The following is a 41201-nucleotide window of genomic DNA, read 5'->3' as shown; positions in this document are numbered from 1 at the left end:
ACGCAAAAACACCTCCGATGCTAGCACTTTTTTAAAGTGTACCACTGCGAAGGTGTTTTTATATTGTCTCAAAAATTTAGGTTAGCCCAGTCACCCAGCGCGGGGAGACCTCGTTTTTGTGTTCACAAGTATCGTTCGTTCATGACCCGCCCTCGGATTGGTTTGGCCGGTGATCCATAAGCGACCACGTGGTTCGGGATGTCTTTCACGACCGTGGCGCCGGCACCGATGACCGTGTCGTACCCGATATGGACGTTGTGGATGACCGTCGCGCTCATACCGACGAACGTGCGGGCACCGACACGGACGTTGCCGCCGAGATGCGCGCCCGGGGCGATTGAAGCGAACGGTTCGAGGATACAGTCGTGATCGACCGACGCCATCGTGTTGACGATACTGTGCGGGCCGATGACGGCGTTCGGATTGATGACACTCCCTGCCATGACGGCCGTGCCTTCACCAAGGATGACGTTCTTGCCGATGACGGCGCTCGGATGAATGGCGTTGACGAATTCAAAGTCTGGTGTCCGTCCGCGGATGGCGCGCTCGAGTGACTCGCGCTGGACGTTGTCACCGATACCGATGATGCCTTTTTTGGCGACGACGTTGGAATGGACGAGACCGAGCACGGGGTACCCGGCGACGAATTTACCGATTAAGGCTGGGTTGTCGTCATAAATTCCTGCGATCCGGTAGAGTCCCATCAACTCAAGAATATCGATGATGACTTGTGCGTGACCGCCTGCACCAAAAATCACAATCCATTCCATGATTGGTCACCCCTTTTTTGCCGAAAACTGTCGAAAATATTGTTCTGTACGTTAGTTATTTCCGATTCCCTATATTTGAAACAAAACAAAAAAGAAGTTGCGAGCATGATTTGATATCAAAGCATATTCGAAGACGGAACGTGTGACTTCCTATATAGGTATTTGTTCAAAAATCTGTAAACCTTCCATTTACAATCCAAAAGCATTATCCGCATTTCCGTTTTGTTGTTTTTCGGACGGGCTATTTTCCTAAGGTATTCTACTGACGGAAGGAGTGCTCGCCATGCCTTTGAAACTGATGTATATCACGAACCAGCCGGAGATCGCGCTGCTCGCTGAACAGAACGGAGTCGATTGGGTGTTCGTCGACTTAGAGTTGAACGGGAAAGTGGAACGGCAAGGTCATCTCGATACGGTCATCTCGCGCCATGCAGTCCGCGACGTGAGCCGGTTGCGCGCGGTCTTGAAGCATGCGGAGCTGCTCGTCCGCGTCAATCCGATTTTCCAAGGCTCGCGCTATGAGATCAATGAAGTCATCCATCGCGGGGCCGATGTCGTCATGTTGCCGTACTATAAGTCGGTCGACGAAGTCGCGGCGTTCATCGAGCTCGTCGACAAGCGGGCGGGCGTCTGTCTGTTGTGCGAGACGAAAGAAGCTGTCGCTTGTATGCCGGACGTGCTCAAACTAACGGGCATCGACTACGTCCATATCGGATTGAACGACCTGCATCTCAGTTACGGGCAGAGCTTTCTGTTCGAACCGCTCGCCGACGGGACGGTCGAGGCGGTGACACGTCAACTCCAGATAGCGGGCATCCCGTATGGGTTCGGCGGCATCGCCCGTATCGGGGAAGGGAGGCTCCCGGCCGAGAAAGTGCTCGGGGAGCATGTCCGACTCGGCTCGTCGCTCGCCATCTTGTCGCGCAGCTTCTGTAATATCGGGGTGACCGGAAAATTTGACGCCAAACAGGCACAAATGTTCCAAGAAGGGGTATGGAAAATTAGGGTGTACGAGCAACAGCTCGAACACGCGACACCGGAGTGGTTGGAATTGAACCGGTTGAGCCTCGTCTCGACCGTCGATGCCATCGCGACGGAAATCCAGAACCGGAAAGGGATTTTGTCATGAATTTGCTGTCGACAGGAGTGCGGTTGACTCCTGAACAACGCGCCACACTCGAACGACTCGGCTATACGGTGACGACGCTCCGGGAAGAAGCGGACGTGACGGACATCGATGTCTCACAGGTCGAGGGACTGATTTGTAACAACTTGTTTCAATATCGCCAATGTGAGGATTTCAAACGGCTACGGTTCGTCCAGGCCATCAGTGCTGGACTCGATCGTCTGCCGCTCGAAGAACTCGAGAAACGAGACGTCCGCATCTATAATGCTGGCGATACGTATGCCGTACCGATGGCCGAATGGGTCGTCTGGCAATTGCTCGACTTCATGAAGCACGGGGCGGCGTTTCGGGAGAAGCAGGCGAATCGGCATTGGGAGAAGGAACGGCGGTTGCGCGAACTGACTGGGAAGACCGTTGCCTTGCTTGGCCTTGGTCACGTCGGAGAGGCGATCGCGAAGCGGCTCCGGGCGTTCGATATGACCATCATCGGCGTCGGACATCGTGAGAAGCAGGTCCCGTTCGTCGACCGTTACGTGTTGATGGATGAGTTGCACGACGTCTTGGCGGAGAGTGACGTCATCGTCATCGCCTTGCCGCTCACCGACGAGACGTATCATGTCATCGATGCGGAGGCGATTGCGTCCATGAAAGAAGACGCTGTCTTATTGAACGTCGCACGTGGCGCCATCATCGACGAGACGGCGCTCATCGCGGCACTCGAGGAAGGCAAGTTCTTCGGCGTCGCCTTGGACGTCTTCGAGACCGAGCCGCTCCCGTCGGACCATGCGCTCTATAACTTCGAATGGGTGACGCTCACCCCGCACAATTCATACGTATCGGATCGGGTGAACGAGCGGCTGTTCGAGAACATCGTCCGCAATTTACGGCACGAACAACTTCAGTGACATGCGAAGCTGACCAAACGGTCGGCTTTTTTCGTTTTTTATAATTCACGAAAAGATTATCCACGACTCATTCCGTTTGTGAGTTACCGGGAAGGGCTTACGGGAACAACGAGGATAGACTCACAGCAATCACTCACATCATGAAACGACAACCTAGAAGGAGTGACCTACATGCCAAGCCTTACCCCGCTCGTCAGCCTCGTCGTCCCGGTCTACAATGCGAGCGCCTACGTCCGTCAGTGCCTCGATAGTTTGACACAACAGACGTACCCGCACGTCGAGATCATCTGCATCAACGACGGCAGCACCGACGACAGCCTCCACATCCTGATGGAATATATCCATGACCCGCGTGTCCAAGTGCTCGACCAGACGAATCGGGGCTGTGCCTTCAGCCGCACCCGAGGACTCGGCATGGCGACGGGGGAGTACATCATGTTCATCGATAGCGATGACTGGCTCGACCTTGACGCGATCCGCATCCTCGTCGAACACGCCGAACGGGAGCGTGCCGACGCGGTCATGGGCACGTACGTCCGGGAGTACAAGGGCCGGTCGTTACCGAAGAAGATCTTTGACGCGGATTTTTTGTCGTTCGACGCGGCCGAGACGAAACGCCACGTCCATCGCCGCCTGTTCGGACTGGTCGGCGAAGAGTTGGCCCACCCGGAAAACGTCGACGCACTCAACTCGAACTGTTTCACCCTCTATCACCGCGACCTCGTCAAACATCTGACGTTCGGGGCCGGTCCATACGGCACGTTCAACGACCTGTATTTCCAAATCGAGGCGCTCGAGAATTGCCATCGTTTCGTCTATATCGATTACCCGGTCTACCATTACCGGAAGACGGACGCCGGTTCGATGTCGAGCGCGTATAAGCGAGACCTCGTGTCGTCACGGATGCAGTTCTTCCATATCTTGATGCGCTACATCGAGAAGCACCATCTCGGCGAGGAATACATGCGCGCCCTCTACAATCGCATCGCCCTCAGCATGATCGGCATCGGCTTGAACGAGCTGGCGGCACCGAAATCGCTCTTCGCCCAAGCCGAGTCATTGAAGCAAGTACTCCGGCAAGACGAATACAAGCAAGCCTATTCGCAGATGGAGCTACAGCATTTCGACGTGAAATGGCGGACGTTCTTCCAGCTCTGTAAACATGAACGGACCGTCCCGCTCGTCTTGATGTTGCATGGGGTCGATTATCTTCGGAAACGTGTGTGAGGAGGAGAAATGATGAAACGAGTGCTCATGGTCGCCTCGGTCGTCTCGATGATCGAGAGCTTCAACCGCGACAATATCCGCATGCTCCAAGAGATGGGGTATCAAGTCGACGTCGCCACGAACTTCGAATGGGGCAGCATGTATTCGCCTGAGAAAATCGCCCGCATCAAGCAAGACCTAGAGGCGAACGGGGTCGCGTTGTACCAAATCGATTTCGAACGCGACATCAAGAAGATGAATGGCCACGTCCGCGCCTATCAACAGTTGAAGGCCGTCATGACGGCGAACCGCTATCACTTCATCCACTGCCACTCGCCGATCGGCGGGGTCGTCGGCCGGCTCGTCGCGCGCCAGACGCACACACCGTGCATGTATACGGCGCATGGCTTCCATTTCTTTAAAGGCAGCCCGTCGCTCAACTGGATGCTGTACTATCCGGTCGAGCGGACGCTCGCACGGCTGACCGACACGATCGTCACCATCAACGAAGAGGACTTCACACGGGCGCAGACGTTCAAGACGTCGCACACGTTCCGCATCCCCGGCATCGGCGTCGACACGAAACGGATCGAGGCGGTCACGATCGACCGGCCATTGAAACGTCGTGGCCTCGGCATCGACAGCGATACCGACTTCGTCTTATTGTCGGTCGGCGAGTTGAACGAGAACAAGAACCACGAGACGATTATCCGTGCCATCGCCTCGTTGCATGAACCGACGCTCCGTTATTTGATCGCCGGGACGGGTGACAACAACGACCACCTCGAACGGCTCATCCGGGAGCTCGGGCTCGAGCGGCAAGTGACCTTGCTCGGTTTCCGGGACGACGTCATCGAAGTGATGAAGGCGTCGGACTGCTTCGTCTTCCCATCGAAACGGGAAGGGCTCGGCATGGCCGCGCTCGAGGCGATGGCCGCCGGGCTACCGCTCATCACGTCGAACGTGCATGGCATCAACGACTATTCGATTGACGGGGTGACCGGCTACAAATGTTCGCCGGAAGACGTGGCCGGATTCGCGCGGGCCATCCGCACGATGCAACTCGATTTCGATTTGTCCCACCAGATGGGGCTCCATAACAGTGAGTCGGTCAAGGCGTTCGACGTCGACCGCTCGAAGACGGAGATGCGACGCATCTACGAGAGTTTTGATCGACCGATTGCCTGAAGAGAGGAGGTAGACGCATGAAACTCGATACCGAGGTCGGCGTCGTCAAATATCTGGTGCTGTTCTATTATCTGCTCGCGACGACCGTCTTTTACGCGCTCGCGATTTACGCGACCGGGAACGGCGTGTCGTACCATTTGTTCGGGGAAGGGGATGACGGCGTCTTCTACTGGGAACAGGCGATGAACGTATTTTACGACTTGTCGTGGATCCGGACGTCGATCTATCCATGGGTCATCGGCAAGCTGATGCAGTTGATCGGCACCGAGAGCGTGTTTGCCATCCGATTGTTCAACTTCGTCGGGATGGCGCTCCTCATCCATTTCGCCTTGAAACTTGTCTCCATCCAGCTCGCGACGACGGAGCTCGGGGAGAAAGAGGAACGCATCCGCCACTACGCCTATCTGTACGCGCTGTTTTGCTTCATCGCCTATATCAGCCTGTTCATCAACATCACGACATCGATTTACCGTGACGTCTGGATTTACATGCTCTATATCGCCGCGACGTATCTCGCCATCCGCTGGTTGTTCGAGAAGAACTGGACGTACTTCCTGCTCTTGATTCCGACCGTCTGGTTGCTCGGCGAGTTCCGGACGTATGCGCTCCTGTCGTTCATCATGGCGACCGTCCTATGGCTGACGCTGCAAGCGGTGCGCAAAGTCGCCGGACCGTTCGTCATCCTGACGCTCGCGCTCGTCATCTTCGGCGTCATCTATACGTTCTTCATGGATGTCCAAGTCCCGATCGTCGACAAGACGCTCCGCTCAGCGTTGCAGTATCGCTCCGACGGCATCGGCTTCCTCGCCGGTGGCAGTCAGATGGGCATCCGGCTCGACGCATCGAACTACTTCGGCTTCCTGTTCAATTACGTGCACAGTTATCTCGGCAACCTCGTCGGCCCGCTGCCGTGGGACGTCCGTGGCCTCACCATCTTGCTCGTCTTCTTCATCGAGGCGTTGCCGATGACGCTCATCCTGTTGTTCCTCTGGTCACGTCGCGCCTACGTCACGAAAGTGCAACAGTTCATCTTGATGCAGGCGTTCGTCTGGAACGGCTTGATCGCCATCACGAACGATAATATCGGGACCGCCTTGCGGCTCCGTGCCATCGCCTATCTGTTGATCTTGCTCGTCTTTGTCGTCGCCTATAGCCGGCATCGGGCCGAGCATGTGAAACAGACCGTCCCGCCCGTCGTCACGACGTAGATAAATCTTTCAAAAAAATGATAGGCATCTCCTTCCTGTTTGCATTTGACGGGAAGCGGGACGGGGAAATGGTCATTATCCAACAACGCATACAACTTTGAGTCGCACCAATGAAGGAGGTTAGGTTGCCGTGAAAGACATCAACGCATCGATTCGCGATATTTGGTTCATCCTGAAAACGAAGAAGTGGGTCATCCTCTTCACCATGGTCCTAGTCGGGGGCATCGCCTACTCGCTCAGCCGCTACGTCATCCCACCGACGTACGAGGCGTCGACCCAAATTCTCGTCGTACCAAAACAGACCGGGACGGAGACGCTCGACAGTACGCAGATTCAATCGTCCCAAGGACTCGTCAACACGTATCGGATCATCATGAAGAGTCCGATCATCTTGAACGAGGTGCGCGAGAATATCGCCAGCGCCCCGGAGAAACTCGAGGACCAAATCGTCATCGAGAGCGAGGAGAACTCGCAAGTCATCACCATCCGGGCGACGGCCGATTCGGCAGCCCTCGCGTCATCGATCGCCAATGAGCTCGGACGCGTCTTCTCGAACGAGGTACCAAAATTAATGAATATCGATAATACGCAAATCTTGTCGCCGGCGTTCATCCCGGCCGAACCGGTCGAACCGAACATTCCTCGCAACACGGCGCTCGGTGTCCTGGTCGGCTTCATCTTGAGCAGCGGTATCGTCCTCATGCGTTATTTGTTCAATAAACAGATTCGCTCCGAGGCCGAGGCCGAAGCCATCCTCGGTATCCCGGTCATCGCGTCGATCCCGTTGTTTGATCGTCAAATCGCGAAACCTGAGAAACGGAAGCCGCAGGAACCAAAAGTCGTAAAGGAGGGTGAACCGTATGTTCCGAAAACGCAACGAAAACTATCATAACCGGATGACGAAAAACTTGATCACGATTTACGAACCGAAGTCACCGATCTCGGAGCAATACCGGACGCTCCGGACGAATCTCGAGTTCACATCGCTCGGCTCGAAGTTGCAGACGCTCCTCATCACCTCGACGTCGATGGGGGAAGGCAAGTCGACGACCGCGAGCAACTTGGCCGTCGTCTACTCGCAACTCGGCAAGCGCGTCCTGCTCGTCGACTGTGACATGCGACGCCCGACGATCCATCAGATCTTCCATATCGACTCACGGATCGGGCTCTCGAACGTGCTCGCCAAACGCTCGACGGCCGAGGCGGCTATCCAGCCGACCCAGCTCGACAACTTATACGTCATGGTCGCGGGCGTCGTCCCGCCGAACCCGTCGGAGTTACTGGCGGCCCCGGCGTTCCGGGAGATGCTCGATCATGTGAAGGACGACTTTGATATCATCCTGCTCGACGCACCGCCAATCATGCAGGTGGCAGACAGCCGGATTATTGCCCAGGAAGTCGACGGGGCGATTCTCGTCCTCAGCTGTGAATCGGCCGACCGGGATGAGGTCGTCAAAGCACGCGACCAGCTGCTCATGACGAGGGCGAAGATTCTCGGCATCGTCTTGAACCGCCGCGAATCGCGTCAAGGCAAGGACGCCTACTACTATACGTATCAATGAGGAGGCTCTACCATGGCGACCAAATATGCCATCGAACCGGAACAGGCGAGTTCGAATCAAATCAAATACGGCGCCTTGGTCTCGTACGGATCGATCGGGTTCAATATCATCTCGGGGCTCCTCTACACGCCGTGGATGATCAGCAAAATCGGGCAAGGGGACTATGGGTTATACGTCCTGTCGTTCTCGATTATCGCCATCTTCGCGTTCAACCTCGGGCTCGAGGTCGTCGTCGCCCGTTTCCTCAGCAACTATCGGACGCACGGTGACCGTGCTGGAGAGATTCGCTTTCTCGGCATCGCCTATAAACTGTTCTTCTTCTTGACGCTCTTATTGACGGTCGTCCTCGTTGTCCTCTACTTCCTGCTCGACGTCATTTACGGCAATTTGAGCGCGAGTGACATGGAGAAGTTGAAAGTCATGTATCCGATTGTCGGTTTCTACATCTTGATCACGCTGCTCGCCAAACCGATCGACGCTGTCTTTATCGTCAACGAGCGTTTCATCCAGCTGAACACGTTGCTCTTCCTCGAGAAAATCCTAATCGTCAGCTTCACGATCGGGGCGCTCGTTATGGGTTATGGGGTTTATGCCCTCGTCGTCGTCAACGCGGCGATGATTTTGCTGATCAACTTGTGTAAGTTGCTGTACGTCTGGAAAGGAACGGACACGGAAATCGACTTCACCGCGTCGGGAAAAGGGATGTATCGTGAGATTTTCGTCTTCGCCTCATGGCAGACGACCGTGTCGGCGACGCAAAATTTCTTGATGCACATCATGCCGACCGTGCTCGTCATCTTCGCGAGTGGTGTCGCCGTCGCTATCTTCTCGATCGGGATGGTCATTGAAGGATACGTCCTGTTGATCGCCACGGCTGTCAACTCGCTGTTCTTGCCAAAAGTGACCCGGCTCAACCACTCGGGCGGTTTGAAAGATATCGAGAACTTGATGATTCGGGTCGGTCGCATCCAACTGTACGTCATCGGGCTCATCACGATGGTGTTCATCGCGATGGGCGCGGAGTTCATCCACTTCTGGGTCGGGGACGACTTCAAAGAATCATATGTCGTCGCGGCCTTGTTGATCGCGATGGGGATCATTACGCTACCGCAAGAGATTGCCAACATCCATCTCGTCGCGACCAACCAAGTTCGATACCGGGCGTACGGAATGGTGTTGTCGGCGGTGATCGCCTTGATCGTCTCGACGTTCCTAAGTGGTCCGTACGGAGCGACGGGGGCGGCGCTGTCGGTCATGATCGGCTACTTGAGCGGCAACACGCTGTTCATGAACATCATTTACGCGAGAGTGTTGAAGCTCGACGTGTTCCGGTTTTTTCGGGAGTGTCATCTGAAGCTCGCCCCAGGGCTGTTGTTCGTCCTCGGACTCGGTTTCATCGTCCAGTATTGGTTTCCGGCTGACACGTTGCTCGGCTTCGTCTTCAAAGGAATGGGACTCCTGCTCGCCTACGCGATCTTCATGTGGGTGTTCACGGTTGATGCGTTCGAGAAAGGCTTGGTCCGGTCGATGATTCCAAGCAAGCGATTCGGGAAGGGGGAAGTGTGATGGGAGTGTATGAGACGTACGTCAAACGACCACAAGACGTGGTGCTCGCGTCGGCCGCGCTCGTCGTATTGAGTCCCGTCCTCGTGACGGTCGCGGGGCTCATCAAGTGGAAGCTCGGGGGACCGGTACTGTTCAAACAGAAACGGCCCGGCAAGGACGGCATCATTTTCGAGATGATGAAGTTTCGGACGATGACCGATGAGCGGGATGAGCACGGCGAACTGTTACCGGACGAGGTGCGTTTGACCCCGTTCGGGCAGACGCTACGATCGCTCAGTCTCGATGAACTGCCGAGCTTACTGAATATCGTCAAAGGCGACATCGCCATCGTCGGACCGCGCCCGTTGCTCGTCGAGTACTTGCCACGCTATAACGACGAGCAGCGCCGACGGCATGATGTCCGTCCTGGATTGACGGGACTCGCGCAAGTGAATGGACGCAACCGGCTATCGTGGCCCGACCGTTTCGCCCTCGATGTGACATACGTCGACAACGTCACATTCTTCAATGACTGGAAGATCATTCTGCAGACGGTCGGGAAGGTCGTGAAGAAGGACGGGATCTCGTCGGATACGGCGGCGACCATGGAGGCGTTTATGGGGAATGAGTGATTAATCTATCGAATATAACTACTAAAAGATAGTCCAATCTTCGTAGATTAGAAGTCCGATTTACTCTATGAAGAAGAACACTAACTTTTGGTAGTTTTTTATTTACCAGAATTAATAAAACAAACAAAAACCGGTGGAAGACCATGGTATCTTTATCACTGGAAAACAAAAAAATATAAAAAATAACAGGATAAGGGAATGTGGAATTTTATGAAAAAAAGTTTATTAAATTTTTTGCACCAATTCATTATTGTCTGCTTAGTAGTTTCATCTATAAACGTTTTACCGATTTTAGCGGTTAACGCACAGTCGTCACTTGATATTAATACCATTGAAAGCTCAAAATCTCATAGTGGCGGAAAATCATATGATGTTTACGGAGACTATATTGTATCAGTAGATTCTAGACATGGAATAACTACTTCGAATGAAGAAATTTATTTATACAACATGGTGACTGGGGAAGAAAGACGATTAACGAATAATCCCCACATGCAAGCTAATCCTGCAATTTATGAGAATAACGTGGTATGGATAGATGCGAGAGAAGGTAGATCAAATATTCATCTGTATAACATTGCGACAGGAACAGAGACGGTTCTCCCGAATGAACGCAACGTAGATCGATGGGGTGTCGATATAACTGAACAGTATATTGTATGGGTTGAATACGTGGGAGGTACTCAATATATTTGTTCCTATGACATGTGGAATGAAAACGAGAACTGTTTTAGTCTTAGCACCACTTGGAGTATTCAAGGACCATCTGTTTCCGGAGATATTGTCGTGTGGGCCGATATTCGAAACGGAGATTATGATATCTTTTCATACAATTTGAAAACGTTTGAAGAGATTCCAATTACGACAAATAGACATCCTCAATATGAGCCAGTTATCACTGGAGATAAAGTTGTTTGGTATGATTATCGAGATGCTAACTATGATATTTATATGTATGACTTCTCAGAAGATAAAGAAAGTCAAATCACGAATGACATAGGTTTAGAATATAATCCAGCAGTTTCTGAGCAATATATTTCTTGGTATAGTACAGACGGAAACATTTATGTGAAAAATCTACTTACCGGTGAAGTCATTTTTCAACATCTGCAAACTTTTACATACGGAACACCCGTAACGCCTACAATATTTGAAAACAAATTAGTATGGACAGATAATTTTAAAATCAATTATGTCGTTCTTCCTGAATTAAATGTTGAAGTTGCAAAACCCGTTATTAAACATGATGTCTATGATGACACCAAACAGCTGTCCGGGAAAGCTGATCCTTATAACCAAGTGGTTGTAAAGACAGGGAGTCAAACTCTTGCAAGTGGAATGTCGGATGGAATGGGAAGATTCACTCTCTCAATTTCTCCACAAACTGGTGGAACAGAATTAACACTTCATACAGAGAATAAGTTTGGAAAGCGTAGTGAGAATTTAATTGTTCCCGTACTTGATGTAACTGCACCTATTATCACAGGTGTTGAAAAGGACATTTATAATGAACCTGTCTATATCAATTTCAACGAAGGAACTGCCAGTTTGAATGGCGTTATTAAATCTAATCCATTTAGCGTCACTGAATTTGGAAAGTACGAGTTAATTGTAACTGATCGATTTGGAAATACTTCTAAAAAAGTATTTGAAATTGATTATGAAGCGCCTTTGGTCGAAGGAGTCGAGCACGATAACGCATACAAGTCAGCGAAGATTAGTTTTACAGAAGGAACCGCTACGTTGAATGGAAAAGCTATTAACAGTCCTTATGAAGTGATTGATGAAGGTGAATATACCATTCAAGTCGTTGATAAAGCAGGGAATGCTACAAGGAAGCGTTTTACAATTGATAGAACTTCTCCGGTTATAGAAGATCTAGTTAATTTTAAGCATTACCAAGCCAAATCGATTTGGTTTAATGAAGGAGCAGCGTATTTAAACGGAACCCGTATCCAGTTGGGATATGAGGTGACTGTAGAAGGAGAACATACGTTAAAGGTTATCGATGACGCGGGGAATGAAACGGAACGAAACTTTGTCATTGATCGTTCTTCTCCTATCATTACGGGAATTGAAAATAATCAATCGTATCAGTCAGTTACTCTAGTGTTTAATGAAGGCGAAGCCGTCCTTAATGGAGACAAGGTAAGCTTTGGACAAAAGGTAACTGCACCTGGAAATTATTATTTAGTAATCACCGATAAAGCAAACAATAAATCGACTCGAGAATTTTCAATAAAATCATTTGAACCTGATGTAAAAGGAATGAAAGATGGAGGTGTATACAATCAGGACTTACAAATAGAATTTGAAGGTGTCATCGCAAAATTAAACGGAATGCTATATCCGTCAGGTACGAAAATTGATAAAGATGGAACATATCATTTCGAAGTAAGCAATGAAACTGGAGATTCTAAACACTACTATTTCACTATTGATAAAATCTCACCGCATATTATTGGAGTTGAATCGAACAGAGTATATAAAGAATCGGTTACTCCACTCTTTAACGAAGGAACTGCTACTTTAAATGGGAATCAGTATCTTTCAGGAACGCCTATAGTAGAAGATGGTCATTATACGCTTATTTTAAAGGATAAAGCTGAGAATCAAACTGAGGTTTCATTTGAAATTGATTCAACACCAGTGTATGTAAATGGGGTTGAAAATCAAAAAACATATAACGAAGAAGTGAAAATTCAATTCATGGAAGGTGTAGGCCGATTAAATGGTTTTGCTTATGAATCGGGAACAATAATTGAAAAAGATGGAGACTACGATTTTGAGGTTTCAGACGACGCTGGTAACATTACATCTTACAGATTTAAAATCGATCGCAACCCACCCATCGTATTTGGAGCAGAAAATTTAAAGAAATACTCTATGCCAATCAAATTGTATTTCACTGAAGGTACCGGTGTATTGAATGGACGACCTTATTATTCGGGTTCAGAGATTCAAAGTCACGGAGACTATATTCTCATTGTGAAAGATGAGGCTGGTAATGAGACGAAACTGCAATTTGCAATCGATTTAGTGCCGCCGCTTATTGAGGGGGTTGAAAAACCATTTTCCAACAAATCGGTTACTCCTATTTTTTATGGAGAAGGGTTATTGAATGGGATTTCATTTGTAAGCGGTACTTCTATCCGAAAAGAAGGGAAATATACACTGGTTGTAAAGGATGAGGCAGGTAATAAGGCGATAGAGAACTTTGAAATCGATACGACCGTTCCTGAAATTAAAGGAGTGGAGGATAAAGTTTATGGTAGTTCTGTTTTACCTGAATTTGATGAAGAGAGAGCTTATTTAAATGAACAATTGTTTATCTCTGGTACACGTATTGATAAAGATGGGACGTATTCACTCAAAGTCATTGACTTAGCAGGAAACGAAAAAACGGTCAATTTCGTATTAGATTTAACCTCTCCTGAGATTACTGGAGTTACTTCAGGTCACTATAAAAAGAGCGTGAAGCCGGAGTTCAGCGAAGGAGTAGCTCAACTTAACGGTAAATCATTTACTTCAGGTACTACGATTTCAGCAGAGGGTCATTATACTTTAGAAGTAACAGACGCTGTAGGAAATAAAACAAGTGTTCAGTTTTGGATTGACTATTCTCCAGTAGAAATCCTTGGAGTAGAGAATAACAAAATCTATAACCATATCGTTACACCGAATTTCAATGAAGGGGTGGCCATTTTAAATGGTCAGCGTTATCTTTCAGGAACTCCTATAGAAAAAGACGGATCATATTACTTGTCGATTAATGATGGTAACGATAATGAAGCAGTTGTTTATTTTGTAGTCGATACTAAATCGCCAATAATTTACAATGTAAGTCAGAAACAATACAATCGACCAGTTATTCCGTTCTTTACCGAAGGAACCGCTACTTTAAATGGTCAACGGTTTTCATCAGGTACAGAAATTACTGAAGACGGTCAATATGAATTGACACTCATGGATGATGCTGGGAATATTTCGAAAGTAACATTCAGTTTAGATCAGACGCCACCTGTAATTCAAGGAATCGACAAAGAGTTGACAAATCAAGTTGTGATACCGCTGTTCGATGGAGCTGCAACGTTGAATGGACAGGCGTTTAACTCAGGGACTCTGATTTCAGTTGACGGTTCATATCTAATCAAAGTAATTGATGGGCACGGTAATCAATCTAGCAAGAGTTTTGTGATTGATCGGACTAAACCGATAATCAAAGGTTTAGATAAGTCGGTATACAAAGACGATGTCGAGCCAAGTTTTAATGAGGGAACTGCTACTTTAAACGGAAAGCCATATGTTTCAGGTGCTACAGTGTCGAAAGAAGGAACTTATGAATTAATTGTGACTGATGGAGCAGGGAATGTCAGCACAACGAAATTCAATATTGATCGAACTCCTCCATCAATCTCTGGGGTGACTTCAAAATCATATTCTGAGTACGTTCGACCAACTTTTTCTGAGGGAACTGCGACTTTAAACGGCCATGCATTTGTATCGGGTACAGAAATTAAGAAAGATAGTTCTTATACACTAGTCGTCACAGATAAAGCAGGAAACCAAACTCAAATTGATTTTAATATCGATACAGAAGCTCCAGTGATCGAAGGTGTGTCTAATCAATCATACCGACATTCTGTTACACCTGTTTTTTCTGAAGGGGATGCATTCTTAAATGGATTACCGTTCAAACAAGGTCTTACAATTTCTGCTGAAGGATTTTATGAACTGATTGTTAAAGATGGTGCAGGAAATGAATCAAAAGTTGTGTTCACCATCGATACCACATCACCAAAAATTCAGGATGTAGAGAACAAAACATACTTTTCTAAAATTGTTCCTAAATTTAACGAGGGAAATGCTACTCTCAATGGAAAACCTTTTAAATCTGGGACAGAAGTATCGGAAGAAGGGCAGTATGAATTGAAGGTTACGGATGCTGCAGGGAACACGAGTACAGTCAATTTTAAATTAGATATGACGCCTGTTGATATTATTGGAGTCGTTAATGAAGGTATATACAATAGAGCCGTCGCACCTACATTTAATAAAGGAACAGCGCGCCTGAATGGAAAAGTATTCTTGTCGGGTCAACAAATTAACAAGGATGGGAGCTACGTGTTAGAGGTTACAGATACGTCTGGGCGTAGCAGCGTTGTCGCATTTAAAATCGACCAGACAGCTCCTGTCGTTCATAATTTAGCTTCAAAAGCCTATAGCCATAAAGTGCAACCCTTCTTTACTGAAGTTAAAGCCACACTAAATGGGATTGCTTTTAAGTCAGGAGCCTTTATTGAAATCGAAGGCAACCATGAATTGATTGTAGAAGACGATGCAGGGAATAAAACAGCTGTTCGTTTTGCAATTGATTTTAGTGCTCCGATTGTTACGGGTGTAAAAAATAACACAGTAACAAATAAATCGGTAACGCTAGACTGGAATGAAGGGATTGCTAAGTTGAATGGAAATATGCTTTCAAAACCCGCACAAATAACTGAATCAGGTTCATATCGTTTGGAAGTTGAAGATAGTGTGGGGAATCAAACGACAATATCATTTGTCATTGATAAAAAGGCACCTTCAAAGCCAACGCTTAACACATTGACTAATAAATCAACGGTAGTTAGTGGTAAGGCAGAGGCGAATTCATCAGTACAAATTAATTATGCAGGGAAGTTATACGTTACAAAAGCAAATGAATTAGGAGTGTATGAATACAAACTTCAAACATCACTGCCAGGCTCAACAGTTGCCGTTCAAGCAAAGGATGCAGCTGGAAATGTATCAAGCTCAGTATCGCTAAAAGTACTTAATACCTTTTCGACGTTCACCGTCAACTCGGTGAAGTCGACGGCGACGACGATGACCGGAAAAGGAAACAAAGGAGCGACCGTCCAGGCATACGTCGGGACGAAGCTCATCGGCAAGACCGCGAAAGTCGATTCGAAAGGCAACTATAAGCTGACGGTGTCACGCCAGAAACCAGGCGTCGTCGTTACCGTGAAGATGACACAGAGCGGGTATCAAGAAATGAAGAAGACGACACGCGTCGTTAAATGAAGCGAGCGGGCCATGCGGTCCGCTCTTTTTACTGTTCGGACGGGCCGCACGCAACGCCATCCGCGTCCTCATCTAAGACGAACGAGTAGGCGTCGTGCGCGATGTCGACCCCGTCCGGATAATATATATTCATCTCTTCGCACGAACTGTAAAACTCAATAAAGGACTCTTCCGGCGGTTCTTCTCCATATGGATTGGTGTTACTCTGCAAGACTTCTAAATCGTTGCGCAGTACTTCGTTTTCGGATTCGGCGGCACGCAACTTATCCTCGAGTGCATAAATCTCGCTGCGCTGGCTTTTGATCGTCTCTTCTAAATCAATCGTCTTCTCAATCAACGTCGCGTTCAAGGAGTCCTCTTTATACGCATACCGTGCTTCAAGGTCTTCACGCACCTCGCGCTCAATCTTGATTTGTTGCCAAGCCAATTGTTTTTCATAATCCTCTGCCAATCTCGATAATTCTTCTTCGTGGGATGCCTCAATCGCCTTCAAATCACTTGCCGTCTCATTCAATGCCCGCTCCGATTGATGGAAGTAGACGCTCGTACCAATCAAGACGAGATAGAGGAGCGTGGCGAAGACTTTAAGTTTGGTGCGATTGACCGGACGTTCGGCGAGCCAGATGAAGACGAGGCTGAGCGTGCTGAGCAGACAGACACCGGTGATAAAATATGTAATGGACATGCGTAGACTCCTCTCTGGTATTTTCCTCTTTATTCCACTTTACCACTTACAAATCCTGTATAATATTATACCCTGGCTCATTATTTAGAACGGTGCATTTTTATTGATGGACAAGAGGTGTGACTTATTATTCAGGAACTTGTTCAATAGAACGTCACTCGAGTCCACTCCCAAAACATGGTATAACTAAACATGTGAATGTTTGAACAAATAGGAGGTTATACATGAAACGATTTCTGTTCTTATTCGTCGGACTCATCGTCATCCTCACGGCCTGCAGTCCAAGCGAGGCCGTCGACTCGGCGAAGTTCCATACATATACGACGTACGAGCTCCCGCTCGAAGACAAGGTCGCGCTCGGGGAAGGAGAGCACGAAATCGTGTTCGTCTTCGACTACAGCTGCCCGTGGTGCAAGAAGTGGATGGAGGAAGTGCTGCCGGAGATTGAAGAGCGCTGGCTCGACACGGGCGAGGCGACGTTCAAAGGACAGCCACTCGTCCTGTTGAACGAACAGTCGCAACTGCTCGCGAACGTGGACTATAACGTCGAACGCCTGATTCCGGACCGCTATTACGAAGTGCAGCGCGCCATCGGACTCGACTCCGGGTCGGACGGTTTCGGGACGGAAGCATACGCCCGAGAACTCGCCTCCGAGTTCGACCTCGACGCGGACGAACTGCTCGAAAATCACGTCGACGTCGGCATTCAAAACTCACGCCTGTTCACGCGTGACTTCGGCGTCGCCTACGTGCCGACCGTGTACGTCGACGGCATCCGACTCGCCGACGCGTTCAGTCTAGATGAGATGGCGCAGGTCATGGACGGGACGATTGAAGCCGGGGACCAGGTCGAGTTGCCGGAGGAATGAAAATGACCCCTCGTCAATCGGACGAGGGGTCAAGTCAGTATTGCTCGAAATACGGTTTCACGAACAACTCGAACAGTTCAGCGTCGAGCAGATAACGGTTCGTGAAGAACGGGGCGTTGTCGGGGGTGATCGGGTTCGGGCTCAAGATGAACGCCTGCTCGAACCCGAGCTCCTGCACCGTCGCCGTGACGGCGTCGTTCGTGTTGCCGAACGGATAGGCAATCGTCATGACGCGTGTGCCAAGGTGCTTCTCGATGGCGGCGACACTCGTCTCTAAATCTTGTCGGAGCTCGTCTTGCATGTCCTCCGGTAAGAACACGGCACCTCCGTCTTTCACGTAGTGCATGTCATGCGTATGCGTCCCGAAGTCGGCGAGTCCGCTCGCCTGCATGTCCTCCAACTCGGTCCACGGGGCGAGGTCCAAGTTTTGGAACGCCTCGCCGACGTGACCGGTGATGATGAACAGCGTGAACGGGATTTGCTTGTCTTTCAAGATCGGGAACGCGTTCTCATAGACGGTATGATCGACGTCATCGAACGAGATCCACACACATTTGTCCGGAATCGGCTCACCGGCGCGATAGCCGAGCAAGTCGTCCTGCGTCGCGAAGTGGACGCCTTCCTCTTGAAGCCACGTCATCTGCTGCTCGAACTCGTCGGCGTAGACGTTGTAGCGGACAAGTTCGGACGAGCCGGTCACGTTCTCGACGAGCTTGTTCCACGTGTTCGGCTGTTTGACGCGGTGATAGTTGAGTCCGAGACAGACGTTCTCGGTCGGGAGGAGCGCCGCATCGGGCACGTCCTCATGTGTCGTCGAGGACACGTCGTATACTTTCCAAGCGATGCCGCCAATAATCAATAGAACGACCAGCCATTTCATGTAGCGCATCATTTCAACTCTTTCACTGGATTTTCTGTGAACACGATGACCTTGTCACGCTGAAGCCGCTCGATATCTTCCGGCTCCATCAAGTCGAGTTTGAGCCAATCGTCGAGCGTCGTGTCCGTCGGCATCTGCCGGCGGTTGAGCGGGCCGTACTTGCGCTTGTTGTACGTCCGCCAAAGGAAGAGCGACAGGGCGGCGATGAACGACGAGACAATCCCGAAGAAGAGCAGCTCGCGGATGTCAGCGTTCGTCACGTTCAAGGCGGTCTTGAGGATGGCGATATAGCGGTCGTTCACGTCGACGACGGCGCTCAAAAAGAACCATGTGACGATGAACGTGTATAGCCAGAACACGACCGTGAGCAACAGCTCGATCCCTTTGCGGAACACGTTCTGTTTCGTCTTGACGAGAATCTCTTGCTCGTAATCATATAATTCACTTACAGGCTGCTTCTCCGTGCCCCCCGGTCTGGTGAACTCCATGTCGCGTAGCCTCCTTTCACACGGGCTCTAATCGCTTTCGGCGTCGCCGCGATGACGACGAACGTGTTGAGCATCCAGTAGATGACCGGATACCAAGCGGCCCAGACGTAATATTTGAACACTTTATCGTAACGGGCGTCGTTCCAGAGCGAGATGATGAGCTGGACGTGGCTGACGAGGACGAGCGCGAACGAGTTGTATGTGAACCAAATCAACATGTCCTGCCACGTGTCGGCCGTCGCGAACAGATACACCGTGACGATGAGCCAGGCATACGCCCATAGGACGCTGACGACCTGTTCGATATAGACGGGCCAAATCCGGCGCTGGCGCCAGTCTTTGAAGATGTCGAAGTGACGTAAGACGACTTCCTGTCCGCCTTGCGACCAGCGCACGCGCTGTTTCCAAATGCCAGAGATCGACTCGGGGACGAGCATCCAGCAGAGGGCGCGCGGCTCATAACGGATGTCCCAGAAGTTCTTCTGGAGTTTCCACGAGACAGCGATGTCCTCGGTGATCATGTCGCGGTCCCAGAGACCGACCGACAGTAACGCTTTCTTGCGGAACATGACGATGACGCCGGAGACGGTCATGATTTTACCCATGACGCGCTGCGTCCGTTTGATGGAGCCGATAATCGACGAATATTCGACGAGCTGCATCCGGCTGAGAAGCGTGTCTCGGTTACGGATACGCGGGTTGCCGGTGACGGCTCCGACGCGCTCGCCGCGAGTCAAGAAGTGACGGACGAGGTAATACGGGGCCTCCTCGCTCAGGAACGCGTCCGAGTCGACGCAAAGTAAGTACTCCGAACGGGCGGCATGGGCGGCCATATGTAGCGCGTTCGCCTTGCCTCGGTTTTCATGACAATCGATGACACGCAAGCGTTCGTACTCGTCGGCGAGTCCGACGAGAATGTCGCCGGTCTTGTCACGGCTGCCATCGTTGACGGCGATAATCTCAAAATTCGGATAGGTGAGACGGTCCAAGTATTCGATCGTCTCGGCAATCGTCTCTTCTTCGTTATAACAAGGAATCAAGATACTGATGAGCGGCCATTCCCGCTCGTTCAAATCGAGTTCTTCCTCTTTCTCCCGCGTCAAGCTGAATAAGAGAGCGCCCGAGATCCAAAACAGCGCCATGAAGAACGGATACCAGAACACGAATTGGGCCAGTGGTTCGATCCAAGGTGCGATGTCGAGCCCGTAAAAATTCATAAAGTAGTCTCCCCTTATTTTCAAAAAAACCATGTACTGAACGTATGATAGCATCAAAAAATTGTTTTCCCATATTTAGCGAAAAAATTGTACAGAAATTCAAAAAGACATTCGACGTGTGTCAAATGTCTGTGTGCTTGTTCAAGTTCGTCCGTCTGTCTTTGCGCCATTTCCAAACGAACAAACCGATCAGCGCGAGGACAGGGGCCGCAACCCAAGGGCGGGCTTCGATGATGGAGACGAGTTCGAAAATCGAGAGCCATCCGCTGATCATGATGAGAATCAGCAGGAAAGTCTTGAGTCCACCTCGAATAGGAAACCAATAGAACACGAAGAGCGTAATCAAAAAGAAAGCGAGCAATCCCATGCGGTTATTCCTTTCTAGCCTCATTTTGACTCATTATAGCAGAGAATATTCAGAGAGTGTTAGAGCCTTCCCTTGCACGCCGCTTTTCGGTACTGTTAATAGAAGACTATTGAAGGAGGAACTATCGTGAAATTTGGAATCATCGGCCTTGGCTATGTCGGGCTGGCCACCCTGTGTGGACTAGCAAAAGCGGGGCATGAGGTCATCGGTGTCGAGAAAGACCAACCGAGACTGCTCCGTCTCATGAACGGGGACGTCCCGTTCCACGAACCGGGCATGGCAGACGTGTTACGCGATCATCACGGTTCAATCACATTCACGGACTCGATGGCCGATACAGAAACGGTCGACTACCTCGTCCTCGCCGTCGGGACGCCGAGCAAGCAAGACGGCAGCTGTGACTTGACGTTCGTCGACGCGGCCTTGTCCGAGGTCGAGTCGAAACATAAAATCATCATCCGCAGCACGGTGCCGCCGGGGACGACCGACATGCTGTCGGTCATGTACCCGGCCCATAAGTTCGCCGTCGTGCCGGAATTTCTTCAAGAGGGGCGCGCCCTCGCCGACGTGTTGAAACCGCACCGCGTCGTCATCGGCAGTGACAACCTCGAGATGTGTGAGGAACTTGCCGGTATCTACGGACGCCTCGGGGTGCCGATCGTCTGTACATCACCGATTGACGCCGAGTTCATCAAATACGCCTCGAACGCGTTCCTCGCCACAAAAATCAGTTTCATCAACGACTTGGCGCGTCTCGCCGACAAGGCGGGAGCGGACATCACGACGATTGCCGACGGGATGGGACTCGACCCGCGCATCGGACGTTCGTTCTTGAACGCCGGACTCGGTTACGGGGGCTCGTGCTTCCCGAAAGACATGCACGCGCTCTTGAACGTGGCGAACGAGAACGAGGTCGACTTACCGGTCATCCGAGCGGCCATGCACGCGAACGACGCCCAGATGGAGTACGTCGCCTCGAAAGTCGAACCGAAGAGCGATCTCAAAGTCGCCTTGCTTGGCCTCGCCTTCAAACCGGGGACGGACGACATGCGCGATGCGCCTTCAATGACGCTCGCTCAACTGTTGGAGATACGTGGAGTCGAAGTCATCGGTTACGACCCGCTCGCCAAGTGGGACTTCCCCCAAGCGGAGACGGTCGAAGCTGCGCTCGAGGGAGCGGACATCGCCATCCTCGTCACGGAATGGGACGAGCTCGTCGCGTTGAAACCGGAAGCGTTCGATGGGATGCGGACGAAGCGCTTGATCGATGCGCGCAACGCTTGGAAGTATGCACGCGACCCGGGTACCGTCCAGTACGAAGGGGTCGGTCGGATGCAAAACAAGGAGAATACACCGTCATCGATGTGACGAAAGGCGAGACCCCACGGGGCCTCGCCTTTTTTCACGCCTTCATCTGTTCTTTCGTCGGTCCCATGACGCCCGGGACCGTGAGTCCCGCCTGACGGAGGAGCACCGTCATCTGGCCGCGGTGGTGCGTCTGATGGTCGATCATCATGCGCAAGACGGCGCCACGCGGCTGTTTCGCACCGTGGACGTCTACTTCTTCGAGTAGGTATTCGTCCGAGAACTGTTCGGCCGCCTGGCTGATCTCGTCGGCATAGCGCGCATACTGGTCGGCGATGGCTGACGCGTCAGCCGGTTGCGTCAAACTCTTCAGCGCCGACAAGCGGAAGCCGAGCAAGTTCGTGAAATAGCCGAGCGCGGTCGTCACGTGCCAGCCGATCCAGCCAATCGAGTTGTGGCCCGGGACGATTTCTTGTCCGAGCGCCTCGTCGGTGACGGCGCGGAGCACGTCGAGCGTGCCAGTCGATGATTTGATCCAATCTTGTAGAAAATCTGCTTTCGTGCGATACATCGAATTCCTCCTTGAGCGTTCTGATTCGAGTATAAGACATCCGTGTCCCGAGGGCACGTCTCATGATTTTGAAACGTTTGTCCTCGTTTTCACGTAGAGTATAGAAGAAAGGGGGACACCTCTATGTGGGGACTCGTGATTGCAGCACTCATTCTATTCTTGCTCGGATTTGCCGTCCATCGCTTGGGCTGGCATTTCCTCATCTCGGGATATAACACGATGAAGCGCGAAGACAAAGCGTGCGTCAACATCAAGGCGGTGGCGCGGTTAATCGGTTTCATGTGTTACGGCATCGCAACCATCTTTCTCGTCATCGTCGCCATTGACGTGTCGGGTCTCGACATTCCGCTCGAGCCATTGTTTCTGCTCATCGTCGCGCTCGTCGTCGTGACGCTTTGGCGCGCTCAAAAGTATGACGGGAATATTTTTGATGAGAACGGAAAGTTTCGTCCTGGAGGCAAGAAGAAACTCATCCCGCTCATCCTCGTCTTGACGCTCATCCTGGGCTTCGTCGGGGGCCTCTTGTTCTGGTTCAGTCAGCCGACCGAGGTGACGCTCACCGATTCGGCGCTCATCATCGAGGGCGGTTACGGCGAGACGGTGCCATATGACGAGATGGAAGCCGTGACGTTGACGTATGAGCCGAGCCTCGCCCGTCGCACGAACGGTGCCACCGTCGGTTCACGCCTGACCGGACACTTCCGGACGACGAACGGGGAGGACGTGCTCGTCTTCATCGACCGGGACATCGACGTGGTCGTCCGGATCGACTGGAGCGGCAAACCGATTTATCTGAACGTCGAGTCGCACGAGGCGACAGAAGCGTTATATGAGGAGGTACGACAGAAATGACGCAACCTTGGTATACACGGCACATGCCGTTCTTTTTCTTGACGTTCTTGTTCGCACCGCTGACCTTGCTACTCCTCGTCTGGCGCTGGGATCAGTTCGACGGCCATGAGCGCGGCATCAAACTGTTCTTTGCCATCGGGATGACGGCGTTCATCGTGTTCGGGCTGTTGCCGCGCGGGTCGCTGCCGGTCATCTTGCCGGTCATCGGACTGTTGATCGCACTGAAGCTCGTCTTTAATCTCATCAAACGAAAAACCGGCTGACATGTGTCAACCGGTCGGAGAGGGCGCTCGCTCAGGCGAGGTGCCCTCTTTTGTCGTTCACCCAGGCCTCGAACGTGGTCGCGTCAAGGGCAGGGGCGTAATAATAACCTTGTCCGAGTTCGACACCTTCCGCGATAATCCGCTCGAGGTCCTGTTTCGTCTCGATGCCCTCGGCGAGCGAGGTCAATTTCTGTTCACTTGCGAAGCGGGAGACGGCGCGGAGGAATGACGTGCTGTCCTTCGCTTTGCCGCTGACGTACATGCGGTCGATTTTCACTTCTTGAATCGGCAAGTGCCAAATCGCTTCGAACGAGGCGTAGCCGGTGCCGAAGTCGTCAATCGAGAGGCAATAGCCGAGATCGGAGATGTCTTCGAGACGCTCGAGCTCGTTCGTGTGCGACATGATGTCCGCCGACTCGGTCAGTTCGATTTTCAACCGGTCGGGCAGCCATGGATACGTCTTGATCAAGTCGCGCAACTTGGTGACGATGGACGGATCGACTGAATGGGCCGACAAGTTATACGACAACGAGATATCGGCGAACGGCGTGTCGCGCCAGGCGACGAGCTGCTCGACGACCAAATCGAGAATCGAGTGCGACAGCCAGAGAATCTGGTCTGAGCGTTCGGCGATGCGGATGAACTCGTTCGGTGGCACGTAGCCGATGTCCGGGTGCTGCCAACGGGCGAGTGCCTCGGCCCCGACGACACGGCCCGTCTTCAACTCGACTTGCGGCTGATAGGCGACGGTGATATGTCCTTGCTCGATCGCCTCTGGGAGCGCCTGTTCAATCAAGGCGGCCCATTGAAGCTGGGCGAGGATGCTCGAGTCGTACCAGACGAACGGGGTCCGCGTCTCTTTTGCGTGTTGTAACGCCTTCGTCGCCTCGAACAGACAATCGTTAAAGTTCGGCGTCGTATGCGTCGCCCCGATTTGAAGGTGGACGGTCTGGCGTTTCTGGTTAATCAATAGCTCGGTCGGGAACAGCTCCAACAATTCGGTCTCGTCGACGTTGCGAAGCCATTTCACATACAGCATGAGCGTGTCGTCCCGGTAACGGCCGAACAAGTGGTGCGCGTACTTCTCGAGCCGGTCCTCGACGTGACGGGCGAACTCGGTCATGAGCAGGTCGGCGTACGTCGGATCGTACCAGTCAACGAGGTGATGGAAGTCGTTCAGTTTAATCAAGAGGAACGTCCCGTCGATATCCTGTTTCTCCCACGCCCGCAGGAAGCCGTACTCGTTGTAGAGCTCGGTGGCGAGGTCGAATCGGACGAGCCGATCGACTTTGCGCTCGCGTTCGACGCGCTCGGTCTCATCTTCGAGGATGAGGTAATACGTGAGCGTCTCGCCGCGCTTGAGCGGGATGATTTTGACGTTCAAAAAGCGGACGTGCTCACCTTTCAAATGAAGGATGAACTGCGCGTTCGTGCCGTTCTCCGTCACCCCAGCGAGCGCCTCGCGCAACAGGCGGCGGCCCGTGTCGGTGAACAACTGATTGATTTCATATAGGTTCCGTTCGCCGAAGAACTGGCGGAACACATCGTTTCGTTCGATGAAGTTGTACGTGTCATCGATCAAGGCGATGGCGAGTCCTGTCTCGGAGAATAGAGACGACCAGCGCTCGTGATACCGGAGCAGGTCGTTCGATTTCGTCTCGAGCGTGTGTACCGTTGAATGGACACTGGCGGCGATTTCGCGGAGTTCGTCCTCGATGCCACGGAAGTCGTGGCTCGGTGGGAACGAATCTTCGACCGGTTCCGTGCTCGGGTCGATGGCGAGGGCGCGTGCCTTCAAATGGCTCAAGTCGTGGGCGTACATTTTGCGTGTCGAGCATAGAGCGAACAAGAGCGCGCCTGACAACAGGAGCGTGATGAACAGGACAGCGATGGCGAGTGTTCCGTAACGGTCACGCTCGGTCATGAGCGTGTCGTCAGCCGCCGAGCGTACCGCTTGTAGTGCCGCGTGCGAATCCTCATAGAAGCTCGTCCCGTTGACGTAACGGGCCTCGAGCGTGGAATTGGCGGCCGTCACCCGTCCGAGGGCGAGCGCACTCTCAATCAAGTCTTCGACCGATTTCGTCCCGAGAGACGGGTCGGTCGCGACGATGTCCTCAATCAGACGGGCCTCGTTCGCAATCGTCGAGACCTCGAACTCGAGCTGGTCTTGATCCGGTGTCTCGGCGAGCAGGTTCGTGACACCTTCGACGAACGCCATCTGCATGCGCATGATGGCATCGGTCAATTCATAAGCCGTGTTCTCTTGGGCGGTCCGTTCGAGCCCTTGATAGAGCCAGCGCCGGTTGATCGACTCGATGACGTCGAACGGCACGGCTTGGAAGCGGCTCGAGCCATCCTCGTTCAATGTGTCTTCAAGTTCTTCCGAGAAGCGAAGCAACGCCTCCCGTTCGCGCTCGTCGACCCCGGTCTCGAAGTCGTCGAGCAGTTGAAGATTGTATTGGAGCGCCCGTTCACGGTACGGGGCCGACAGCAGCGCCGTCGGTTGCTCCGAGTTCGTCTCGTAGAGTTTGGCCGCGTGATGCAAGACGAGATACGACTCGACGCCGGCCAAGTCGGAGGCGTGGTTCAAGTCGCGCACCGTCTCGTCGACGGCGACATGTTTTTCTTTCCAGTAATAGCTCAGGCCGAGCCCGAACAACAATACGCCGATGAGACAAGCGACGGCGAGAGCCATCGTGTAAATCCGGTACGGAATTTTAGCGAATCGATTGCTTCCCATCGGACACCTCCTTCTTTCTCTTCCCATTCTATAGTCCCTGTTCGAGTCTTTCGAGGGAAATCCTGCCCCACGAAAAAAAACCCGACAAAGGTCGGGTCTTTCAATGCGCCGAAGGTCACGGTCGCTTGTAACCGATGACGCGTGATTTCCAGTATGGCTCTTTACTGATCGTGTTATAGCCGAGTCCGTACGTCCCGGCGTGGATGAACGTGTCCGCATCAATCATGATGCCCATGTGTGACGGGCCGGCCGTGTACGTGTTCTCGAAGAAGACGAGATCGCCCGCTTTTGGGACGAACGTCTTGCTGAGCGGTGTTCCGAAATAAGACCCGGCCCAGTACGTGGCGACGTTCGTGCGTGGGACGCTGTAGCCTGCCTGATTGAAGGCATAATAGATGAGTCCAGAGCAGTCAAACCCACCGTTGGCCGGGTTCGAGGATGCCCAGATGTATGGGGTGCCGACGTATTTCTTGGCGACGGCGATGGCGGCGATCCCTGCCTCTGACGTTCCTGGAGCAGGACTTACTGCAGAGCCTTTCGGCACCGCTTTGACGTAAGACGCCGAGACGAAACCGGTCGTATTCCCGATATAGATTTGATGCCAACCGTTCGACGTCTGGACAATCCGGAGCGTCTGTCCGGCCGTGACGCGACCGATGATGGCCGAGCTCGTCGAGGCCGACGTGCGGACGTTGAGCGAGGGTGTATTCACGACGTAGTCGAACGAAGCATTGCCTGCACCGCCGTCTCCGGCGTTCGGTGTGACCGGCGCACTCGGTGCCGTCGTCGTCTGTTTCAAGTAACCGGTGCTGACGTAACCGCTCTTGCCGTTATACGTGACGTATACCCACGTGCCGCTCTGCTTCGTCGCTTTGACGGTCGTGCCGTTCGGGATGCTCGTGACGAGGGCGTAGCCGATGCCCGGGCCTTGACGGACGTTCAAGTTGGCGGTCGTGGTGTACGACTGGTTGATGCTCTGCTCTTGTGGAGCGGCCGGTTTTGTCGGCGTGCTCGGTGTAGTCGGTTTGACAGATGAGTTCGTCAAGTAACCGTTATGTACCCAACCCGTCTTCCCGCCGTAGCTGACTTTCGTCCAGGCGCCGCTCGTTTGAATCGGTTTGAGCGCTTGGCCTTTCGGAATCGTGACGAGTACGTCGTGCCACGTACCTGCGGCGACGCGCATATTCAAGTCTGCCGTCGTGACGGTGGCGTCGCTTGATGGTGCTGGAGCAGCAGGTTTGATTGGAGTCGGTGTGCTCGGTGTAGCTGGTTTGACAGATGAGGCCGTCAAATACCCGTTATGTACCCAACCAGTCTTCCCGCCATAGCTGACTTTCGTCCAGGCACCGCTCGTTTGAATCGGTGTGAGTGCTTGGCCTTTCGGGATCGTGACGAGTACGTCGTGCCACGTGCCTGCGGCGAGACGCATGTTCAACGCGGCCGTCGTGACAGTGCCCGTGCCTGATGTGGCAGTAGGTTTCACTGTGGTCGGGGCGCTCCCGTTCAATTTAAGCGTCTGCCCGATGGCGAGACGGTCTGAATTCAAGTTGTTGAAAGCTTTTAAATTGGCGAGTGACACGTTGTGCTGTTGGCTGATCGACCAGAGCGTGTCACCGGCACGGACGACGTGTGAGCTGGCTGCTGCGACTTCGTCGGCCTGGGCGATGATGCTTACGGCGGCGATGGCTGCGAATGAGTACATGAGGCCGGACTTAGGGGACATTGGGTCACTTCCTTCTCTAATGAGTGCTTTTGACAATTATCGACAGGTAAAGCAATACATGTTTATTGTAGGGTTTACACAAACGGCAAGCAATGGTGGAAATGGCTCAATCAGTGGATTCCGTTAAAAATGAGGTCAATATTTTCGGACACGGATGAGGCGGGAGTACTAAAGAAACAGGGGAATCGAAAATTGACTTTCTGTTGAATTTTGGAAACCTATCCATAGTTCTTTTCGTGCTATCATGAATGCAAAACGTTTGAATGAGAGTAGGGGACTTATGAACGAGGGGAACTTTTCAACACAATCATATCGCAAACATCAAGAGAAACTGTTCGAACTCGTCCGAATGCCAGAGGTGACGGAGGCTGCGGTACGGCAAGCGCTCTTATATATGTGCGAGGTCGTCTCCGATATGCTCGACGTCGACACGGTCTCGATTTGGCATTTCGACGAGACGTATGCCTCGATCAGTTGCCAAGTCGCCTATTCGAAAGAGACGGGACCGAGCGAACCGGTGTTGACGGTCATGCGTGGGGACGCACCTGTCTATTTCGACGCGTTGCGGACGAACCGGGTGCTCCCGTTCGAAGACGTCCGGACCCACGAGTGGGTGAAGGATTTATACCAGCAGCACTTTGTAGAAGGACAACGGATTTATTCGATGCTCGATGCCCCGATCTATGCGAACAATCGGGCAAAAGGGGTCATCTGTTGCGAGACGTTCGCCCCACGGCAATGGACGTTCATCGAGGAGCTGATTGTCAGCACGCTGTCCGACTTTATCGCCATCCTCTATCTCCGGCTCGACCGCCGCGAGATCGATGAACACATCACGAAGCTCGCCTATACGGATGAACAGACCGGGCTCATGAACTTGAACGGGTTCATCGAGCGGGTGGACGCGCTCCGCGAACAGGCACCGCACCAGCTCGGCTCATTGATTTATCTCCGGGCGGACGAGTTCCGTTCCGTCGAGACGGCAATCGGCATCCAGCGCGCGGACGACATCGTCATCGAACTGTCGGAACGCCTCCAACAAGTCGTCGATGCGTCGCTCTTGGCGCGCGTCTCTCAATCTGGCTTTCTACTGTGGACGCCTTACGGCGACCGCATCAAAGTGAAGGCGCTCGCCGATTTGATTTGTGAGACGGTGACGAGCGAGCCGTTCGCGGTCGGGGAGCTCGACGTCGTCTTGACGATGAGCGCCTTCATCTCGATCGAGGACAAGTCACGCTCGACGCTCGAGATGATGGACACGACCCGAATCACGGCCAATGATCGCCACGTGCAGCGCGGGGGGGTCGCCTTCTACGAGGAAGAGATGGGTGAGAAGGCGACGGCCCGTCTGACACTCGAGATGAATTTGCGAAAAGGGCTCGCCTTGAACGAGTTCACGCTCTATTACCAACCGAAGATTGAAGCGGCGACGGGCAAGTTAAAAGGATTCGAAGGGCTGATGCGCTGGATTCATCCGAAACAAGGATTGATTCCACCGCTCGACTTCATCCCGCTCGCCGAATCGACCGGCGTCATCATCGCGCTCGAAGAATGGGCGCTCGAGGCCGCGTGCCGCCAGTTGAAGACATGGCACGACGAGGGCCGGATGTATCAGCTCGCCTTGAACTTGTCGGCCCGTCATTTCCTATCGGACGGGGTCGTCGAAAAGCTGGCCCATATCGTCAAGGAGATGGGCGTCTGCCCGAACTACTTGACGTTCGAGATCACCGAGAGCGTCGGGATGGAGAATCAGCAACACGTCATCGAGCGGTTCGTCGCGTTCCGGGAACAAGGCTTCTCGATCTCAATCGACGACTTCGGGACCGGCTTCTCGGCGTTCGTCTATTTGAAGCACTATCCGATTCATGAGATTAAAATCGATCGGCAGTTCATCCAAGTGACGGACAACGATCCGACCGGGAACGTCATCGTCCAGTCGATTATCGAGCTCGCCCGCGGGCTCGGCTTGAAGACGGTGTGCGAGGGCATCGAGACGACGGACCAGCGCGACACACTCCGCTCGCTCGGCTGTGATGAGATGCAAGGATACTTGTTCTCGCGTCCGCTCCCGATTGATGAGCTCGAGACGTGGATTGAGGATTATGACACGACGAAAAAGGATTCGCTCCGTTGAGCGAATCCTTTTGAATGGACCGCAGACATGTTACGTGTCTGCGTTTTTTTTGCCGCTCGCGTCAGGCCGGCAACTCGATGCGAATCGTCGTTCCAGACCCGCGCGCACTCGTCACCGTGACAGTGCCGCCGTGCGCTTTGATGATGCCCCGGGAAATCGCCATACCGAGGCCGCTGCCGAGTGCGTCGGTCGTGTTCGTGCCCCGGTAGTAGCGCTCGAAGATGTACGGCAGTTCGTTCGCGTCGATGCCGATGCCGTTCATTGAGTCGGACGTGCACGATTCGGCCCCGGCGGCAATTCCTCTCCCACTTATCGTCGGGCTGTGCCCGGGACACGATTGAAGTAGGGGGTATCCTTGCCGATTAAAGATGAAATGAGGCGTTCACTCGAAATCGACTTGCTCAGGTAAACAAGCGTATAATTAAATCACGAACACTTGAGAGAAAGGAAGCGGGTTATATGTTTGAGCAACTGACGATGAAAAAAGAACAACTGGATCAAAATCGACCGCTGCCGACGTATACGCTTCAAAGTTTGAGAGCAAAACTCTTTTTAGAATGGACATACAACTCGAATGCCATTGAAGGAAATACGTTGACAATCAACGAGACAAAAGTGGTGCTGGAAGGTATAACGGTTGGCGGGAAGACGATGAGCGAGCATCTTGAAGTGATTAACCACCAGGACGCCATTTCTTATGTAGAAGAGATTGTCCAACGCGAAGAACCGCTGACGGAGTGGCAAATAAAAAATTTGCACCGTCTCGTCTTGAAAGGACTTGATGATGCGTATGCAGGCGTCTATCGGGACCAGCAAGTGTTTATTGCTGGATCCGTTCATATGCCGCCGCCTCCATACCTCATTCAAGAACAGATGGGGCAACTGATGAATTGGTATGAAACAGAGACGAATACGATGCACCCGGTTGAACGGGGCGCTTTGTTGCATGCTAAGTTCGTGGGGATTCACCCGTTCATTGATGGAAATGGTCGTACATCTCGGTTGTTGCTCAATTTAGAGTTGATGAAGTCCGGTTATCCGCCGATTGTCATCAAAGTCGAAAATCGCCTGAGTTATTACAATGCGTTAGATCGAGCGCATACGACAGGAATGTATGACGACTTTGTCGCCCTTGTCGTGACAGAGGTCGAAACATCGCTCGATTTGTACTTGAGCGCGATCGCCCCTCATCCATCCAAAAACAGCCCTTCCTGACGATTCAGGAAGGGCTGCCTCATGTCCGCTCATTCATGCGGGAGTTCGGTTTTCAATTCCAGTTGGAGTATGTACGCCAATTCTTTATGGGCTAGCTCGGAGAAGTTCGTCTTTTTGACGTGTGTCCGGGGCCGTAGTCCGCATTCCAATGCGATGTCGACGATTGTCCGAATCTGATTTTCCGTATAGAAGCGCTTGCGTCCCATCGTGAACGGGGTCGGTGGCAAGACGCCGTCGGTTTCCCATTTGATCAGCTGTTGCTGGCTACGGGGAATCCCGGCGACATGAAACGCACGGCTCAGTTCTTTGAGTGGATAGACGATCAATGGGCGTTCGTTGTACAGGAACGGCTTCGCGTTTTCCGGGCGATAAGCATCCCAGTCAGTCGCATAAAACGTCAGGTCGGTGTGGTCGAAGTCGAGTTGAGCGGAAGGAATAGAAGTGTTGAGTGCGAAGTCTAAGCTGTTCATCTAGAGTATCTCCTTCTTCAAGTCAAACTGGTCATTTGAAAATGCCCTCCTACGTATAGTAACCCATTTCTAAGCAATTAACTGCCAGTTTTTTCAAAGTGGGGAAATGAATTCGTGGGACTTTAGGCGTGTTTTCGAAATTCGATTGACGTCTATTAAGATACCCTAATTGGTATGAGAATTCAAGGAATAAAGCCGATTTCGACCGATGAATGCGTCTTCATTCAGAATAGGTCTATAGTCGTTACGAAAAGGTTACAAGGCAATATGAGCAAACATTCACCAACTTCGGTTAATAGGGGCGAAGGAGGTGAGACATATGGCAGTGTATCGAGAATACGCAAGCGTCTTTTATCTCGACACGAAGCGGCTCGTTGACGGCAAGGAAAAGCGTCAGCTCGTCCGGTTCGGTCCACTCGGTGCGCGGATGGAGACCGAGGAGATCAAGCAGTTCGGTGATCTGTTGATTCCGCTTCTCGCGGTCGAATCCGCCGCATACGTCGTGTCGCGTGAATTCCACGTGACGTTCTAATTGGAGGAACCCCTGATGCGTGTACCGAAGCGTCCCGCCGGAGGCTGTTCCGATGAGCGGGTGGGCCCATGAGCTGGCCCGAACTCATCTCGAACCTCGGCTTCCCGATCGTCGTCTCGCTCTATCTGCTCCACCGGATCGAGACGCGCCTTGAGCGCATGATTCAACTGCTCGAACGTCTCGACTCGACCTATCCGTCTGAATTGTAATCCATCCCCGAAAGGAGCCATCCCCCATGGCCGTATTGACTGAAAAGAAAGCCACGCTCGTCTTGACGACGCACCACGATTTGAACAGCTTGAAACCGACGAAGAAAACGCAGCGCTTCGGTCCGATCCGGGCGGCGCTCACGGCTGACAATGCCGAGGCGTTCGGTCACCTCATGCTCGACTTGACCGAGCAAGAAGATTTCACCGTGTCGGTCGTTCGCGAATACGACGTCGTCTAATCACACCCACATCCAAGGAGGACTAACCCATGACTGAGACTAAAGTAGAAATCGCATTTTTGGACATGTTCAATAAAGTATCGCGCTTCCGTTTGAATAACGTGAAACAGCCGGTCGACGCGTTGAAAGTGCAAGCGCTCGCCGACTTCATGGTCGCCAACGACCCGCTCGGCAAGAGCGTCGTCAAATGGACAGAAATCAAGATGATCGAAGGTACACAGACCGTGTTGAACGTCCAATAATCTAAAGGCATCGTCTCTCAAAAAAAGAGACGGTGCTTTTTTCCTGTTTTGCTTCTAAAAATCACAAATTGAAGGTATATTTTTAATATATTGAATAAAAGGCAGGTATTGTAAATGAAGAAATGGCACTATGCAATTTTATTCGTCGCGCTGTTGTTCGTGATGTTCCCGATGGATCAAGCGAACGCGACTCCGAAGTTCGAGCTGGGCACGCTGCTCGAGCAAGAAGTGAAGACAATTGAAGGGTCTCCCTTCTATTTGGACTATCAAGACGGAGCCACGCGGCTTCATGATGTAGAACGACAGACCGTCGTACCCATCGATTACAACGGCAATCTGACGGCGGATCGGTCGCATGATGAAGAGGGGTCATATGGAGATTTCTATACGTTCAAGCCGAGCTTAGACGGTGAATCATTCATGGCGACGCATCATCGGACGGGGGATATGATTCACGTTAACCGTGATGGGTCGACGCGTACATTCAGCCCGCCGTTCGACACAGAGTCGATTCGACTTATTACGTACGATGCGAGTCGCGACATCATGTTGTGGGAGAACAAAGGCTCGAAGCAACTCGTGACGACTGATTCGGATGGCGTCACGAAGTGGGAGCGTACTCTCTCCGATCGTGAACAAGTGATATTGGCGACAAACGCGAACGAACTCGTCGTTGCGGACACGTACTCGGACGTCCTGCTCCATCTGAATCCAGATACAGGCGAGATAATCGAGACAATCAAGATGCCGAATACGGTGACAGCGGTATTTGCTGAACCTACGACAGATCACCTTCTGTTAGAAGGGGTTAGTGACTTACACGTGTATGATTGGAAGCAACGTACCATCACGACGCTTGATTTGAAAAATCAGTCGTTCTATGAAATCGAGTCGTTTACCTATCACAACGGCACGTACTACGCGATGACGGAGTTCGATTATTTGCTCACCATCGATTTAGCCACGAAGACATTGAACAAACTGCGACTGGATTCATTCAATTCACGGCTTGACTACAAACTGTTGCACGGAGGCTACTTGCTTCGAAACGACCAGCGCTTACTGGCGGCAGAGCGTGCCCACCTCATTCCAGGTCAGCTGTACACCTCGCCGAAAGCTACAAAACCGTCTGGAGCCGGCAATACCTGGTTAGGCGAGTCCTATCAACTGATGGCGACCGTCGTGACAATCGATCGCGTCTACCATGAAATCCCTGTCGCCGACTTGGGGTCAGACGCGGAAGTGGTCGATGCGACACGCTCATTCGAGGATGGATACATCGTTCCATCGTTCGATGAATCGTTCAGTTATGCGCTTCGATTCGGAAACCTCACGAGCAACAGAGTCACCTTGAATCCGGTGACGAAAGTGCCGCTTCAAATCGAAACATCATTTGATAACGGGCCGGTAGGGGATATCGTCGGTACGACAGCCCCAAACATGACGGTGTATGTGACTTGTGAAAACAACAAATACGCGAACTGTGACGGTTCGGTCACGGCCGATGAGACAGGACGTTTTACGTTCTCACGCGGTATTCTCTGGGGAAATCAAACCATCACGGTTTGGGTAGCAGACAACGCGACGTATAACCAAGCCACAACAGCATCGGTCAAACAGACGTTCCAAATGAATGAACCGACCGATACGAACATTGCCGAAGTGTTGAGCGAGACGGCGATGGAAGGTGTGACGATTCGGACAAAACCAAATGCCCGAGTCGAGGTGCGTCAATTGTTCTCACCGACAAACTATGAAGTTCGTGAAGTCCAAGCAGACGCATCGGGAGTCGCGAAGTTAACGGAGTACAATCGAGACAAGCCGATGTACTACCGTGTCATTTATCGCATTCTCGACACGAACAGTCAGTATGCGAATCTTTACGTATCAACAGATTATCCGGTGCCTGACGTCACGTGGACAAAACCACCGAAGACAGGTGATACGACTGTGACTGTTCATTATAACGGGACACTCTCTCCACTGCTCGCGGTGGCGCGAAATGGCCGAGATGAATCAGCAAAACGTCTCGTTCCTGGAACGAACGTCATCGCGTTGAAAGGACCACTCTGGGAGGGACAGACGATTCGACTCATCGCGAGTTTCCGTCCTGAGCTCAGTAAAACGTTCGAACAAAAAGTGACGAGTGACGCACCGAAGACACTCAGCATCAAAGATGTGCTCGTCACATCGTCTACTTCAGCGTTTACAGTGTTGAAAGATACACCGGCATACTTGAATTTCATCGTGAATGGGAAGCCAATCTCATACACTGAGGTTGGAAAAGACCGCTACCGGATCTCGGTGAAACCAGGCACGTCGGTCGTCGTCGAGTCGTCAATCGGGTCCAAGAAGAAGCGGACGACGTACAAAGTCCCGACGGCTTCGTTGACGTCGTTCGCGCCGTCTGACGAAGTGACTACGTGGAAAGGGAAGACACTCCCGAACGCCACAGTCATCGTGAAGGCGGGGACGAAAGTGATTGGACGGACGAAGGCGAACTCGACCGGTAGCTATCAAGTGAAGTTTGCCCGTCAGCGCGCCGGCACGAAGCTCGTGTTCGAGGCGAAAGTCGGTGTGGCCCGTGACGCGAAGAGTGCGACCGTCAAAGCAGGTGTGCGCCCGACGGTGAGCACCGGCACGATTCGCTCGACGACGAAGTCGATTGCTGTTCGCACGAACGTCTCGTACGGCACGGTGACGATTTATAACGGGAAGACGCTCGTCGCGAAGAAGACGAGCACATCGACTTCGACGAACGTGTCCATCAAACCGCAAAAACGCGGCTCGAAGTTGACGATTAAAGTCGTGACGCCGGCCAACCGAAGCGGTCAGACTGTAAAGTCCGTATTATAATGTAGAGAAAAGGTGACTGATTTTTCAGTCATCTTTTTTTATTTTGGTCAATCCCCTTTAGATTCCTCGACGTCAAGACGATATAGGAAGAAACGTTGCATGCGAGAGGGGAATATACATATGTCAGTGAAACAGAAGTGGATAGCGTTACGGAATCGTTTAAACGTCCAGCGCTTTCAATGGAAACCGAAACGACGAAAGCCAAGCACGCGTGAAGGAAAACGAGTGACCGGCAAGAACCTGACCATCCGTCAAAAGCTGTGGGTACTCGTCATTCTCGCGCTCCTCATGGTCGCAGGTGTCGGCGGCTACTCGCTCTTGTCGCTCGCCGATGCGAATCGTCAAGGCGATGACATCGTCAACAACTGGAACAAAGGGCTCGACTACGCCCACGAGCTGAACACGCTCGCGGCGAACTATCGCGCGCTCGAGCTCGAGCATATCGTGACGGACGACGCGGCCGCGAAAGAAGAATTGATGACCGCGATGAAACAGATTCGGACGCGCATCAATGAGATCGCCCCGAAATATGAACAGACGGCGACAGGAGAGACAGACAAAGAGCTGTTCGCCAACTTCAGCAAGCAGTGGGAGATGTATCAGCGCGTGTCGGACAACATGCTCATTTTCAGCACGTCCGGCAACAACGGCATGGCTCGTTCGTATTATGACGCCCAGTCCCAATCGACATACGATAACTTCACGCAGCGCCTGACCGAGCTCGTCGACTACAACTCGGAAGGCTCGCAGCGTGTCGGCGCCGACATGGAACGTGAGTTTCAACAGTCGCTCATCGCGTTGCTCGCGGTGACGATCGGTGCGGTCGCACTCCTGTTGTTCCTCGGACTGAGCCTACTGCGCTCCATCATCAAACCGATGCGGGTGCTCCAAGAAAAATTCGACGAATTGGCCTCACAAGGCGGCGACTTGACGATGGCCATTCCGGTCACATCGAACGACGAAATCGCGCAAGTGAGCCGCTCGTTCAACACGTTCCTCGCGACGCTACGCGACATCATGATCGACGTCGACAAGACGTCAAAAGTCGTCCTCGTCTCGTCAAAAGAAGTGGCGGCGGAAGTCATTGAACTGAGCCGTTACATGGAAGAGACGTCAGGCACGGTCGAGGAATTGACGGCCGGTATGGAAGAGACGGCCGCATCTTCGCAAGAGATGAGTGCGTCGACGACCGAGATGGGCAGTTCTATCGATTCCATCGTCGACTTGTCGAACGACAGCGCGACGACAGCGGGCGACGTCGAACGTCGGGCCCACGCCATGCGTGAACAAGCCGTCGCATCGAAGACGGAAGCGAACGCCATCATCGAGCAGAAACGCATCGAGCTCGACGAGGCGATTAAAGGGGCGCAGTCGGTCGAACAGATCCGTGTCTTGACGAAAGCCATCCTCACCATTGCCGACCAGACGAACTTGCTCGCCTTGAACGCATCGATTGAAGCGGCCCGGGCAGGAGATGCCGGTCGTGGCTTCGCCGTCGTCGCTTCAGAGATTCGTAAGCTGGCCGAGAACTCGCGCCAGACGGTGAACGAGATTCAAGCGGTGTCCACGACGGTCATCGATTCGGTCGCCCGGCTCAATACGAGTTCGGCCGATATGCTGACGTTCCTCGACACGAAAGTGCTCGCCGACTACGACCGGCTCGAGGAGTCGGCCACGCAATATGAAGCGGATGCGACCGTATTCGGGGAGACGGCACAGACGTTCGAGACGAACGCGCTCCAACTTCGCCATATGACCGACAGCATCCTCCACGTCATCCAAGAAGTCGCGACGACCGTGACGGAAGGGGCGGACGGGACGCAGTCGATTTCGGAGAAAGTCCAACTGTCCGTCGAGCGGTTCAACGACGTCCAAACTCGGATGCAGGAGACCGAGCAACGTGCGGTCGAACTTTCGAATCGCGTGTCACAGTTCAAGTTATGAAGCTAGATCGCAGCCATGATGGGCTGTGGTCTTTTTTTGTGACAATAAATGGAACATAAGACTCGTAAATAAGGTCAATCCATTAAAATAATTGGAAACAAATGTGGAAAACCGTTTGCACAAACCGATAGAAATCATGTGATTCCAAAATTTGATAGAAATAGAGGTGTGAGAGGACGAGTTCCTCGAGAAGATGAAAAAAAGGCTAAATCAACTCACATTGACGCAGAAACTGTTTGGCGGGATCGGAATGATTCTTTTACTCGTCGTAATCGGGATGGGTTACAATCTGATGGCGCTGAACGATGCGACGAGCCGATATGAAGAAATGATTTCATCAGATGTCATGCGGATGAAGGCGGCCGATGAATTATCGTTAGGGATGGTCCGTCAGGCGTATGGCCTGCGTGGTTATATTCTTGAACAAGAGCCGGCCCGGCTTGAAGCAGAGCAGCAAGGGTCAGAAGAGAAAAAAGAAGCAATCAATGCCTTGTTAGAACTTTCGCCTTCGACAGAAGAGACGAAAGAACTAGAGAACTTGATGTCATACGCATTAGGTTACGATGACTTAGCACAACAGTTGATTCAAGCAATTGACGCGGATGATCAAGAGACAGTGGACCGACTCGCGCTCCGGTTGTTGCCGGATGTGACGGCATCAATCATTGAGTCAGGAGAGACGATGCAAGCCGAATCGGAAGCCGCGATGTTGGCGAAGCAAGCGCAGCTTGAGAGTCGAGGTCAAAGTGCATTGATATACTCTGCAGTGATCGCCGTCATCATTTTCGTACTCACGCTCGGCGCCGGCTACTTCCTCCAACGCATGGTCACGGTCCCGCTTCGCCAACTATCGGACGAGGTCGGCATCGTCGCCGACGGTGATTTGACGCGCGTGGACCTACAAGTACTCACACGCGATGAAATCGGTGAGCTCATGATCGGCTTCAACCAGATGAAAGGCAATCTGCGTGAACTGATTAACGAAGTGAGCCGGAACGCCCAAGAAATCACGGCCCAGTCAGAAGAACTGTATGCGAGCACGGAAGAGATGTCTTCGCAGACAGAAGAGACGACGCGGATGATTGAACAAGTCGTCGGAGAGACGGTCAACCAGGCAGGGGCCGCCTCGAAGAGCGGGCAAGCAGTCGCGGCCGCCGATGAAGGTGTCGAACGGATTGCCATCTCGATCGGGACGATCAGCCAAGACGTCCAGGCGAGTCTAAAGCTCGCCGAAAGCGGTGAACAGACGATCCAACAGGCGAAGCAGGAAGTGCTCGCGCTCGAAGCGGAGACGGTCACAACCGGCCAGTCGATCACGGCGTTGAAACAACAGTCGGACGAGATCGCCCTCATTACCGAGGTCATCCAGTCCATCACCGACCAGACGAACCTGCTCGCCTTGAACGCGGCCATCGAAGCGGCCCGGGCCGGGGAACAAGGGAAAGGCTTCGCCGTCGTCGCCGAAGAAGTACGGAAACTCGCGGAACAGTCGAAACAATCGGCGTCCCAAATCGCCGGTTTGATCGAATCGATTCAGACGCAATCGAATGCGGTACTCGAACGTCACGCCATCAGTGCCCGCCGCGTCGAGACGAACACGGCGTTGCTTGAAGAAGCGACGGCGTCGTTCCAACAAATCGTCGGGCAATTGCACGCCTCGGTCGAGAACACGGAACAGATCCGGGTCGCCTCGAGCGAGATCGCGACGACGACGAAACAAGTCGCGACAGCGGCAATCCATATGGCGAGTGACAGTGAAGGCATGGCCGAGACGATGCGTAGCGTAGGTGAGACGGCCGACGCCCAGCTCGCGATGATTCAAGAGTTGAACGGTGTCGCCGAGTCGCTCGGCAATATGACCGGCGACTTGCAGACGCTCATCGGGCGTTTCCAAACATAAGACGGACCGTCCTTTCCTGTTCTAGGGAAAGGATAGTTTTTGCGTGTTGTCAGGATTGATGAGAGGGTGTTACGGGAATTGCGGGAGAGAGACAACATCTCGACTACAGTGAAAAGGGGACACATCATGAAATATACCGTCATCACCGGAGCAAGTTCAGGTATTGGTTATGAAGCGGCGAAATTGCTCGCCAAGCAAGGGAAGTCACTCGTGCTCGTGGCACGGCGGCACGACGAACTCGAGAAGTTGCGGAGTGAAATCAAGGCGATCGCACCGAAGAGCGATGTCATCATCAAGGCGAAAGACTTGTCATACAGCGAGAACGTATACGGGATGTATGAATCGCTCGCTGATCTCGACATCGAGACGTGGATCAACAACGCCGGGTTTGGCGATTCGAATTTCGTGAAGGACGTCGAGGTCGGGAAAATCGAGAACATGATTCGCTTGAACGTCGAGGCGTTGACGGTACTGTCGAGCCTATACGTCCGGGACTATCATAACGTCGAAGGGGCGACACTGTTGAACGTCGCATCGGTCGTCGGCTATCATATCGCCAAAAAAGGCGTCACGTATAGCGCGACCAAATTCTTCGTCAGTGCGTATACGGAAGGGCTTGCCCGCGAGCTCATGAACGATGGGGACAAACTGCGAGCGAAAGTGCTCGCGCCGGCCGCGACGGAGACGGGCTTTGCCAACCGCGCTCGCGAAGAAGACGACTTTGACTATAGCCAAAACGTTGAGAAGTACCATACGGCCGAAGAGATGGCCGGGTTCTTAGTGCAACTGCTCGAGAGCGATCAAGTCGTCGGCATCGTCAACCACGAGGACTACTCGTACGAGTTGCGCGGTCCGATTCATCCGTATATGTGATCAAGTCAAATAAGAAACAAACAGGGGTCCCGTCACCAACATGTGGTGGCAGGACCCCTGTTCATATTCAATCAAGACGAGCGCATCGAATCCCCGTAGCCCCCGGTCAACCGGTGCGTGAGCCGGTGATACCAATAGCGGAGACGCAAGCGGTATACATACAGTCTGGACGTGTTCGGCAAGACGACGTTGTCGATATAATCGGCGAACATGGCGCGGAACATGTGGTCCTCACTGTCGTCATACGTCGCACTCCACATACCGTGCTCTTCGACCTCGAGCAACATCGCGATCGTCTCGTCATCGAGCTGATGGTCGTCTTCCGGCAACCGTTTGACGAGCATCTCGACCCGATGGCTGCAGATGGACGCATAAAGCGAGTGGGCGCGAGGGTTGCGCGGGTTAGCGTTCAAGTATCC

36 protein-coding genes (1 of these 36 running past the window's edge) are annotated in these 41201 nt (G+C 52.4%); 24 read left to right on the top strand and 12 right to left on the bottom strand.

Features of this window, described 5'->3' with window-relative positions:
• Window positions 1-122: 122 nt before the first annotated feature.
• Window positions 123-770, bottom strand: coding sequence for an acetyltransferase (locus KNP68_RS08185; protein WP_214799336.1), 648 nt, complete (start codon window positions 768-770; stop codon window positions 123-125).
• A gap of 283 nt (window positions 771-1053) precedes the next feature.
• On the opposite strand from KNP68_RS08185, the gene KNP68_RS08180 reads away from it, so the two are divergent.
• The 10 genes from KNP68_RS08180 (at window position 1054) to KNP68_RS08135 (ending at window position 16208) form a co-directional block, all read left to right on the top strand.
• A complete protein-coding gene (locus KNP68_RS08180; RefSeq protein WP_214799334.1) occupies window positions 1054-1899 on the top strand; it encodes an aldolase/citrate lyase family protein in 846 nt (281 codons plus the stop codon).
• Window positions 1896-2801, top strand: coding sequence for an NAD(P)-dependent oxidoreductase (locus KNP68_RS08175; RefSeq protein ID WP_214799332.1), 906 nt, complete (start codon window positions 1896-1898; stop codon window positions 2799-2801). The genes KNP68_RS08180 and KNP68_RS08175 overlap by 4 nt, the downstream gene beginning before the upstream one ends.
• A 171-nt stretch (window positions 2802-2972) precedes the next feature.
• Complete coding sequence (locus KNP68_RS08170) at window positions 2973-4028, top strand: glycosyltransferase family 2 protein (RefSeq protein ID WP_214799330.1); 1056 nt, start codon at window positions 2973-2975, stop codon at window positions 4026-4028.
• 12 nt (window positions 4029-4040) lie between these two features.
• Window positions 4041-5195 carry a glycosyltransferase family 4 protein gene (locus KNP68_RS08165; protein WP_214799328.1) on the top strand — a complete coding sequence of 385 codons (1155 nt, stop codon included), beginning with the start codon at window positions 4041-4043 and terminating at the stop codon, window positions 5193-5195.
• A 17-nt stretch (window positions 5196-5212) separates the two neighbouring features.
• Window positions 5213-6403 (top strand): hypothetical protein, encoded by a 1191-nt coding sequence (locus KNP68_RS08160; RefSeq protein ID WP_214799326.1) that lies wholly within the window; start codon window positions 5213-5215, stop codon window positions 6401-6403.
• A gap of 130 nt (window positions 6404-6533) precedes the next feature.
• Window positions 6534-7295, top strand: a complete 762-nt coding sequence (locus tag KNP68_RS08155) for a YveK family protein (RefSeq protein ID WP_051627686.1) — start codon at window positions 6534-6536, stop codon at window positions 7293-7295.
• Window positions 7264-7965 carry a CpsD/CapB family tyrosine-protein kinase gene (locus KNP68_RS08150; RefSeq protein WP_214799324.1) on the top strand — a complete coding sequence of 234 codons (702 nt, stop codon included), beginning with the start codon at window positions 7264-7266 and terminating at the stop codon, window positions 7963-7965. The genes KNP68_RS08155 and KNP68_RS08150 overlap by 32 nt, the downstream gene beginning before the upstream one ends.
• Before the next feature lie 12 nt (window positions 7966-7977).
• Window positions 7978-9531, top strand: a complete 1554-nt coding sequence (locus KNP68_RS08145) for a lipopolysaccharide biosynthesis protein (protein ID WP_214799322.1) — start codon at window positions 7978-7980, stop codon at window positions 9529-9531.
• On the top strand, window positions 9531-10142 hold the full coding sequence (locus KNP68_RS08140) for a sugar transferase (protein WP_214799319.1): 612 nt from the start codon (window positions 9531-9533) through the stop codon (window positions 10140-10142). Before KNP68_RS08145 ends, KNP68_RS08140 begins: the two co-directional genes overlap by 1 nt.
• A gap of 210 nt (window positions 10143-10352) precedes the next feature.
• Window positions 10353-16208, top strand: a complete 5856-nt coding sequence (locus tag KNP68_RS08135) for an Ig-like domain-containing protein (RefSeq protein WP_214799317.1) — start codon at window positions 10353-10355, stop codon at window positions 16206-16208.
• 28 nt (window positions 16209-16236) lie between these two features.
• On the opposite strand, the gene KNP68_RS08130 is transcribed toward KNP68_RS08135, so the two are convergent.
• Window positions 16237-16893, bottom strand: coding sequence for an excalibur calcium-binding domain-containing protein (locus KNP68_RS08130; RefSeq protein WP_214799314.1), 657 nt, complete (start codon window positions 16891-16893; stop codon window positions 16237-16239).
• A gap of 224 nt (window positions 16894-17117) precedes the next feature.
• Here KNP68_RS08130 and KNP68_RS08125 point away from each other — a divergent pair, with 224 nt between their 5' ends.
• Window positions 17118-17762 carry a thioredoxin domain-containing protein gene (locus tag KNP68_RS08125; protein WP_214760118.1) on the top strand — a complete coding sequence of 215 codons (645 nt, stop codon included), beginning with the start codon at window positions 17118-17120 and terminating at the stop codon, window positions 17760-17762.
• Between the two features lie 34 nt (window positions 17763-17796).
• On the opposite strand, the gene KNP68_RS08120 is transcribed toward KNP68_RS08125, so the two are convergent.
• The 4 genes from KNP68_RS08120 to KNP68_RS08105 form a co-directional block, all read right to left on the bottom strand.
• On the bottom strand, window positions 17797-18651 hold the full coding sequence (locus tag KNP68_RS08120; RefSeq protein ID WP_214799312.1) for a polysaccharide deacetylase family protein: 855 nt from the start codon (window positions 18649-18651) through the stop codon (window positions 17797-17799).
• The gene (locus KNP68_RS08115; RefSeq protein ID WP_029594854.1) at window positions 18651-19130 is read right to left on the bottom strand and encodes a PgaD family protein; all 480 of its coding nucleotides are present in this window, start codon (window positions 19128-19130) and stop codon (window positions 18651-18653) included. Before KNP68_RS08115 ends, KNP68_RS08120 begins: the two co-directional genes overlap by 1 nt.
• Window positions 19088-20347: a poly-beta-1,6-N-acetyl-D-glucosamine synthase gene (gene pgaC, locus KNP68_RS08110; protein ID WP_029594855.1), complete on the bottom strand. Its 1260-nt coding sequence runs from the start codon at window positions 20345-20347 to the stop codon at window positions 19088-19090. The genes KNP68_RS08115 and pgaC overlap by 43 nt, the downstream gene beginning before the upstream one ends.
• A gap of 121 nt (window positions 20348-20468) precedes the next feature.
• Entirely contained in the window at window positions 20469-20714 is a 246-nt protein-coding gene (locus tag KNP68_RS08105) for a hypothetical protein (RefSeq protein ID WP_214799310.1), read from the bottom strand.
• Window positions 20715-20840: 126 nt separating this feature from the next.
• Between KNP68_RS08105 and KNP68_RS08100 the strand changes: the two genes are divergently transcribed.
• A complete protein-coding gene (locus KNP68_RS08100) occupies window positions 20841-22082 on the top strand; it encodes a UDP-glucose dehydrogenase family protein (RefSeq protein ID WP_214799308.1) in 1242 nt (413 codons plus the stop codon).
• Between the two features lie 34 nt (window positions 22083-22116).
• Here the strand turns inward: KNP68_RS08100 and KNP68_RS08095 are convergent, their stop codons facing one another.
• Window positions 22117-22590 (bottom strand): DinB family protein, encoded by a 474-nt coding sequence (locus tag KNP68_RS08095; RefSeq protein ID WP_214799306.1) that lies wholly within the window; start codon window positions 22588-22590, stop codon window positions 22117-22119.
• A 123-nt stretch (window positions 22591-22713) separates the two neighbouring features.
• Here KNP68_RS08095 and KNP68_RS08090 point away from each other — a divergent pair, with 123 nt between their 5' ends.
• On the top strand, window positions 22714-23442 hold the full coding sequence (locus KNP68_RS08090; RefSeq protein ID WP_029594859.1) for a DUF3784 domain-containing protein: 729 nt from the start codon (window positions 22714-22716) through the stop codon (window positions 23440-23442).
• Window positions 23439-23705 carry a hypothetical protein gene (locus KNP68_RS08085; protein WP_029594860.1) on the top strand — a complete coding sequence of 89 codons (267 nt, stop codon included), beginning with the start codon at window positions 23439-23441 and terminating at the stop codon, window positions 23703-23705. The genes KNP68_RS08090 and KNP68_RS08085 overlap by 4 nt, the downstream gene beginning before the upstream one ends.
• A 31-nt stretch (window positions 23706-23736) precedes the next feature.
• Here the strand turns inward: KNP68_RS08085 and KNP68_RS08080 are convergent, their stop codons facing one another.
• Entirely contained in the window at window positions 23737-26445 is a 2709-nt protein-coding gene (locus KNP68_RS08080) for an EAL domain-containing protein (RefSeq protein ID WP_029594861.1), read from the bottom strand.
• Between the two features lie 115 nt (window positions 26446-26560).
• Window positions 26561-28168: a C40 family peptidase gene (locus tag KNP68_RS08075; protein ID WP_029594862.1), complete on the bottom strand. Its 1608-nt coding sequence runs from the start codon at window positions 28166-28168 to the stop codon at window positions 26561-26563.
• A gap of 280 nt (window positions 28169-28448) precedes the next feature.
• Here KNP68_RS08075 and KNP68_RS08070 point away from each other — a divergent pair, with 280 nt between their 5' ends.
• Entirely contained in the window at window positions 28449-30302 is a 1854-nt protein-coding gene (locus KNP68_RS08070) for a sensor domain-containing phosphodiesterase (protein WP_214756230.1), read from the top strand.
• A gap of 61 nt (window positions 30303-30363) precedes the next feature.
• Here the strand turns inward: KNP68_RS08070 and KNP68_RS08065 are convergent, their stop codons facing one another.
• Window positions 30364-30564: a sensor histidine kinase gene (locus KNP68_RS08065; RefSeq protein WP_214756232.1), complete on the bottom strand. Its 201-nt coding sequence runs from the start codon at window positions 30562-30564 to the stop codon at window positions 30364-30366.
• 197 nt (window positions 30565-30761) lie between these two features.
• Between KNP68_RS08065 and KNP68_RS08060 the strand changes: the two genes are divergently transcribed.
• Window positions 30762-31517 carry a Fic family protein gene (locus KNP68_RS08060; RefSeq protein WP_214799304.1) on the top strand — a complete coding sequence of 252 codons (756 nt, stop codon included), beginning with the start codon at window positions 30762-30764 and terminating at the stop codon, window positions 31515-31517.
• 29 nt (window positions 31518-31546) lie between these two features.
• Here the strand turns inward: KNP68_RS08060 and KNP68_RS08055 are convergent, their stop codons facing one another.
• The gene (locus KNP68_RS08055; RefSeq protein ID WP_214799302.1) at window positions 31547-31987 is read right to left on the bottom strand and encodes a helix-turn-helix domain-containing protein; all 441 of its coding nucleotides are present in this window, start codon (window positions 31985-31987) and stop codon (window positions 31547-31549) included.
• 319 nt (window positions 31988-32306) lie between these two features.
• On the opposite strand from KNP68_RS08055, the gene KNP68_RS08050 reads away from it, so the two are divergent.
• The 8 genes from KNP68_RS08050 (at window position 32307) to KNP68_RS08015 (ending at window position 40782) form a co-directional block, all read left to right on the top strand.
• Complete coding sequence (locus KNP68_RS08050) at window positions 32307-32519, top strand: hypothetical protein (RefSeq protein WP_029594867.1); 213 nt, start codon at window positions 32307-32309, stop codon at window positions 32517-32519.
• A 68-nt stretch (window positions 32520-32587) separates the two neighbouring features.
• Window positions 32588-32728, top strand: a complete 141-nt coding sequence (locus KNP68_RS08045; protein WP_021066374.1) for a YvrJ family protein — start codon at window positions 32588-32590, stop codon at window positions 32726-32728.
• A 26-nt stretch (window positions 32729-32754) separates the two neighbouring features.
• The gene (locus KNP68_RS08040) at window positions 32755-32967 is read left to right on the top strand and encodes a hypothetical protein (protein WP_021066375.1); all 213 of its coding nucleotides are present in this window, start codon (window positions 32755-32757) and stop codon (window positions 32965-32967) included.
• Between the two features lie 29 nt (window positions 32968-32996).
• Window positions 32997-33209 carry a DUF2922 domain-containing protein gene (locus KNP68_RS08035; RefSeq protein ID WP_021066376.1) on the top strand — a complete coding sequence of 71 codons (213 nt, stop codon included), beginning with the start codon at window positions 32997-32999 and terminating at the stop codon, window positions 33207-33209.
• 114 nt (window positions 33210-33323) lie between these two features.
• On the top strand, window positions 33324-36065 hold the full coding sequence (locus tag KNP68_RS08030) for a hypothetical protein (RefSeq protein ID WP_214799300.1): 2742 nt from the start codon (window positions 33324-33326) through the stop codon (window positions 36063-36065).
• A gap of 120 nt (window positions 36066-36185) precedes the next feature.
• The gene (locus KNP68_RS08025) at window positions 36186-38009 is read left to right on the top strand and encodes a methyl-accepting chemotaxis protein (RefSeq protein WP_214799298.1); all 1824 of its coding nucleotides are present in this window, start codon (window positions 36186-36188) and stop codon (window positions 38007-38009) included.
• Between the two features lie 193 nt (window positions 38010-38202).
• Complete coding sequence (locus tag KNP68_RS08020) at window positions 38203-39909, top strand: methyl-accepting chemotaxis protein (RefSeq protein WP_214799296.1); 1707 nt, start codon at window positions 38203-38205, stop codon at window positions 39907-39909.
• A gap of 126 nt (window positions 39910-40035) precedes the next feature.
• Window positions 40036-40782: an SDR family NAD(P)-dependent oxidoreductase gene (locus tag KNP68_RS08015; protein WP_214799294.1), complete on the top strand. Its 747-nt coding sequence runs from the start codon at window positions 40036-40038 to the stop codon at window positions 40780-40782.
• 71 nt (window positions 40783-40853) lie between these two features.
• Here KNP68_RS08015 and KNP68_RS08010 read toward each other — a convergent pair whose 3' ends face one another.
• On the bottom strand, window positions 40854-41201 hold the end of the coding sequence (locus KNP68_RS08010) for a tetratricopeptide repeat protein (protein WP_251131479.1). The gene runs 537 nt beyond the window's last position; the window shows 348 of its 885 coding nt (coding positions 538-885); its start codon lies beyond the right edge, outside the window; it ends in the stop codon at window positions 40854-40856.

The organism is Exiguobacterium sp. s50 (assembly GCF_018618175.1).
Classification (GTDB): domain Bacteria; phylum Bacillota; class Bacilli; order Exiguobacteriales; family Exiguobacteriaceae; genus Exiguobacterium; species Exiguobacterium chiriqhucha.
This window is presented reverse-complemented; position numbering and strand designations above follow the sequence as displayed.

Excerpts from the sequence above, each read along its gene's own strand:
- KNP68_RS08185 (WP_214799336.1), bottom strand. The coding sequence starts at position 770 with ATGGAATGGATTGTGATTTTTGGTGCAGGCGGTCACGCACAAGTCATC.
- KNP68_RS08180 (WP_214799334.1), top strand. The coding sequence starts at position 1,054 with ATGCCTTTGAAACTGATGTATATCACGAACCAGCCGGAGATCGCGCTG.
- KNP68_RS08175 (WP_214799332.1), top strand. The coding sequence starts at position 1,896 with ATGAATTTGCTGTCGACAGGAGTGCGGTTGACTCCTGAACAACGCGCC.
- KNP68_RS08170 (WP_214799330.1), top strand. The coding sequence starts at position 2,973 with ATGCCAAGCCTTACCCCGCTCGTCAGCCTCGTCGTCCCGGTCTACAAT.
- KNP68_RS08165 (WP_214799328.1), top strand. The coding sequence starts at position 4,041 with ATGAAACGAGTGCTCATGGTCGCCTCGGTCGTCTCGATGATCGAGAGC.
- KNP68_RS08160 (WP_214799326.1), top strand. The coding sequence starts at position 5,213 with ATGAAACTCGATACCGAGGTCGGCGTCGTCAAATATCTGGTGCTGTTC.
- KNP68_RS08150 (WP_214799324.1), top strand. The coding sequence starts at position 7,264 with ATGTTCCGAAAACGCAACGAAAACTATCATAACCGGATGACGAAAAAC.
- KNP68_RS08145 (WP_214799322.1), top strand. The coding sequence starts at position 7,978 with ATGGCGACCAAATATGCCATCGAACCGGAACAGGCGAGTTCGAATCAA.
- KNP68_RS08140 (WP_214799319.1), top strand. The coding sequence starts at position 9,531 with ATGGGAGTGTATGAGACGTACGTCAAACGACCACAAGACGTGGTGCTC.
- KNP68_RS08135 (WP_214799317.1), top strand. The coding sequence starts at position 10,353 with ATGAAAAAAAGTTTATTAAATTTTTTGCACCAATTCATTATTGTCTGC.
- KNP68_RS08130 (WP_214799314.1), bottom strand. The coding sequence starts at position 16,893 with ATGTCCATTACATATTTTATCACCGGTGTCTGTCTGCTCAGCACGCTC.
- KNP68_RS08125 (WP_214760118.1), top strand. The coding sequence starts at position 17,118 with ATGAAACGATTTCTGTTCTTATTCGTCGGACTCATCGTCATCCTCACG.
- KNP68_RS08120 (WP_214799312.1), bottom strand. The coding sequence starts at position 18,651 with ATGCGCTACATGAAATGGCTGGTCGTTCTATTGATTATTGGCGGCATC.
- KNP68_RS08115 (WP_029594854.1), bottom strand. The coding sequence starts at position 19,130 with ATGGAGTTCACCAGACCGGGGGGCACGGAGAAGCAGCCTGTAAGTGAA.
- pgaC (WP_029594855.1), bottom strand. The coding sequence starts at position 20,347 with ATGAATTTTTACGGGCTCGACATCGCACCTTGGATCGAACCACTGGCC.
- KNP68_RS08105 (WP_214799310.1), bottom strand. The coding sequence starts at position 20,714 with ATGGGATTGCTCGCTTTCTTTTTGATTACGCTCTTCGTGTTCTATTGG.
- KNP68_RS08095 (WP_214799306.1), bottom strand. The coding sequence starts at position 22,590 with ATGTATCGCACGAAAGCAGATTTTCTACAAGATTGGATCAAATCATCG.
- KNP68_RS08090 (WP_029594859.1), top strand. The coding sequence starts at position 22,714 with ATGTGGGGACTCGTGATTGCAGCACTCATTCTATTCTTGCTCGGATTT.
- KNP68_RS08085 (WP_029594860.1), top strand. The coding sequence starts at position 23,439 with ATGACGCAACCTTGGTATACACGGCACATGCCGTTCTTTTTCTTGACG.
- KNP68_RS08080 (WP_029594861.1), bottom strand. The coding sequence starts at position 26,445 with ATGGGAAGCAATCGATTCGCTAAAATTCCGTACCGGATTTACACGATG.
- KNP68_RS08075 (WP_029594862.1), bottom strand. The coding sequence starts at position 28,168 with ATGTCCCCTAAGTCCGGCCTCATGTACTCATTCGCAGCCATCGCCGCC.
- KNP68_RS08070 (WP_214756230.1), top strand. The coding sequence starts at position 28,449 with ATGAACGAGGGGAACTTTTCAACACAATCATATCGCAAACATCAAGAG.
- KNP68_RS08065 (WP_214756232.1), bottom strand. The coding sequence starts at position 30,564 with ATGAACGGCATCGGCATCGACGCGAACGAACTGCCGTACATCTTCGAG.
- KNP68_RS08060 (WP_214799304.1), top strand. The coding sequence starts at position 30,762 with ATGTTTGAGCAACTGACGATGAAAAAAGAACAACTGGATCAAAATCGA.
- KNP68_RS08055 (WP_214799302.1), bottom strand. The coding sequence starts at position 31,987 with ATGAACAGCTTAGACTTCGCACTCAACACTTCTATTCCTTCCGCTCAA.
- KNP68_RS08050 (WP_029594867.1), top strand. The coding sequence starts at position 32,307 with ATGGCAGTGTATCGAGAATACGCAAGCGTCTTTTATCTCGACACGAAG.
- KNP68_RS08045 (WP_021066374.1), top strand. The coding sequence starts at position 32,588 with ATGAGCTGGCCCGAACTCATCTCGAACCTCGGCTTCCCGATCGTCGTC.
- KNP68_RS08040 (WP_021066375.1), top strand. The coding sequence starts at position 32,755 with ATGGCCGTATTGACTGAAAAGAAAGCCACGCTCGTCTTGACGACGCAC.
- KNP68_RS08035 (WP_021066376.1), top strand. The coding sequence starts at position 32,997 with ATGACTGAGACTAAAGTAGAAATCGCATTTTTGGACATGTTCAATAAA.
- KNP68_RS08030 (WP_214799300.1), top strand. The coding sequence starts at position 33,324 with ATGAAGAAATGGCACTATGCAATTTTATTCGTCGCGCTGTTGTTCGTG.
- KNP68_RS08025 (WP_214799298.1), top strand. The coding sequence starts at position 36,186 with ATGTCAGTGAAACAGAAGTGGATAGCGTTACGGAATCGTTTAAACGTC.
- KNP68_RS08020 (WP_214799296.1), top strand. The coding sequence starts at position 38,203 with ATGAAAAAAAGGCTAAATCAACTCACATTGACGCAGAAACTGTTTGGC.
- KNP68_RS08015 (WP_214799294.1), top strand. The coding sequence starts at position 40,036 with ATGAAATATACCGTCATCACCGGAGCAAGTTCAGGTATTGGTTATGAA.